The organism is Vibrio sp. 03_296 (assembly GCF_002265885.1).
Genome location: NZ_NPKW01000155.1, coordinates 1 through 46,183, shown reverse-complemented (window position 1 = coordinate 46,183; position 46,183 = coordinate 1). Strand labels below are relative to the sequence as shown.

Here is a 46,183-nt window from a genome sequence, read left to right as displayed (position 1 = left end):
TCCACCATATTTGTTCTTGTGATTATCCTTTGGATTGATTGTGAGAAAGACTTGGATAGTGTGTTGGGAAAACACGTTCTAAGTATAAAAACACCCTGGAGGGGTTCCCGAGTGGCCAAAGGGAGCAGACTGTAAATCTGCCGGCTCCGCCTTCGATGGTTCGAATCCGTCCCCCTCCACCATTTTCTTCGTAAGAATCGAAAGCCAGCTCAATGAGCTGGCTTTTTTCGTATTGAATTTAGCTCATCGATTCGCCTCTCCCAGCGTATGAATAATGATGGCGCAAATAACGCTTTTCACTCCGATCATCGTGACAATGGCGACTCGAAAGGCATCCCTCTTACGGACTGGCTCCAATGAAAAAACATTCCAAACCATCAGTAATGACTTGACCTATAGAACAGCAGCAATATCCAATGACTCTGCCAGTCCAAGAGATAAAAAAATCCCGCTCATCGAAATGAACGGGACTTGTGATGACTAAGTTGAACGAGGTTAGGCCTAGCCTTGGATACCCACGATCATCCACGGCGCATTTGGCGCAGTCAGATCTCGCTCAAGGTGCCAGATATCTGTGATATCTTCTTCAATGCCTTCCACCGCATCACGGTAACGACCACTGAACTGTAAGCTCAAGTGCGCAGTTGACGCATCGTAATCAGCACGAACGATTTGTGCATCCACATACATGACATCCGTATGCTGCTCACCATCGAGTTTCGCTCGCTCCGCTTTTAGGTCATCATACAAGCTTGGAGACACATACTCTTCAATCGTTTCCAGTTGATTATGGTTCCAAGCGCCTTGCAGGATACGGTAGTGTTCACGTGCGCCATTGACAAATGCAACTTGGTCGAAACCTGGAGGATAGTTGTGTGGTACATCAGATTGCGCGCCAAAACCAAAACCACCTGTTGGAGTGTTCGGTGACTGCTCGAAGTTATGAACATTTGATTGTTCAAACTTAGGTGCTTGACCGCCAAATGCTGGCTGCTGGCGATGCTGATTCATACTGCCTTGCTTAGAAGCCAGTAGACCACGCATTAATTTAAAGATCACGAAAGCAATTAAGCCGATGATGAGGATATCCATAAACTGAATACCTTCAAACGCGCCCCCAAAGAACGCAGCAAGCAAACCGCCCGCCAACAAGCCACCAAGAATACCGCCCATCAGGCCTTTCTTAGAGCTCTGTTTTGCCGTCTGCTCTTTACCAATATTGTTCGTATTTTGCTGCTGTTGTTTAGGAGCTGGAGCCGTTTTATAGCTTTTGCCAAACGACTTACCGCCACCCATTTTTTTCGCTTCAGCAATTGGCGTTGCAATCACAGAAACCATCAGCAGGGCAACAATCGATAATAAACGTTTCATCTTTATCCTTTTGTAGTCTGATTGAAACTTTACGCACTAGTCCCCTTCTTGATACAAACCGCTTTGAAGAAAACCAGCTAACATGAATCATACAAGTATCCGCTGAGCATTGAAACGGAAACAATAGTTAGACATGTATCAGAATATTGCCGCTGTTCTATTCTATTTTAGGATGTTTAGTTGACGGATATATCCGACAAATTTAGAATATCGAACGTTGTTCAATTTGTAGTATATAGAAATGGCCCGTAGAAACGATCACACCAGAGAAGAACTTATCGCATTAACGCTTGAAACAGTGAAAGAGTTTCTTGCTGAACACTCGTATCATGAACTGAGTTTGCGAAAGTTGGCCAATATGATCGGCTACGTTCCTAGCACCTTGGTCAATGTGTTTGGTAGCTACAATTTGCTGCTGCTGCATGCTGTAGCGCAAACTCTAGATGAGCTATCACTGGAAGCGATGAAAGTCGTTCAAGACTCCAATGACAAAAAACAGGCTCTTGCCGAGCTTGCCTATTGCTACCATGACTTTGCCTTGCAACACCCTCATCGTTGGCGCTTGATTTTTGAGCACAACATGAATGGCGCTGAATTGCCTGAGTGGCAAGCTAAGCGCATTGATAATATGACCGGTATGCTAGAGGCGCTATTGCAACAACTTGCCCCATCTCGCACACCAACCGAAGTGTTGCAAGCGAGCCGCGTGTTGTGGTCTGGCGTTCATGGTATTACGCTACTGAGTGTGGATGACAAATTTTTCTCCAGTGAGCCAATTGATGGTAAAGAGTTGATAGACAGTCTTTTGACCAACTATCTAACCAACTGGTAATACAAGGAACTTTCATGGCCGCGAATAGCCAAAGCTCGCTGTTAACACAGCGTAAGTTTCTGCCGTACTTCATTACTCAATTTTTCGGTGCCTTTAACGACAACATATTCAAAAATGTGTTGTTGTTGCTTGTCGCGTTTGCAGGCACTGGCGCACTGTCCATCTCCAGTGATCTTTTCATCAACCTTGCCGCTGGCTTATTCATTCTGCCGTTCTTCCTTTTTTCAGCGTCAGCAGGTGTGCTGGCAGACAAATACGAAAAGTCTTGGTTTATTCGCAAGGTCAAACTGTTTGAAATCGCCATTATGTTGCTCGGCGCTATCGGTTTTATTACCGAGAGCTACACCATCTTATTGCTGCTGTTGTTTTTGATGGGCACACAGTCGGCATTTTTTGGCCCGGTCAAATATGCGCTACTGCCACAGCAACTGAAACAAGAAGAGCTCGTCCCCGGCAACGCTTTGGTTGAAGCGGGTACTTTTATTGCTATTCTCGTCGGTACATTAGGCGCGGGTATTATTGCCTCACACGAGCAAGCAAAATACGTTGCCGCTTTTTGTGTCGTTATCTTTGCTGTATTCGGCTATCTCGCCAGCAGAGCAATTCCCGTCGCGCACGCCTGCGCGCCAGAGTTGAAATTTCGCTGGCAGCCTTATCGTCAAACGAGACACACAATTGCCATCGCGAAATCGGATCGTGTTGTATATCAATGTATTATGGCGATCAGTTGGTTTTGGTTCCTTGGTGCCGCGTACCTCACTCAGTTTCCTAACTTCACCAAGATTTATCTCAATGGCACAGAAAGTGCGGTCTCTTTCTTGTTGGCGCTCTTTTCTGTGGGCATCGCGCTAGGTTCACTCGCGTGCAACAAACTGTCTAAAGGCCGCATTGATGTCGGCATCGTCCCGATTGGTGCTTTGGGTATTACGGTATTTGGCTACTTGATGGCCATATCGATACCCGGCGAGCTACCTCGATTTCATACCTTCGCACAGTTTGTGCAGTATCAGCCATTTTGGTCACTGTTTAGCTACTTGCTCATGATCGGCGTTTCAGGTGGATTGTTCATCGTCCCATTCTATGCCCTGATGCAACATCGTGCCAAGGAAAGTGAACGTGCGCAGGTCATTGCGGGCCTCAATATTTACAACTCACTGTTTATGGTGGCCAGTGCAGTATTGGGCATCGTGTGTCTTGCCGCGATCGGCATATCGATTCCACAATTTTTTTTGCTACTTTCGATGCTCAACTTTTTAGTGGCTGCGTATCTCTTTTTGCAAGCACCAATGTTTGTGGTGCGTTTCCTCGTGTGGGTACTTACTCACACACTCTATCGTGTGACACATAAGAATCTACACCACTTACCGAAAGAAGGTGGCGCGCTTATTGTTTGCAATCACGTGAGTTACATGGACGCTTTGCTGCTGAGTGCCGTCTGCCCTCGATTGATTCGTTTTGTCATGGAAGAAGAATACGCAAGGCTGCCGATTTTGCGTCGCTTCTTACGCACTGCTGGGGTAATTCCTATCTCCGCCAGCAACAGAACCTCTATTCGACGTGCATTTAACGATGTCGAACAAGCTTTGAGTGAAGGGCATATTGTCTGTATTTTCCCAGAGGGCAGATTAACGGAAAATGGCGACATGAATCCATTTATGCGTGGTATTGACATCATCCTTCGTCGCAGCCCTGTGCCCGTTATCCCAATGGCGTTAAAAGGCTTGTGGGGAAGCTATTTCAGCCGCCACAAGGGCCGAGCCTGTAAAGGGCTCCCTAGCCGTTTCTGGTCTCGACTAGAAATTGAAGCAGGGTTGCCTATTGAGCCTAAAGCCGCCTCTGCGGAAGTTATGCAGCAAAAAGTGGCAGAGTTACGAGGCGATTGGCGCTAAGCGTTCAGTTTATCTAAACGCTTGTTCAAATCATTAAGACTTTCTGATCTCATCGACTCAGCTATACTCGCGCTTTCACTTAATAAAACGCAATCACTTTGAATCGTAAGCATCTTCCTTTTATTTTCGCGTTGCTACTCTGCTTGAGTCCTTGGGTCTCTTCGCCTACAGCATTGGTGCTGGGTTTTCTGCTCGCAAGCACGGGTTTGGTTCCATCCCAACTGCCCATTTCGACTTACACCAAAAAGCTTTTGTCTTACTCCATTATTGGCTTGGGGTTTGGTATCCAATTTCAGCAAGCCATTGCCGTAACCTCTGATGGTATCGGCCTAATTGTGGTCACCATTGTCGGTACCCTGCTGCTCGGTTATTTAGTCGCTAAAGCGATTAAGCTCGAAACCACGACCGCCTACCTTATTTCAGCAGGCACTGCGATTTGTGGGGGGAGTGCGATTGCGGCAGTTGCGCCAGCGATCAAAGCCAAAGATCAGCAGATTGCCCTGGCACTGGCGACCGTCTTCGTCCTTAACTCCCTTGCATTGTTTATTTTTCCGGTGATTGGACATGCATTAGCATTGGATCAACAAACTTTTGGGACATGGGCAGCAATCGCCATTCACGACACCTCCTCTGTCGTTGGAGCTGCATCCGCGTACGGTGAGCAAGCACTTACCACCGCGACGACATTAAAACTCGCCCGAGCATTATGGATTATTCCCGTTGCTCTGCTCAGTGCAATGCTCTTTGCTCGCGGAAATGGCGCGGAAGGTAAGCGCAAGTTAGTGCTTCCATACTTCATTTTTTGGTATTGCGGTGCCATCGCCTTTAGCGATCTCTTCCCTCAATTTGAGACCGCCTATCAGGGCATTTTCTCGGTCGCAAAGCAGGCACTAGTGGTGTCTTTATTTTTGATTGGTTGCAGCATTTCTGTTGAGAAGCTGAAAAGTGCGGGTGCAAAACCTCTGATCTTTGGTTTGAGCCTATGGGTGGTTATCTCAACCACTTCGCTCAGTTGGTTGTTGCTCACATGTTAAACTTACTCAATTAAGCTGAGTGATGGGAATGAGGCAAGGTGGTGGTTGATTGACGTCGATAGTCAAAAACGATGGCGACAACAATCAAAAAGGCCGTCAATTCCGCCAAAGAGCGATAGAGGCCATCACTCAGCAAAGCAATGCCGAGCTGCAAAACTGCCGTTGCTATTAAGATCCCTCTTACCATCTTCAACCTTATGCCTTTTCTTTGTCATATGATGCGCAATTATGATTGAGGGTTATAAGGTTGAGAAATTCCCTTTTTGACTAAATCATGCCGAAATCAACTAAGTTGATTTCCCAGCCACACTTTAACGGCTTGCCGCGAGACTTTAATCCCTTCCTTCAGTAACGCCTCAGGCATTAAGTAATAGGCGACTGGCCACTTAAACTTTTGCAGTCTTTCTTTTAAGTGTTGCTCATAATCCGCTCTGTTTGCTAGCGAAGGCGATTGGATGACAGCAACGGGTCGATAGCCAAATTCCGCATCGGGCATGGGAACCACGATACTCTGTTCCACGCCGTCAATCTCGTTTAGCACCGCTTCAATCTCTTCACAATGGATGTTTTCCCCGCCAGAGATAAACTGATTGTCCGCACGGCCGATGATCTTAAGCTCCTCACCTTGCCACATGCCTAAATCTTTACTGTCAAACCACCCCTGTTCATCCACCAGCGTCGTTAGGTTTCCCTGAAAGAAATAGCCTTCTGCCAAGGTTTCACCACCAATATAGATGCGCTGACCAATCAGTTGCAGTGCCCGATGTTTTAATAGATGCCCTGCGTTGCTCACACTGTCGATCTGCTTGGCGGTCACCGTTGAAGCGGCTTCTGTCATGCCGTAGCCTAGCCAGGTCTCTATCCCTTTACGCTGCGCCGCTTGAGCCAAGGTATGCTCCACATGGCTCCCTCCCAGCAAAACATGGCTCAGTTGCAAAGGCGTATTGTCATCAAGTAGGCGCTTCAATTGAGTCGCAACGAGAGACACGTGTGTCACTCCTTGAATCTCTTCAGCCAGAGCGCTATGCCCCACTTTCAAACATGCGCCAGCGACCAACCAGCGATAAACAATAGCCATGCCAGAAACATGATACAGCGGTAGGGAGAGCAACCATGTATCCTGCTGAGTAAAAAAGAATTCTTCCAACAATCCTTGTGCTGACGCGAAATGCTGCCGATGGGTATGGGCCACGGCTTTGGGATTGCCCGTGGAACCAGAGGTAAAAATAATCGTAGCAAGTTGATCGGCGCGATAATCGCAAACGTGCTTGTCAGGCAGCGAGTTGAGATGATTCGAGGCGAGTGAGATTTCTAGCAGCACATTACGATGATCGTGAGAGCAAGCCGAGCGGGTCTGCCCATCAACATTAGGATCAAGCCAAATAAAACGCGTTTGCTGCTCACGGTAAAGCGTCTCAAGCTTTGCTGAGAACATCGGGACCGATTGTGGCATGGTGATGGCCACCACAGCGCCCAGTTGATGCGCAGCCAGCAAGATAAGCACCATATCAACATGGTTTTTACCCAGCAGAGTGATGACATCTCCACGAGCCACCCCTTGCGCACCAAGAACCGCCGCTAAACGTTCAATCTCGTCGTTCAATTGTTGCCAATTGAATTGATAACGTGATGAGGTCAGCGCCATAGAAAGTGGGCTCTGCTGAGCCCAATATTTCCACAATGGCTGTTCACTGACGAATGCCGTTTCACCCATTATGAATGCCACACCAATTGCTGTTCTTCTAACGAAGCGATCGGCAGTGCGCATTTCGGCCATCCCACCATTAACTGAGATTGGAACAAACTTATGGTGTCCAAGCCCGGCGTCACATCAGGCAATTGCCATTTGGCAAAACGCGCTAGCTGGGTAAGCCCCAAACTTGATTCAATGCTCGAACTGATGACCGCTTTGATGCCCAAAGAATGCGCTTTTTTGATCAGCGCAATACATCGAGGCAATGAACCGATCAGCGTTGGTTTGATGACGATCGCTTTCACGCCCGTGAGATCGTCAAGCGCAAAGTCTGGTTGGTGCAGAGCATGCTGTAAGGTTTCATCCCATGCAATCGCAATCCCAGTGTTGATAGCAAAAGAGAGGCTGTCTCCGGGCTTTTGACAAGGTTCTTCGATAAACACGATCCGCTGGCGCAAAGATGGACTGATGTACTTGGCAAATTGCTGCGCCTTTTCTGGCGTCCAAGCACGATTGGCATCTAATCGCAGTGTGAGATCTGGAATGCTTTCCAAGAATAAGTTGACCAACATGCCATCGCGAATGGGTTCGTACAAACCTACTTTGACTTTGGCGACTTTCTCACCTTGCATCGCATTCAATACCGGAATGAGTTCATCGGGATCGCCGGTACAAAGTGGTGCGGGCAAATAGTTCCCGTCGCGAGGTAACTTCCCTTCCAACTCATACATCGCGGTGGAAAGACCAAATGCAACGGAAGGCAGTAAGGCGTCGTAATCGATGGGATGATCGGTGTTCATCCACAACTCAAGCTGTGCTTGCGCTTCAATACCCGCTTCTTCTATGGTCTCTAAGCTAAATCCTGGTAATGGTGCAACTTCGCCATACCCTTTTTGACCGTTCACGTTCAGCTCAATAATATAGCCAACACGCTCCGTCAGTTTCTCTTCTCTTAGCACAACACCGCTGTCCATTGGCAAGGTGTAGCGGTACAGTTTGGCTGATTTCATAGCTGTCCCTTAATACTTCATCGACAAATTGCTTTACTGAAAGTCAGGCTCTTTATGAATGAGACCGTCAATCGCAAAGAAAAGTCCCTAAACGATGCAGATTCTGTGCCTCTGCATCGCTCTCACATTGGGAAGAAAATTAAGGGTTACGTGGAAACTTATTGAAATCTGGACGACGTTTCTCGTTGAACGCATTGCGCCCTTCTTGTCCTTCATCGGTCATATAGAACATCATTGTGGCGTTGCCCGCCAACTCTTGAAGACCCGCTTGACCATCGCAATCGGCGTTTAATGCTGCTTTAAGGCAACGCAGTGCCATCGGGCTGTGCTGAAGTACTTCACGGCACCAACGTACGGTTTCTTTCTCTAATTCTTCTACAGGGACGACCGTGTTCACTAGCCCCATATCCAACGCTTCTTGTGCATTATAGAAACGGCAGAGGAACCAGATCTCGCGCGCTTTCTTTTGGCCTACGATGCGTGCCATGTAAGAAGCACCCCAGCCACCATCAAACGAGCCCACTTTTGGTCCAGTTTGGCCAAATTGCGCATTTTCGGCCGCGATGGTCAAATCACACATCATGTGTAAAACGTGACCACCACCAACCGCCCAGCCTGCTACAGAAGCGATGATCGGTTTTGGACAGGTACGAATATCACGTTGGAAATCAAGAACATTCAGATGGTGAACACCAGAATCATCTTTATAACCGCCGTAATCGCCGCGGATCTTTTGGTCACCACCAGAGCAGAAAGCATCTTCACCGAGACCGGTCAAAATGATCACGCCAACGTTAGAGTCATAGCGAGCATCCGCCAGAGCTTGGATCATTTCTTTGACGGTTTGCGGGCGAAATGCATTACGCACTTGAGGGCGTGCAATGGTGATTTTTGCAATGCCGTCTTCCGACTTGTGGTACTGAATATCTTCATAGGGCGCACTACAGTCATTCCAATTAACTGGTGCGTAAAGTTCTGCTTCAGTGATGCCTACTGTTTTAGCCATGGTGATTCCCATTGTTCTAATGTGTTTATCGTTGATAAACGGAATGAATAAAAGCACGGACGATGTCAGCAAAAGCGCTAGGTTGCTCTTGATGAACATTGTGGCCCGCATTGTCAACTATCGAGCAGGACAAGCCACTCTGTCTCGCTAGTTCTTGAAATTTTGTGTCTTTTTCGCCGCATACATAGTGCAAAGGTACGCTAGAGCGTTGCAACTGAGGCAATAGATTCGGTTGCTTCGCCAAAGAGGTTGCTAATAACATCTCCGCGACTGACGCACCAAGATTAGCACTTCGTTTTGCTATCAAGGTTTGTTTTTGCGCATGGTTTAGTGAAGAAAATACCCCTTGCTGATACCAATCGGCTAATACCTGTTCAATGGGTTCTTCACGAAATCGCTTCGCCCAATGGCTATCACTGATCCAGCGTTGCTGCTTTTCTTGCTCGCTGACTAAACCAAAATTGCCGCCTTCAATCAAAGCTCCACGCAGATTCATTGCGGCAAAGGCGTGCTCAACAAGCCCCTGCATGGCAATTCGGCCTCCCATTGAATAACCAATCAGAATACATGGGCGTTGGGCCAATTGCTGCTCGGTCACCGTCGCCACTTGCTGTGCACTCTCCGCAGCACTACTTGTGGCAATGCCAACACTTTGGCCGTGCCCTGCAAGGTCAATCGTTAGAGTTGGATATTCTTTGAGTGAACATTGCGTGGCACGCCAATCTTCTGCACTACCCAATAAACCGTGCAGAAACACCAACACGGGCGAACGGCCATCACCATTGCCTTGCTGATAATTAAACGAGAGCCCGGACATGATCAGCCAATTGCTTAATGTGCTGTGACGCTTGGTTTGGCGGCGTGTTGACTTCCACCAACAAGGCGCCACACCCGTGTGCCAAATGGTCAACAATTCGTTCTGTTAGTTCCGCAAATGATGTTGGACACACGTAATCGAGGCCAAATTGTTTGGCGGCAAATTCGAAACGGTAGCCATGAGGCATTTGGTATAACGCTTGTTTTTGCTGCGGTGGTACCGGTAATAAATCAAAAATCGCGCCGCCGTCGTTGTTGGTCACCACGATCACCACCGGAGTTTCTTGATGGCTATACAGCGCCAGCGAATTCAAGTCATACAACGCGGACGTGTCACCAATCATCAATAACATTGGGTTGGCTCTTGCTCTTTGCACGCCACTTGCCGTGGCAAAGAGGCCATCAATCCCCGATGCGCCACGATTGGTAAATGTTTCGACACCATGCAATTGACCAACCATATCGACCATGCGCACAAACAAGCTATTGCCCAAAAACAGATCGGCACTGCCCACGAGCGAGGATAATTGCAGAGCAATCATCATTTCACACAGGCTGCTTTGGGCGATTGCTCTGGCTTGCTTGTTCACCTCCGCACTATAACGCGGCAGTTCATTCGCCCACGCGACGGGCTGCACTTCGCGGCTGGTCACCACGTTCAACCACGCTGCGATTGAGCAGACAAAATGATGTTGAGGCAGGTGGCTTTGGTTATCTCGCTCAAAATCCGGTGAAACGTACCAATAATCGCAACCAACTTGCACTTGCTGCTCTAACCATTGTTGTAAACGCTTCGAGACCAAACGACGACCAAACTGGATGATCAAATCACATTGAGACAACTGCGCGCGAGCTGAGGGATTTTGCAACCAGATATCATAGCCACTCCAATCAGAAGTGGTTCCGGATTGTGGGTCACACAGCACTGGCCATCCTATCTGCGCCGCAAATTGATGGGCCTGTTTGGCTTCTTGCAGCGTTACACTGCCGATCACCACCACCCCTTTACGTTGTTCAATCTCTGCAATAGAAGGCGGCATGGAGAGCGGTATTTGTTTGTTACTGTAGATGCCACCCTCTGCTCGCCAAACAGCCACCGTGTCTAAATAACTCTGGTAAATTGACTTTGGTGTATTGGAATACAGCGGTTCAGGAAAGGGACAGTTGATGTGCACCGCATGGCCAATGACTGCCTGTTGATGAAGCACTTGATCCACAGATGTCAGTAACCAGTTTAATGATGTCTGTGTGTTTGGACTGGGCAAATTTAATGAAGCACAAACATGATTTGAGAAGATGCCTTGCTGTGCGATCGCTTGATTGGCCCCGCACCCCACCAGCTCAATCGGTCGATCTGCCGTGAGTAGTACCAGTTTCTCTCCGGTCAAGCCTGCCTCTGCCACTGCAGGCAAAAGATTGGCCACCGCAGTGCCCGATGTCACCACCACCGCCACCGGGCGTTGGCTGGCTTTGGCTAAACCAAGGGCGAGAAAACCCAACCCACGCTCATCAAAGTGTGTATGCAACTTCAAACGGGTATGGGCATTCGCTTCGAGGGCGAGCGGGGTTGAACGTGAGCCAGGTGCAACACAAACATCTCGAACCCCAAAGCGGTACAATTCTTCAAACAGCGTTTCACACCAAATCCGATTCAATACGGCTTGATCGTGGTTCATGATGCCACTCCAAGCGGTGGATGCTCAGAGATCAGTGACAATAAGGTCGACATTTTTTTATCCAGTTCACTCCATTCATGCTCTGCGATTGAGCCAGGAACAATGCCGGCTCCTGCGAACAAATGCAGTGAATCATCCACAATCAACGCGCTGCGTATTGCAACACAAAACTCCGCTTGTTCATGACTAATGTAACCGACAGAGCCCGCATACCAGCCACGGGCGAAAGGTTCATTTTCAACAATAAACTGCATCGACTCTTGACGAGGCAACCCTGCAACCGCCGCAGTTGGCTGTAAAGCCGAGAGCAATTGTACTCCATTGACTCCCGCCTTCAATTGCACATGGATATTGCGCTTCAGATGCTGAACTTTACGCAGGCGCACTAAACGCGCTTCCGACTCGACCTCTACACTCTCAGCATGAGGTGTAAGGCGATCAACGATATCGTCAACCACATACTGGTTTTCATTCAGATTTTTGACATCCTGAGAAAGCCAACTGGCCAGTTCCATATCTTGCGTGGCGTTGTGGCCACGACCAATAGTGCCCGCCAATGCTTCGGTATACAGCTCTTGCCCTTGGCGCAAGTAAAGTCTCTCTGGTGTTGAACCGATGAAACTGTGTTTACTGTCGAGACTCAGCATAAAGTGAAAACTGTGGTGATTCTGCAGGTAACTCGCTTTAAGCAACTGCGCAGCGCACAATGCGGAATCTAAGTGCACCGTGGTTTTGCGTGCCAGAACTACCTTCTTAAACGCCTTAGCTTGTATGCCTTTCAGTACTTTACTCACCAAGTCACACCACCCCTCGCGCTCAGGTAAGTGTTCCACGCTCTGGATGTGCGCAGTGAGAGGTGCTAACGGTTTCGCCTCAGTCGTGAGTTTGCTCAACGTGTGCAGAATTCGGCTCTTATCACCATTTAGATTGACCGCCAACGACCACTTGTCGTCCAAACGGATCAGTTCAATCTGAGGTAGAAAGAAAAAAGAAGGCATACAACGGCGATTTTTCTCGCTGCTGCCATCGAATGATCGTCCTCCCCAAACACGTTGTCCGGGAGACAGTATGGTATAGGCCGGGCCTGGATCGACAAAGGTGTGCAATTGTCCTAACGCAACCACCTCTTCACGAGTATCTCGTGACTGCCAATAAAATTTCGGAAAAACCGGCTGGGCTTCAAGCCAGTCAATGAACGTTAATGTAGGTTTTGTTATTAAAAGCTCGACCAGACGAGTCTCGTCATCCTTGGCATTTTTGACACGTTCAATGAGATTAGTAATGGCTTGATGAAAATGTGACAAAACAACCTCGTACATTAGAGGATAAAGAATTACTGTCGCTACTCTATTGATAGACCCTGATCAAATCAAGGTTGTGTGCGATCTTTTGCAGAATCCTGTGATAACTGACGCCTCCAAACGAAGAGGAGTCCTTCATCGAGATAGCGACACTGATCAAATTTCGACTTTTCTATAGATTTTTATTCTAAAAAATGTCAGTTTAGTATCCTTTAATAAAGAATTTTACGAATTTTCAGGAATTACACAATGCAAAATATCGGGATGTCGTCAAAACTCGACAATGTCTGCTATGACATCAGGGGTCCTGTACTCAAACATGCTAAGCGCATGGAAGAAGAAGGGCATAAAATCCTTAAGCTAAATATTGGAAACCCCGCCCCATTTGGCTTTGACGCCCCTGATGAAATTCTGGTCGATGTGATTCGTAACTTGCCTACGTCGCAAGGTTACTGTGATTCAAAAGGCATTTACTCAGCGCGTAAGGCCGTTGTTCAGCATTATCAACGCAAAGGCATTCGCTCTCTCGATGTGGAAGATGTTTACATTGGTAACGGCGTTTCCGAACTGATCGTAATGGCCATGCAAGCGCTACTCAATAATGGGGACGAAATGCTGGTGCCTGCACCTGACTACCCATTATGGACCGCAGCCGTGGCACTTTCGGGCGGTAAAGCGGTGCATTACCTCTGTGATGAGCAAGCAGACTGGTACCCTGATCTGGATGATATGCGCAAAAAAATCACGCCTAAGACTCGTGGTATTGTACTCATCAACCCCAATAACCCGACGGGTGCCGTCTACAGTCGCGATTTTCTACTGGAAGTGATCGAAATCGCACGTCAACACAAGCTGATGATTTTCGCCGATGAAATCTACGACAAAGTGTTGTACGACGGCGCGGTGCACACCTCAGTCGCGACCTTAACTGACGATGTGCTGGTGATGACGTTTAACGGCCTATCAAAAGCCTATCGTGTATGTGGTTTCCGTGGTGGTTGGATGTTTATGACCGGACCAAAGCATTTAGCCCAAGGCTATGTGAACGGTTTGGACATGCTAGCCTCGATGCGCCTGTGCGCCAACGTGCCAATGCAACACGCTATTCAAACTGCGTTGGGGGGCTATCAGAGCATCAATGAATTGATCTTACCTGGCGGTCGTTTATTGGAGCAGCGTGATCGCGCATGGGAGTTAATCAACCAAATCCCTGGTGTTTCATGTGTGAAACCGAAAGGCGCAATGTATCTATTCCCCAAGATTGATACGAAAAAATACAGCATCAAAGATGACCAAAAGATGGTTTTTGATTTTCTCGTTCAAGAAAAAGTGCTGTTAGTGCAGGGTTCTGGTTTCAACTGGCCAAAACCAGACCACTTCCGCATCGTCACTCTACCGCACATCGAAGATCTCGAAACCGCCATTGGCCGCTTTGAACGTTTCTTACATGGCTATAGCCAGTAGTATTTATTGCTAAACTTTCATATGCTTAAAGGTGTTCCATAGGAACACCTTTTTTCTAACTGCGTTTTGAGGTAACTATCGTGCAAGAAAGCCATTTTTTCGCTCATTTGGCTCGTATGAAGCTAATTCAACGCTGGCCATTAATGCGCTCTGTCTCCAGTGAGAATGTCTCTGAGCACAGTTTGCAGGTCGCCTTTGTTGCCCATGCTTTAGCGCTGATCAAAAACAAAAAGTTTGGTGGTCACATCAATGCAGAGCGGGTGGCCGTGCTAGCCATGTATCACGATAGTAGTGAGGTTTTGACCGGGGATTTGCCCACACCCGTAAAATACTACAATCCTGACATCGCGAAGGAGTATAAGAAAATCGAAGCGGCTGCAGAGCAAAAACTGCTCTCCATGCTGCCAGAAGAATTTCAGGAAGACTTTCGTCCATTTGTCATCTCACAACAAACTTCAGAAGAAGAAGCTCAAATCGTCAAACAGGCTGATTCCATTTGTGCCTATCTCAAATGTCTAGAAGAACTCAGTGCAGGTAATCACGAGTTTGCTTTGGCGAAAAAGCGCTTAGACATCACGTTAGCGGAAAGAAAAACACCTGAAATGGATTATTTCCTCAATACGTTTGCGCCAAGCTTTGAACTATCCCTAGACGAAATCAGTTAACAAATATGGAGTCCACTTTGTCATTGACTATTCGCTCACAATGGCTGGAACGCCATGATGATGAACATAAAATTCGTCGTGATGATCATCGCAGCCCTTTTCAACGCGATCGAGCACGAATTCTTCATTCGGCCGCTTTTCGTCGCCTGCAGGCCAAAACCCAAGTGCATGGCAACAGCCTCGAAGATTTTCATCGCACCCGATTAACTCATTCGCTCGAAGCGGCGCAATTGGGTACCGGAATTGTCGCACAAATTAAGAAGAAACAACCTGAGTATCGAGATCTGCTGCCCACAGACAGCTTAATTGATGCCTTGTGCTTAGCACACGACATCGGACACCCACCGTATGGACACGGCGGTGAGGTGGCTCTGAACTATATGATGCGAGATCATGGCGGCTTTGAAGGTAACGCGCAAACTTTCCGTATCGTCACCCAACTCGAGCCCTACACCGAACACTTCGGCATGAATTTGTCTCGGCGCACACTGCTCGGGTTAATTAAATACCCAGCTTTTATCAGCCAGACTCGCGCGGCTTCACAGCCTGCACCTGTGAGCCACCAACGTCAAATCAAAGCCAAGCAGTGGAGTCCAGCAAAAGGCATTTACGATTGCGATAAACCCCTGTTTGACTGGGTACTCGCTCCATTAAGTGAAACCGATAAACAACAGCTGAATGCAATGCGGGATTGCCCCCACGACGCCTTATCTCATCGGAAAACGCGTTATAAATCGATCGATTGTTCGATTATGGAGCTGGCCGATGATATTGCTTATGGCGTGCATGACCTTGAAGATGCCATCGTGCTTGGACTCGTCACACGTAGCCAATGGCAAGAAGGTGCGGCGAGTCAGTTGGCAGATTGTGGTGACCCATGGTTTGAAAAACACATTAGTTCCATTGGCGAGATGTTATTTAGTGGCCAGCATCATCAACGCAAAGATGCCATTGGCGGCATGGTTAACGCACTGCTCACCAGCATCGAGGTGAAGCCCGTCGACGGTGAATTTGAAAGTCCACTGTTGGCCTTTAATGCCTATCTCGATATCGGCATGGAGAAAGCACTGTCGATTTTGAAGCACTTTGTCAGCCAGTATGTAATTCAAATTCCTCAGGTTCAAATTGTCGAGTATAAAGGACAACAGATCATCATGGATTTATTTGAAGCACTTAGTGCCGATCCTCAACGCTTGCTGCCTTTGCCCACTCGACATCGTTGGGAGCTGGCAGAAACAGACACCAGCAAAATGCGAGTGATAGCGGACTACATTTCTTCGATGACCGATGGCCATGCGCGGCGACTGCACCAGCAGTTGTTTTCATCACATCATTAACAACGCTCTATCTGGCTGTCGCTAACGATAGTTTCGTTCAAACACACCCGGCGGCATTTGCGCAATTTGAAACTCAATCATTTTGTCAAATGCCGTTATTAAGGGTGTAAAATCGTTTTCAGGCTGAAAATAACTAAGAATGTGAAAACCGGCCTCGACAGTGGAAAGCGCATTGTCACTAGGTGATTTTCGGATACGGTAGTTTCCAGTGAGATTGTCGGGTAATTGTACACACGGCAGCGCTTGCAAGTTGCTTGAAAGCTGCCAGATTTTAAACGCTTTCTTCCACGTACCATCGAGCAGAATAAAGCGCAGACGACGCATTTTACCGCCATCAGATTGACTGACTTGTTCCACCGTGACGGCTTGTTCATTCGGAAACAACACCCAATGGAGATAGGATTCATCGCCTAGCAACTGATTAAGTTCAGCGTGTTGTGAAAAGTCTTCTCCAATGAACAAACGACAGCTAGCCAAAGACAAATCGAGAATTCGAGCCGTGCCAAGTGGGCGATGCTCTTCACTCGGATGCTGTAGAATGATAAGTTCCACATCTGAGGCAAGAGATTCTATCCACTGGCAAATACACGCTTTTTTCGCTTTACCACATTGAGAACAATACCGAGACATACTGTGAACCTTACTATTTTTCTGACGATAACCAGCGTACTTTGTCTATTGCTGCAGCAGCCACTCTTGTCTGATTGGACGGAGTGGCATCGCCAAGCGATAAATCATGGTGAATGGTGGCGAATCCTATCAGGAAATTTCACTCACACCAACTACCCTCACCTTGTGATGAATCTGGCTGGACTTTGGGTAATTGCTCACCTTTTCAAACCCAATTGGAAAATGTTGGCTTTGCTGCTGGTGATGATCAGCGTCATGGTCGGACTCGCTAACCTCTTAACCTCAATGCAAATATACGTTGGTCTTTCTGGAACGTTGCACGGCCTGTTTGCCTATTTTGCGCTAAGAGAAAGCTTGGAGGGAAGAAAAAGCAGTTGGCTTCTGGTGCTTGGTGTCGTGGTGAAAGTCGCTTGGGAGCATTGGATGGGCGCATCTGCAAGCACAAGCGAGCTCATTGGTGCTAGGGTCGCCATTGAGGCGCACCTTGCTGGTATGAGCAGCGGTTTCCTCTTAGCCTCGCTACAACTCTTTTACCAGCGTTACCTTAACGCCAAAGCGCAATAAAGAGACAAAGCAAGCTGATAGAATGTCAACTTGCTTTGTCATCCAATTACAACTTAATCCGTGACTGATTTTTCTCAATCGTTGACTTACCGATACCTTTCACTTGAACTAACTCATCAACCGTTTTAAACGGTCCATGAGCTTCTCTAAAGTCAACAATTTGCTGAGCTTTTTTAATACCAACGCCTTTTAACATCATGGCAATTTCTTCTGCTGTTGCCGTGTTGATGTTGACGGAAATCTCAATGCCTTCATATTTCTCGGCTGCTTTCATTGCAGAGTCCGCAAAAGAAACGGAAGGAAAAGAGAATGCCATTAGCATGGCTAAAAGGGTAATTACCTGTTTCATTGTCGTGTCCTCATATTGGGTGAAAGGTGTTATACCTAACCCAGCGAGAGCAAAAAACAGACAAGAGACAAAAATAAAACAGGCCGCGAAAGCGACCTGTTTTTAGTTACATATCAGTTGCACACCGAACGATTAGTTGCTCACAACAAAGTATTCAATATCAGTGTTCGCACGAAGAATCGCGACGATAGAGCTCAAGTCACGCTGTGCAGAGACGCGTTGTAGTTGCACTGAAATTTGCTGTGCTAGTACAGGCTCTAAGCTCTCTTCTACTTTTTCAAGCGCCACGATGACAACATTGCCTTCCATATCTTTACTTTGGCCGTATACCGCATTACCTGCTGCTGGTTTTGCCATAGCAAACACGGTCTGTGCTAAAGGAGAACGACGATCAATCTTCTCTAACTCACCAAATGATAAGTCTTTCTCTTGCAAAATAGCGGTATTGCCTGCTTTCAGTGCTGTCACGACTTCGCTTCCTAGCTCAAGTGCTTGTTGCTCACCTTTCACTTGAGAAAGCTCCGCTGCTACTTGGTCTTGCACCTCAGTCAAAGGTAGTACCGTCTCATCGCGAGCATCATCAACACGAACAACGATGATGTGTTCAGGGGCAATTTCAATCGCTTCTGAGTTCAAACCATCCAGCTTAACTTCTGGGCTGGTAATCGCTTGAGTCACCGCAGGTGTGCGAAGAATTTCAGGTGCATCAACTTGAGAGATAAAGTCAGTGTGTTTCACTTCTTGACCCACCGCTTTTGATGCTTCTTCTAAAGAATCTGGGTATTCGAATGCCACTTTCTCTAGCTCACTTTGCAACTCGTAGAATTGGTCGACGGCTTTCTGGTCGATCATTTCTTGTTTGATTTGCGCAGCAACATCGCTAAATGGCTTCACAACAGGTTCTTTTAGCTCTTCGAGTTTGATGATGTGGTAGCCGAAGTCAGACTTCACCAAGCCAGTGACATCACCCACATTTTTTAGCGCAAACGCCGCTTCTTCAAACGCTGGATCCATCACATCACGTTCAATCCAACCCAGTTCACCGCCATTATCAGCACTGCCAAAATCGTCTGATTTCTCTTGAGCTAGTGCCGCAAAATCCGCGCCAGCGTTCAATTCGTCTAAAATTGCTTGTGCTTTAGCTTGGTCATCACCCTCAATGAGGATATGAGCCACTCGACGCTGCTCCTCAGAGGAATACTTATCAAGGTGCTCTTGATAGTACTGTTTCACTTCGTCATCAGAAATGGTGATTTGCTGCTTGAGTGAATCCGCCGCTAACTCGACGTAAGACACCTTCACCTGCTCAGGGCGAGTAAAGCGTGATTTGTTTTCATCGTAGTACTTTTGGATGTCTTCTTCTGTCAGCGTCACTTTATCCGCAAAGTCGCGAATATTTAGCGTCACCGTGCGAACATCACGTGTTTGAGTAAACAATTTACCTTCTGCATCCACTTCACCTGGTAGGGTAAATTCACTGGTTTGTAGTGCATCAAGCAATTGAGAACGAATCAACTCACGACGCATGTACTCTGCAAAAGAATCTGCTGAATAGCCCGCGCGACGCAGAGTCGCTTGGTAGACGTCTTGGTTGAACTTACCGTCTTGCTGGAATTCTGGCATTGCTAGAATCATGCTTCTTACTTGAGCATCACTGATGCGTAAACCTAATGATTCTGCATGCTGATCAAGCAAAACGTCGTTAATCATGCGGTCTAATACCGATTTACGGAAAGACTCTACGTAAGCAGGGTCAGCAAGGAGTTGAGAAAAGTAATCTCCTAGTTGCGACTGCATACGATTACGCTCATTTTGGTAAGCCATTTCAAACTCACCACGACCGATTTCGACATTGCCAACTTTTGCTGCAGAGTTACTACTACCACTCACAAGGTAGCTACCGACACCTGCAAAGACAAACGATAGGATGATCAATCCTAGGATAATTTTAACCGCGATGCTATTCACGCCTTCGCGCAATCGATCCATCATAACTAAACTGCTCTCCACTCACGAAGCCAACGCTTCTCTTGAAATGTAATCACGCGATAATACCAGAAAAAAGAAATGCGCATCAGTAGGATGCGCATAATTTAAAAAAGTTCGGCTTTAACATCGCAAAATCATGTTCAAACGGGTTTGATTGAACAAAATTCACACTAACGCGATTAGTTACAAGCGTCTTTAAGAGCTTTACCTGCTTTGAAAGATGGTACTTTCGCTTCTGCGATTTGGATCTCTTCACCAGTCTTAGGGTTACGGCCTGTACGAGCTGCGCGAGTACGCACGCTGAAAGTACCGAAACCAACTAGAGCTACTTGATCACCAGACTGAAGAGTACCGCTTACTGCTTCAATGAATGCATCTAGAGCACGACCTGCTGACGCTTTAGAGATATCTGCGTTTGCAGCGATTGATTCTACTAGTTGAGTTTTGTTCACTGTGATTCCCCTTTGTGCCATCTGTGATTATTTTTTTAGATGACTTTCGTTCCATTAATACTAAAAATTAGCGCCAAGCCTTATCTTAAAAGGGCTGGCAGCCATCGAGCTCTAACTTAGCTCCCAAAAAAAACGCTGACAAGCCTTTTCGAGCCTATCAGCGTAAACTTTTACTTATTTTTGCTGCACATCACTATTTTTTAGCGTCGAACTCCACCCCAGTTGGGTCTCGCTCAAGTGCAACTTTAAGAACTTCATCAATCCATTGAACTGGAATGACTTTCAAATCAGCGATAACGTTGTCTGGAATTTCTTCCAAATCACGCTCATTGTCCTTCGGAATAAGTACCGTTGTGATGCCACCACGATGTGCAGCCAACAACTTCTCTTTTAGACCACCGATTGGTAACACTTCACCACGCAGAGTAATTTCCCCTGTCATGGCGACTTCTGCTTTAACAGGGTTACCCGTTAGGCTAGAGACTAACGCCGTGCACATCGCAATACCGGCACTTGGGCCATCTTTTGGTGTTGCGCCTTCTGGAACGTGCACATGGATGTCTTTCTTCTCGTAGAAATCGGAGTTAATACCCAATTTCTCCGCACGAGAGCGCACAACAGTCATGGCCGCTTGAATCGACTCCTGCATCACATCACCAAGTGAGCCAGTTTGGGTCAGTTTACCTTTGCCCGGCATCGCCTCAGTCTCAATCGTCAGCAAATCGCCCCCGACTTCGGTCCACGCAAGCCCTGTCACTTGACCCACTCGGTTGCTGTCATCCGCTTTACCATAGTCAAAGCGTTGAACACCCAAGTACTCTTTCAAGTTATCGATATTGACCGTTACCGACTTCAACTCTGGCTTCAGCAGAATGTTCTTCACTGCTTTACGACAGATTTTCGAAATCTCACGCTCTAAACTACGCACACCCGCTTCACGCGTATAGAAGCGGATAATACCAATAATGGCAGAGTCCTCGATATTGATTTCATGAGGCTTCAAGCCATTGCGCTCGACCTGCTTCGCAACCAAGTGGCGCTTCGCAATGTTGAGTTTTTCATCTTCTGTGTAACCAGACAAACGAATCACTTCCATACGGTCAAGCAAAGGACCTGGAATATTCATTGAGTTCGAGGTTGCAACAAACATCACGTCAGACAGATCGTAATCCACTTCTAAGTAGTGATCGTTGAACGAGTTGTTCTGTTCTGGGTCCAGCACTTCAAGTAATGCAGACGCAGGATCACCACGCATGTCAGATGACATTTTGTCGATCTCATCCAACAAGAAGAGTGGATTCTTCACGCCAACTTTGGCCATTTTTTGAATCAGTTTGCCCGGAAGCGAACCAATATACGTACGGCGATGGCCACGGATCTCTGCTTCATCTCGAACGCCACCGAGCGCCATACGAACGTATTGACGACCTGTTGCTGCGGCAATTGAACGACCTAATGAAGTCTTACCCACACCAGGAGGCCCCACAAGGCAAAGAATCGGGCCTTTGAGCTTATTGATACGGTTTTGAACCGCCAAATACTCTAGAATGCGGTCTTTTACGCGCTCAAGGCCGTAATGGTCTTCATTGAGCACTTCTTCCGCTTTCGCCAAGTCTTTCTTCACTTTAGAACGTTTGTTCCAAGGAACGTTGACCATCCAATCAATGTAGCTGCGCACAACCGTCGCTTCCGCTGACATCGGCGACATCATCTTCAGCTTTTGCAGTTCTTGTTCGGTCTTTTCGCGTGCTTCTTTCGGCATTTTAGCCGAATCAATCTTTTGCTTGAGCGCTTCAAACTCATCAACGCCATCTTCAGATTCGCCAAGCTCTTTCTGAATGGCTTTCATTTGCTCATTCAGATAGTACTCGCGCTGGGATTTCTCCATCTGTTTCTTGACGCGGTTACGGATGCGCTTTTCAACTTGCAGAATGTCGATTTCCGATTCCATTTGCCCCATCAGGAACTCAAGACGCTCGGTGATATCTACGGTTTCTAGTACTTGCTGCTTATCCGCTAATTTCAGTGGCATATGGGCAGCAATGGTATCTGCAAGGCGGGCAGCTTCATCAATACCACCAAGGGAAGTCAGGACTTCTGGTGGAATCTTCTTATTCAGTTTAATAAAGCCTTCAAATTGGCTAATAGCGCTGCGAACAATCACTTCTTGCTCACGCTCATCCAATTCAGGAGTGATGATAAATTCCGCTTCTGCTAAGAAGAAATCACTTTCCTTGAACTGATTGATTTTAGCGCGCTGCTGGCCTTCAACCAGTACTTTTACCGTACCGTCTGGCAGTTTAAGCAGTTGCAGGATCGTGGCTACCGTGCCCACCTCGAACAAGTCATCAACGGTTGGTTCATCTGTGTCTGCTTGCTTTTGTGCGACAAGCAAAACTTGTTTATTGGCTTCCATTGCCGATTCTAAGCAACTGATCGACTTTTCACGGCCAACAAACAAAGGGATAACCATGTGTGGATAAACCACCACATCTCGTAGAGGTAGGACGGGGATCTCGATACGCTCGGAACGTTCCAAGTTCATATAATTCTCTCTTCCACTTACTATTATGAGCAGTATATGGGGGCTAATTATTTGGATTCAATAAAAGAAAATAAAAAAGGAGGTAATTCCTTACCTCCTTTTTCTACATCGATTAAATTTACTCAGCGCCAGCGGCTTGGCTCTCACTGTTGGTGTAAATCAAAAGCGGCTCTGATTCACCATTAATCACCGATTCATCAATGACAACTTTGCTCACGTCGTCCATCGATGGCAGTTCATACATGGTTTCTAGCAACACGCCTTCCAAAATTGAACGCAAACCACGAGCGCCTGTTTTACGCTCCATCGCTTTTTTCGCGATCGCTTTTAGCGCATCTTCTCTGAACTCAAGATCCGCACCTTCCAGTTCAAACAGTGCTGCATATTGCTTTGTTAGCGCATTTTTTGGTTGGCAAAGAATCTGAATTAATGCTTCTTCGTCCAACTCGGTCAACGAAGCGGTCACTGGAAGACGACCAATAAACTCAGGAATCAAACCATATTTCACAAGATCTTCTGGCTCTACCTGAGTGAACAATTCGCCCACTGTTTTGCTTTCGTCTTTAGAGCGGACTTCCGCACCAAAACCAATGCCGGTACCTGTTGCAACTCGTTGTTCGATCACTTTATCTAGACCGGCAAATGCACCACCACAGATAAAGAGGATCTTTGACGTATCCACTTGCAAAAACTCTTGCTGAGGATGCTTACGACCACCTTGAGGTGGTACAGAAGCAATCGTACCTTCAACCAGTTTAAGCAGCGCTTGTTGAACGCCTTCACCAGAAACGTCACGAGTAATCGATGGGTTTTCTGCTTTACGAGAAATCTTGTCGATCTCGTCGATATACACAATACCACGCTCTGCTTTCGCTACGTCGTAATCACATTTCTGAAGCAACTTTTGAATGATGTTTTCAACATCTTCGCCCACGTAACCCGCTTCTGTTAGCGTCGTGGCATCTGCCATAGTGAACGGTACATCGAGGAAACGCGCAAGCGTCTCAGCAAGCAACGTCTTACCGCTACCTGTTGGGCCAATCAGCAAGATGTTACTCTTACCTAGCTCCACGCCATCACTCGTTGTGTCACCATTACGTAAACGCTTGTAGTGGTTATATACCGCAACCGCGAGCACTTTTTTCGCATGGTCCTGACCGATTACATAGTCATCAAGGTGTGCACGGATTTCACGAGGCGTTGGTAACGCTTCAGATTCACGTTTTGGAAGCACATCTTTGATCTCTTCACGGATGATGTCGTTACATAAATCGACACATTCGTCACAGATGTAAACGGATGGACCAGCGATTAGCTTGCGAACTTCGTGCTGGCTTTTGCCGCAGAAAGAGCAGTAAAGCAACTTACCACTACCACTCTCTTTGCTTTTGTCTGTCATTCGCTAACCTCTTAGCCTTTACTCTTTATGTTTGAGTGTATAACAATTTGAATCAGTTTGCGCAGGCAAATTATGCACTACGATGAGTCAATACTGCGTCCACCAAACCGTATTCTACTGCCTGATCTGCCGACATAAAATTATCGCGATCAGTATCACGCTCAATCACTTCCAAAGGTTGGCCAGTGTGTTCTGCCAACAGCTTGTTCAGTTTAGTCTTAATTGTAAGAATTTCCTGAGCATGAATTTGGATGTCTGACGCTTGACCTTGGAAACCACCGAGTGGCTGGTGAATCATCACACGTGAGTTAGGTAGCACATAACGCTTACCTGGTGCACCACCAGCAAGCAAAAATGCACCCATTGAACATGCTTGACCCATACATACTGTGCTCACATTTGGCTTGATGAACTGCATTGTGTCGTAAATCGACATACCTGCTGTCACGCTGCCACCTGGAGAGTTAATGTAAAGGAAGATATCTTTGTCTGGGTTCTCAGACTCTAGGAAAAGTAGCTGAGCCACGACAAGGTTTGCCATGTGGTCTTCAACTTGTCCGGTGAGGAAAATCACTCGCTCTTTTAGCAAACGCGAATAAATATCGTAAGAACGTTCACCACGGGAAGTTTGTTCAACCACCATTGGTACTAGTGCGTCGATGATTGGCGACATTGCATTTTTTTCTTGGTAGCTCATATTCTTATGTCCCTAAAATAAATGGCCCGGATGATAATTATCATACGGACCATTGTTAGCAGAATAGTTAACGTTTAGTCAACCTTCTACGCAAGATATTGCTTATTAAGCTGGTTGGTTCATTAGCTCGTTGAAGCTAACTTCTTTTTCAGAAACCTGAGCTTTAGCAATGATCGCGTCGATAGCTTGTTCTTCTAGAGCAACGTTACGCATGTTGTTCATCATCTGTTCGTTTTGCTCGTAGTAAGTCACAACTTCAGTTGGATCTTCGTAAGCAGTCGCCATTTCAGTGATGATAGCTTTCACTTTCTCTTCATCAACTTTTAGCTCGTGAGCTTTGATCACTTCACCTAGAAGTAGACCCACGACAACACGACGTTTCGCTTGCTCTTCAAACAGTTCACGAGGAAGCTGCATTGCTGCTTCAACGTTACCGCCAAAGCGTTGTGCTGCTTGCTGACGTAGAACATTGATTTCTTGGTCGATAAGCGCAGCTGGCACGTCGATTTCGTTCTCTTTTACAAGACCGTCAATCGCTTGCTCTTTGATACGGTTTTTAACCGCTTGCTTAAGCTCACGCTCCATGTTCTTGCGAACTTCTGCTTTCAGTGCGTCGATGCCGCCTTCTGCTACGCCAAACTTAGCAACGAACTCGTCGTTTAGTTCTGGTAGTTGACGTGCTTCAACTTTGTTCACTTTGATAGCGAATTTCGCTGCTTTACCTTTTAGGTTTTCAGCGTGGTAATCTTCTGGGAAGGTTACGTCGATTTCGAATTCCATGCCCTTAGTTTTGCCTTCGATACCATCTTCGAAGCCAGGGATCATGCGGCCTGCGCCCATTTCTAGTGGGAAGTTCTCAGCTTTACCGCCTTCAAACTCTTCACCGTCGATAGAGCCAACGAAATCGATGCTTACGCGCTTACCCGCTTCAGCTGCTTCTTCAACTTCAGTCCAAGTCGCTTGTTGCTTACGTAGAGTTTCGATCATCTCTTCAACGTCAGCGTCTTTCACTTCAACTGCTGGTTTTTCAACAGTGATGTTTTCTAGACCTTTAAGCTCAACTTCTGGGTAAACTTCAAAAGTTGCGTTGAATACGAGATCTGAGCCTTCTTTGTTTTCAACTGGAGCGAAAGTTGGTGCACCCGCTGGGTTGATCTTTTCTTTGATGATCGCTTCGATGAAGTGGCGTTGCATTACTTCACCTAGGATGTCTTGACGTACTGCTTTGCCGTACATTTTCGCAACCATCTTCATTGGCACTTTGCCTTTACGGAAACCATCGAAACGACGGTTTTTAGCGATGTTGCGTAGTTCAGCTGTAACTGCATCTTCGATGTTAGCAGCAGGAACAGTAATATTCAGACGGCGCTCTAGGCCCTCTAGCGTTTCAACAGTAACTTGCATTATATATAAACCTCAAAAATGGCTCAGTTTGACTGAGCATATGAGCCTAACGAATGCCAGAGCAAACGAATACGGCTGCATCCTTGTCTGTGTTCTTTACGAACACCTATTTTAAAATCGAGTATCGGTTTCGCCATGAAACCAAACTAATCAGTGATATCTTCGGCTGCACCAAAGGTATCTCCCATTAGTCTCAGGACAAAATTTCAGACGCGACATTCTAACGATCTGATCTAACCCTGTCGAGCCAATCGCCACTATGTGCGCAATGTCTGTCCTAAAATCTCGAATTCATGTCGCAATTTGGCGGTTAGCAACTAAGATTGGGACAATAACGAGTTTTTCAAGAGAATCGACTGCTTTTTTTATCGAAAAGCGTAAAAAGAGATCTTGCTCTTGTTTTGCTCCACAGAGTTGAGATCTTTTTCGCCACTATTTTCTACAAACCGATAACATCTGACTATCCACCCCAATTGGACTGTTTTGTGGCAAGTTAAACAGAATGCGTTACCTGTCTTACCTGTCAGTGCTTGCTGCGATTTTGTTTTCGGAGAATCAGGATGTCTCAACGCACACGTATCGTGCTTATGTTCTTCGTCATTTATCTGCTCTGCATGTTGGTCAGCGGCCGCTACATTTGGCTAACTAGCTACCAAGCATTAACGCAGCAGCATCATTCTCAATTAGAGCGATTCGCCGGACACATCCAAAACAAACTGGACAAATTCGCACACATTCCACAGTTGCTCGCTAAAGATGAACCTCTCATCGATGCTCTGCAACAGCCAAACAACAGTGCTCAGATTGATCTGACTAACCGCTATCTCGAAGAAGTGAACGCGGTGATTCAAGCGGCGGATACCTATTTAATTGACGAATACGGCAATACTATTGCCGCAAGTAACTGGAATATTGACCGCTCTTTTGTGGGACGTAACTTTGCATTCCGCCCTTATTTTAAACAGGCTATCGTAGGTCAACGAAGCCAATATTTCGCGCTCGGTTCCACCTCGGGTCAACGGGGCTACTATTACTCCTACCCTGTCACCTATGCTGGGTCGATCATCGGGGTTGTGGTGGTGAAGATGGAGCTTCTTTCCATAGAGGACAATTGGCGAGAAAAGCGCAGCGTGTTTGTGGCAGACGATGAAAACCAGATCGTGTTTATGTCCAGTGACCCTGCTTGGTTATTTAAAAGCCTGACACCAAAGTCAGAGAGCGAACTTCAACGTATTCGTGATTCACGACAATATTTGGATAAAAGCATTGAATCACTGGATTTCGTCGGTGATTTAAACGCTAAGCAAAGTGAAATCAAGCAAGGCGAACCTTACAGTTCTGGCACCATGATTGTCTCTTCATTGCCTTTACCTGACTTAGCACTGACGATTCGGGTGCTCTCTTCAAAACATAACTTGGTAATAACCACCTTTGGCTTGCTTTTGGTCGAAACCTTGGTATTTGCGATTCTTTTCTTACTTGGTCAACTCTACTACCACCGACAGCAGAAGCATCGCCAGATCGAAAGGGTGCAACAAGAAGCGAAACAAAAGCTGGAGTTCCTTGTGATGGAACGCACCGCCGAGTTGCAAGCAGAAATCGCACAGCGCACTAAGACCGAACAAGCCTTGCGACTTACTCAAGACGAACTCATTCAAGCCGCCAAACTCGCAGTTATTGGACAGATGTCCGCCAGTATTAGCCACGAACTCAACAACCCATTGGCCGCTATTCGCAGTTTTGCCGATAACGGCAGACTCTTTTTAGAAAAAGAGAAGTATCCTCGTGTCGATGAGAATCTCAGTCGCATTTCCGCATTGACGGAGCGGATGGCCAAAATCAGCCAACAATTGCGTTCTTTCGCACGAAAATCCGCGGGTGATGAGCTTGTCGAAGCGCGCTTGATGCCCGTACTACTCTCAGCTAACGAGCTAATGAAACCCTCTCTCAAATCCGCGCGTGTGCAACTCGAAACCGATTTCCCAGAACACGATATCCACTTGGTGATCAATACCATTCAACTGGAGCAAGTTCTGATCAATCTTATTACCAATGCGATTGAAGCGATGGAGAACACAGAGGCGAAGCAACTGCGTATCACCGTGGACCGGGCGCTTGAGCAGCAAATCCGTGTCCATATCGATGATAGCGGCCCAGGCATCGACCCTGCGAAGTTCGCTCAACTTTGCGAACCTTTCCATACCACAAAGAAAAACGGCTTAGGCCTCGGCCTATCGATTTCACAACAGATATTGGCGGGTATGCACGGCAAGCTTCAAGTGTCACACAGCCCGCTCGGCGGAGCTCGCTTCACCATTACGCTACCCACTATCAATACAGAGGTTTGATATGAGCTTGGTTTATTTTATTGATGACGAATCCGATCTCAGACTCGCCGTGGAACAGAGTTTTGAGTTGGCCGAGATTGAAGCAAGCTTTTTTGCCGATGCAGAAAGTGCCTTGTTGGCCATAAAAGCGCAAACGCAACCTGCGGTGGTCATCACCGATATTTGCCTACCTGGCATCTCGGGTATGGACTTGCTCAACACCTTAATTCATCGCGACCCCGATCTGCCCGTCATTATGATCACCGGTCACGGCGACATATCGATGGCGGTCAAAGCCCTGCACAGTGGCGCTTACGATTTTATTGAAAAGCCCTTTGCCTCTGAACATCTGGTGGAAACCGTTAAACGAGCGATTGAAAAACGTCAGTTAACCAATGAAAACCAGCTTCTGAGACAATCGCTTAAAGCAAGCAAAACCCTTGGGCCTAGAATCATTGGTGAAACGCCGTCCATCCAAGAATTAAGAGAAACCATCAGTCACATCGCTGACACCCAAGCCGATATTCTGCTGTTTGGCGAAACTGGCACTGGCAAAGAGTTGATTGCCCGTTCTATTCATGAGCAAAGTCCTCGTCGTGAGAAAAATTTTGTCGCCCTCAATTGCGGGGCGATCCCTGAGAACCTAATCGAAAGTGAACTCTATGGCCACGAAAAAGGCGCGTTCACTGGCGCAGACAGTCAACGCATTGGGAAATTCGAATTTGCTCAGGGGGGAACGCTGTTTCTCGATGAAATTGAATCGATGCCAATGCAAGCTCAAATCCGCTTGTTGCGAGTGTTGCAAGAGCGCGTGATTGAACGCGTCGGGTCAAACCAGTTGCTGCCTTTGGATGTGCGCATTATTGCCGCCACTAAGGTTGACCTCAAACAAGCGGCAGCCAGCGGCGTGTTTCGTCAGGATCTCTACTATCGTCTTAATGTGGTGACTCTCAACCTACCGCCCCTAAGAGAACGAAAAGAAGACATTGCAGCCCTCTTTCACCACTTTTTACTGGTGGCTGCCGCTCGTTACGCAAAAACCGTCCCAGCGCTCTCTGCCAGCGATTTACAGCAGCTGTTAGCTCACAATTGGCCAGGCAATGTGCGAGAACTGCGCAATGCGGCAGAGCGATACATATTACTTGGCAAGTTAGCGCAGCTCGGCGAGACACCTGCAAGCACGACCGTGCATTATGCACTCTCCGATCAAGTGGCCGAGTTTGAAAAAACCGTGATAGAGCAAACGCTGATGGAATGTGGTGGCAGCATCAAAGAGACCATGGACAAACTGCAAGTGGCGAGAAAAACCCTGTATGACAAAATGCAGCGCTATGGTTTAGATAAAGAAAACTACAAACAATAAAGGCCACAAAATGATTGGTGGCCTTATGTCGTTTGTCCCTTGCTCTCCTCTCACATGCACTCAACAGGCAAGCATGAAGGAGCTTAGTTATTTTTATTTTCCTTTGGCATAGCTGAAGTAGTAGGTCATGTACTCATTCGCTTGTTTTGTCTCTTTGATGTACTTCGGTAGCTCATCCACCGAGACCGAGGAGGCTTTTCTTTGATAACGGTAGTTCATGTTGATTTTTTTATAAACTTGCGCCAATACCTGTAACAGCCCTTCTTCATCCCCCTTAATCGAAACATCCAGCGAGTAGGTGTCACTCTCTACTGAAAACTCTTCCTCTTCGAGCTGCAGTCTATCTGGCAAATTCACCACGATATTCTGCTCTATCGTCAAAGGCGCACCAACGTAGTACGGCGTTTTACGATTTTGAGCTTCTGGCGCATAGAGCGAGTTGTTGATGATATCTGCCGTTACTTCCACTCTCACAGTATTATCTTCACCTTCCGTCCATGGGTTATCGAGAACGTAAGTTTCCACCATGGTCACAACATTGCTCTGAGGGTCATCTTGATACTCAAACTCTTCCGCCGCATAAACGCTTTGATAGAAGCGACTATAGTAGTCTTCATACTCACCCATCACCGTTTCCATCGAGTTTGCCGTTAGGTAGCGACGCATACGCTCAGCTTGGTGCCCTTCGTAAAGGGTCGTGATCTTCATCGTGCTGTCACCCTCCTTTTGGTGCTTGAAGTGGTATTCAACATTTGAGGTGATCTGATTGGTATTGTTGGCATTCATCTCACTCAACCAAATAGATTCGGGCTTAATCACCAGCGCGTAACCAAGCTCAGACTGTACAATCGAATCTAAAGCATCACCCTGTTCTGTTACTGTTGGATCAATCCAATACTCAAGACCTTGATGGAAGAAATTCACAATAACATGGTCGAATGCACTATGACCCGGCAGTTGTTCGTTAAGTTTCTCGCGATGAACGGTACTCACTAATGCGGGATAAGCTTCGACGCCAAGTTGGTTTAACAAGGTCGCCAGAAGCAAAGATTTGTCTTTGCAATCACCATAACCTTGCTCCAAGATTTGTTCAGGCAAACGAGGAGCGTGTGAGCCGATACCATTCTCAATGCCCAAATAACGGATTTTTTGCTGCGAAAGCTTAATCGCCGCCATGATCTGCGCTTCTTTTGAAGGCAAAGCTTTCAACTGCTCTAGCGCTTTAGCGAACAAACGCCCAGAGGTAGAATTTGGGTAAAGAGGAAGCGCCCACTGAGCCACCTCTTGCCAGTTATCGTAGTTCGACACATTGATATAAGGGTAAGGGATAAACCAGCTTGGCTGATCCTTTTCATCAAAATCGTACGTTCTTCTACCATCTTCAAAAACATACTCTTCCATCTCGCCAACTTGGCGATGCGTCAATGAGCCAAACTCTGAGTTCCCAACGCGTGTGATGGTAAAACCTTTGTCTACAGGGACCAAGCTGCGTGCGTACACTTTAGCCACTGGCACTGACCAACCCAATCTAATCCATGCATCAAACTTATCACCAAAAACGGGGTTAGCGCCTTCAATGCTAAAGCTGTAGTCAATAATGTCGCCAACTTGGACATTCTTCAAAACCAAGTAATACGTTTCAGTGCCGTTATACAACAGTTTTTCTAAGTCGGATTCTTGCTTAAAACGCTTTAACTCCACCTCTTGCGACTTATCAATACGCTGGCCATCGCGCCATACATCAACGTGGTGAAATAGCACTTTTTCATAATGAGGATCAAACGAAATGGAGATCTGAGAGTTGTCTTCAACCCCTTTAGAATTAACGGATTTGGTTGCATAGTGGGTGTACATCGTCGGCTTAGGCAACGTAAAGTTGTACTGTTTGTCCACTAACAGGAAAATGCTGCCATCCACTCGATCCCGTCGATTCTCTTTGTCAAAAGTTTGCTTCACAACCCATTCTGGTGTGGGGGTTAACACAAGCGATTCACCCGCAAACAGAGAAAAGCTCGCGGCAAGTAAAAGCCACACTGACCATACAAATTTCATATTCATCCAACGCTATATTTTAATTTCATTTAATTAATCGGATGAATACTAACGAGTTAAGCGACAAATAGTAAGCCCTTTACAAAGAAACCCGCCAAATGGGCTTTGGCGGGTTATGTTTAACGAATTTCGTACTTATTACAGAGACTTAGCACTTGAGCTTGTCGCATTGAATCTGCGGTAAGGCGACGTTGTTACTTGGTAATGATCTCCGGCCCCATCAGTGTGGTTGGTAGCCAAGTCGATACCCAAGGAACGTACGTGACAATAATGAGGAAGAGGAACATCACCGCCACCCATGGTAATGCGGCTTTGACCACGTTCATCATCGACATTTTTGCTACCCCTGCGGTGACGAACAAGTTGAGCCCGACAGGCGGAGTGATCATGCCTATCTCCATGTTCACCACCATGATGATGCCTAGATGAATTGGGTCGATACCTAACGCAATGGCGATGGGGAAAACTAACGGAGCGACGATGATCAATAGACCTGACGGTTCCATAAACTGACCACCAATCAGCAGCAATACGTTAACCACAATCAAGAAGGTGATGGGGCCAAGACCCGCTGACAACATTGATTCCGTGATCATTTGTGGAATGCGTTCTTCCGTCAATACGTGCTTAAGAATCAATGCGTTGGCAATGATAAACAACAACATGATGGTCAGCTTACCCGCTTCAAAAAGCGTATGCTGGGTATCTTTATGGAAGAAGGCTTCAAACACTTTCACGAGCGCAGGACGTTGGTTTTGCTTATCGGCAAACGGTCCCATGTCTTTATAAACGAAGTTGGCAATCAAAAACGAGTAGACTGCAGCTACCGCCGCCGCTTCGGTTGGGGTAAAAATGCCCCCATAGATACCACCAAGGATGATCACCACCAACAGTAATCCCCAACTCGCTTCTTTGGCTGAGTTGATGGCTTCTGACCAGCCGACAAAAGGCTGTTTGGGCAGATTTTTTATGCGCGCAGCAATGTAGATCGCCACAATCAACATCAAGCCTGCAAGTAACCCCGGGATCACGCCGCCTAGGAACATACGACCGACCGAAACATCGGTTGCCGCAGAGTAAACGACCATCACGATCGAAGGTGGGATCAAAATACCCAGTGTCCCGGCATTACAAATCACCCCTGCGGCGAACTCTTTCGAGTAACCGTTTTTGATCATCCCAGCGATAACGATGCTACCAATCGCCACCACGGTAGCCGGAGAAGAGCCGGACAGCGCGGCAAACATCATACATGCCACTACCGAGGCCATGGCTAGGCCACCGCGAAACCAACCCACCATAGCAATCGCAAAGCGGATGATGCGCTTAGCCACCCCACCCGTCGACATAAAACTGGATGCCAAGATAAAGAACGGAATCGCCAACAAGGTGTAGTGACCTTCAAAGGCGTTAAATAAGGTCTGCGCCACCGACGCCAAAGACGCATCGGAGTGCCACATCAAAAACAGAATGCTCGATAAGCCGAGAGAAACCGCGATAGGCACGCCAATCAGCATAAAGCCGATGACGAACAAAAATAAAAATAGAATATCCATCGCTTACTGCTCCTTACCATCGCGACGTGAACCACCCATCAAATCGGCGGCATCACCCATTTCCGCTTTCAATGCTTCGAGATCTTCTTCTGCCTCATGGCCCGCGATCATGCGATCTTGTTGGTCGGTCAGAATTCGCCATGCGACCTGCAAAAAACGAAACGTCAACAACGCCATTCCAACGGGAAGTGCCATATAGGGAATAAAGCGGGGGATCTTCTCGTACGCTTCGCCTTCATTGAACCAATCCGACATAAACTGAAACATCTCAGGCATCGGGATATCGTCGGTTTCATACCAAGCACGCTCAGTCGCAAAGGGGTACCAGTAATTCCAAGAGCCAATCAAAAGTAAGATAGAAAAGGTTAAGCAGCAACTGACGGCCACCAAGGCCAGCACTTTGCGTAACGGTGGTGGGGCTTTATCAATCACCACATCCACACCGATGTGGAAGTGCTTCTTCACACCATAAGACGCGCCGACCAACACCATCCATGCGAACATAAATACCGTCAGTTCAAGGGCCCAGAGAATGTTGTCGTTAAAGAGATAGCGCATCACAACATTGACGAAAGTCAGCAGTGTCATGGCACCAAGGAAAAATGCAATCAGCCCTTCTTCTACCCGATCGGTGAAGTGACCAATTTTTGCCAAAAGTGATTGTTCCATAATCGATTCGCTCATTATTGTGCTAAAAACTGGGCTCTGACTCGACCGTCAGAGCCCGTTCTTATTTATTGCTTGTTTGACGCCAATGCCGCATCAATCAGATCTGAACCGATGTCTTTCTCAAATTTCTTCCAAACAGGTTTCAACGCGCTTACCCACGCTTCACGCTGCTCTGGCGTCAAGGTGCGCACCACACCACCTGCTTCAATCACGTACTGCTTGTTGGCTAACTCAACCTTGTTGGACTCAGCGTTACGTTGCTCTGTCACTTCTTTTAGGATGGTCGCGAACTGATCACGTACATCCGCAGGCAGGCCATCCCACCACTTGCTTGAGGTCACAACTAAGTAATCCAAAATGCCGTGGTTGGTTTCGGTAATACCATCCTGTACTTCAAAGAATTTCTTACCGTAGATGTTAGACCAAGTGTTTTCCTGACCATCAATAACCTTGGTTTGCAGGCCGCCGTACACTTCAGCAAACGACATTTTTTGTGGGTTCGCACCCAGTTGTTCAAACTGAGCAACTAGCACGTCAGAGGCTTGCACGCGGAATTTCAATCCTTTGGCGTCCTCAGGCGAAATCAGTGGCTTACTGGCTGAAATTTGCTTCATGCCGTTGTGCCAGAACTCTAGCCCGCGTACACCACGACGATTCATGGCATTTTTCAACTTCACGCCCGCGTCTGAGTTTTGGAAACGGTCAACAGCGTCGACGTCTTCAAACAGGAATGGCAGGTCAAAGATGCGATATTTCTTGGTGAATTTTTCAAACTTGGAAAGAGAAGGGGCCGCCAATTGCACATCGCCGTTTAGCATGGCTTCTAACACTTTGTCGTCATCGTACAGTGTTGAGTTTGGGTAAACCTGCATACACGCTTTGCCGTTCATCTCTTCGTTCACGCGTTTTTCCAGTAGTGATGCAGCGATCCCTTTCGGGTGCTTATCGGTATTGGTAACGTGGCTGAACTTGATGACGATTTCGCCTGGGTCACAGTTGGCCGCCGCATTGAAACTGGTGACAGCAAGTACGGAAGCAGCAAGTAGGGTTAGAGGCTTTAACATTATTCTTCTCCTTGTTAATCGAACCGCCCCATCTTTGGGTGCGATACTTCTGTTAGAGCAATAACCAGACCAAAAATAAAAACAACTAAAATTCAGTTAGATAAGATAACTGCCTATGAATATCACCCCGTTGCAGCGTTTAAAATGGGTGGAAAATGACACATCAATCAAGAACAAAAGAGTGGAAAGTGACACATGGGGACTAAACGCTCTGGGTGTGTTCCTTGTCTTTAGAGCTCGAATGGCAAGCAAGATAAACGGATTGTAGAAAAATGGATTGTCGAAAAACGGAATACTGGAAAGCTAATAGTAGGACAACCGATAGTAGGAACACCAATTACAAGAAAGCGTATCTGACAGAAGGATAGGAGCTTCAAGACCGATGAGTGCAGAAAGGAAGGCGTGTCCTCACATCAAACCGCAAGCTTAGTTTGATCATTCTCCCCCGATCATGCCATAGCGACACCGTGATAATGTGCATCGCCACGATAGAGGACACGCAAATAATAGGCTAACGCGCCCTACACGCTTCGCCCTTGTGAGTTTCACCCAACCTCATCAGTGAAACTCTATTCGTTGTTGTGATTCGGCATCAAAATAGACCGCTTTGGAGAGATCAAAATAGAGCGAGGCACTCTCCCCCGCTTTTGCTTGTAGCTCCGGCGAGAGGCGACACGCCACTTCCTGCTGGTTCACTTTGATCATCGCAATCGTATCTGGCCCTGTCGGCTCCAACACTTCCAGTTTCAGATCTAAGCACGTTGATGCGCTCTGATCATCGCTCGGCTTGTCGGAAATGTGCTCAGGACGCAAACCAATCACCACGCGTTTGCCATCTTGCTCACGCATGGAAGCAGGCAATTTGATGTGATGCTCCTGGCCACACTCTCCGGTCACTTTAATCACTGGGTGATCTTCATTGTTGAGATCGACCATGGTGGAAATAAAGTTCATCGACGGTGAACCCATGAAGCCCGCCACAAACATATTCGCCGGTTGGTTGTAGATCTCCTGTGGTGTCCCGAGCTGTTGTAGGATGCCGTCTTTCATCACTGCGATGCGGTCTGCCAGCGTCATCGCCTCGATCTGATCGTGGGTCACGTAAACGATGGTGGTATTGAGCTTTTGATGCAGCCGTTTGATTTGGTGGCGCATTTCCACACGCAGTTTGGCATCCAGGTTTGAAAGCGGCTCATCAAACAGATAGAGCTTAGGACGACGCGCTAACGCACGCCCCATCGCCACACGCTGGCGCTGCCCGCCAGATAGCTGAGACGGTTTGCGATCCAAAAGGTGGTCAATTTGCAGCATTTCGGCCACACGTTGCACTTCCGCATCGATCTCGCTTTGCGGCATTTTGCGGATCTTCAAGCCAAATTCGATGTTGCCGCGCACCGTCATATTGGGATACAGCGCGTAAGACTGAAATACCATCGCGATGTCGCGATCTTTCGGTTCCACTTGCGCCACATCGACACCATCAATCACAATTTCGCCGGAAGAAATGTTTTCTAACCCCGCAATGGTGTTCATCAAAGTGGATTTACCACACCCTGACGGGCCAACCAAGATGAGAAACTCACCAGAGTCGATACTGATATCAATGCCTTTTAAGGTTTCTTGGTCCGCTTTTGGGTAGGTTTTGCGGATCTGTTTGAGTTCTAGAGTTGCCATGTTACTTATCCTTTTACTGATCCCGCAGTTAACCCGCGTACAAAATATTTACCCGCCAACACATACACCAGCAGCGTGGGTAGCGCCGCGATGATCGCCGCTGCCATGTCCACGTTGTACTCTTTCACCCCAGTGCTTGTGTTGACCAAGTTATTCAGCGCCACCGTAATCGGTTGGGTTTCTGAGCCGGAATACACCACACCAAACAGGAAGTCATTCCAAATCGCAGTAAACTGCCAAATCACCGTGACCATAATGATGGGCGTTGAAATAGGCAGAAGGATTTTGAAGAAGATGGTAAAAAATCCTGCGCCATCGAGCTTGGCGGCTTTGATTAGCTCATCCGGTACGCTGATATAAAAGTTACGGAAAAACAGTGTGGTAAACGCCATGCCGTAGATAACATGCACCAGTACCAACCCTGTGGTGGTATTGGCCAAACCCAGCTTGCCAAGCACCGCGGCCATCGGCAGCAAGATCACTTGGAAAGGAATGAAGCAGCCAAACAGCAACAAGCTGAAAAACAGATTAGAGCCACGAAATTGCCATTTGGTCACCACGTAACCGTTAAACGCCCCAAGCAGAGTCGAAATGGCCACGGCAGGGATCACCATTTGAAACGAGTTCCAAAAGTAGCCCTTTACCCCCTCACATTTCACCCCAGTACAAGCGCCATTCCACGCTTTGTACCAAGCATCAAACACCCACTCTTGTGGCAAGCTCATTAAGTTACCGGCCTTAATGTCCGGCAAGGTTTTAAACGAGGTGATCACCATGACAAACAGCGGCATCAAATAGACTAGGCAGAAAAAGACCAATGCGCTGTAAATAAACCATCGGGCCATGTTCACTGAAGAGTTCATGCGCGCTTCTCCCTAAGCTCGGAATAAAGATACGGCACCAAGATGGCCAGAATGCCCCCCAACATCATCATCGCACTGGCGGCACCTAAGCCGATTTGCCCGCGAGTGAACGAGTGAGCGTACATAAAGAGTGCAGGTAAATCCGATGAATAGCCCGGTCCACCAGCAGTCATAGCGGTAACCAAGTCGAAGCTCTTAATCGCGATGTGCGAGGTGATGATCACCGCGCTAAAGAACACCGGACGCAAACACGGCAGTATGATTTTCCAATAGATGGTCGGTAGGCTCGCGCCATCAATTTGCGCCGCTTTGATGATCGAGGAATCAATACCACGCAAACCCGCGAGAAACATCGCCATGACAAAACCGGACGATTGCCACACCGCGGCAATCACTAAGGTGTAAACCGACATCTCCGAGTTCACCAACCAGTCAAATTTAAAGGTGGTCCATCCCCAGTCGTTCAACAGTTTTTCTATCCCCAATCCTGGGTTCAAAATCCACTTCCACGCCGTACCAGTCACAATGAAGGACAGCGCCATGGGATAAAGGTAAATGGTGCGAATCGCCCCTTCCTGACGGATGTTTTGATCCAACAAAATGGCCAGACCGACACCCAAGACGATGGCAATCGCAATGAAAAGAACGCCAAAAATACCTAGGTTAGTAATCGACGTTACCCAGCGGTCGTTTTCCATCAATTTGGCATATTGGTCGAAACCAACAAACTTAAAACTGGGTAGAAAACGGGAGTTAGTCATGGAAAGCGCCGCTGTCCAAAAAATAAATCCGTAGATACACACCACCGTCACTAGCATGGTCGGCGCTAACACCAGTTTCGGTAACCAGTGTTGCAAGCGATCAGCTAGCGAAGGTTTCGGTGCGTTTTTGCTCGTTGGCCCACTCAAAATATGCTCCATAACGATTCCTTGTAGCGAAAAACACTTCCTACCGAGCAAACGCTCAGATTGAGAAGATCAGCTGAGATAGGCAGACAGGCAAAGAGCACCTGCCCGCCTAGGGGGTTAGATCGCTGCTTTCACGGCTTTCGCCAGTTTCTGTGCAGCTTCTTTTGGAGCAGCCTTGCTGTCGTTAAAGAAGTTGGTCACCACATCGTAGATCGCACCTTGTGCGTAACTGGTGGTAGAGAGGCCATGCGCCATACTTGGCACGAGATCACCCGACTTCGCGCTGGCTTTGAAGGTCGCCATCGAGTCAAGCGCACATTGATCAAACTTACTCATATCCATGTCCAAGCGAACTGGAATCGAGCCTTTGTTGAGGTTGAATACCTCTTGGAACTCTTTGGTCAAGATGGTACGAGCCAAATCTTGTTGGGCTTTTTGATTGGCTTTGTCACTCAGTTCAAAGAAAGCAAAGCTGTCGATGTTGAAGGTAAACTGGCCAGCTGTCCCCGGCGCTGGCGCACAGATGTAGTCTTTGCCCGGTACTTTGCCCGCAGCGCTAAACTCACCTTTTGCCCAGTCACCCATGATTTGCATCGCCGCTTCGCCATTGATGACCATGGAGGTCGCCACGTTCCAATCGCGTCCTGGGGCATTGGTGTCGATGTAGTCGCGCATTTTTTTGAACTTAGTGAACACTTCCACCATCTTGTCACCGGACAAGACGTTCATGTCTAGCTCGACAAACGCTTTGTTGTAGTCTTCGCTGCCTAACACATCCAGCGCGACCGCTTCAAACACGGTCGCGTCTTGCCAAGGTTGGCCACCATGGGCAAGCGGAACAAAGCCCGCCGCTTTGATTTTATCCGCTGCGACAAAGAACTCATCCAAGGTGGTTGGTAAGCTCACGCCCGATTTTTTCAATACATCTGGGTTTGCCCATAGCCAGTTAACACGGTGAACGTTGACAGGCACCGCCACGTATTCACCATCAAATTTCATCACCTTGGTGACAACGGAAGGCAAGATGCCATCCCAGTTTTCTTGTTTCGCTGTCGCATCGAGAGAAGTGAGGAAACCTAACCCACCCCATTCCTGAATATCGTGTCCTTTAATTTGAGCCGCAGACGGAGGGTTGCCTGAAACCGCACGGGTTTTCAGTACCGTCATGGCTGATTCGCCACCACCGCCGGCAACCGCAAAATCCTTCCAAGTGTGACCTTGCTGTTCAAGCATTTGTTTGAGCACGGCAGCGGATTTCGCCTCGCCACCAGCCGTCCACCAGTGCAGCACTTCTACTTCGCCAGCTTGTGCAAAAGAGGCAGCAGAAATAAGAGAGAGGGTAAGTAGGGTTTTCTTCATTTTCATTGTTATCTTCCATGTATCGGATTAGACAGATCAGGTCATGCCTGATATTGAGCAGTCTATCCATAACTGGAAATAAGCATTGCAACAAACCGTAACCACAAAGTAACACCATTGTTACATTACACTTCCAGCCCTTTAGGAATCAGCACTTGCGCACGTAAACCACCCTGCGGCAGATTGCTAATAATGAGATCTCCACCATGTCCGTGCAAAATGTTGCGGCAGATACCTAAGCCTAATCCATGCCCCTCGCTGTCCTTTGCTAAGCGGAAATAGGGTTCAAACACGGCCTCTAATTGCGCTTCCGCAATTCCCGGGCCTTGGTCATCAATGGTGATGTAAATCCACTCCTCACTGTGTGCGAGTGTCACCACCGCTTGTTGACCATATTTCACCGCATTGTCGATCAAATTGGTGAGCACGCGCTTTATCGCCAGAGGCTTTGCCACCATGGGTTCCATGATGATGGGACGAAAATGGACCTGAGTATCGTGCTGATTATAGGTATCAATCACATGCTCGATCATCGCATTAAGATCGATGTAGTCGTTGTTCTCATGCAAATCGGTATCGCGCACACACTGCAGCGCCCCTTTGACCATCATCTCTAAATCATCGAGATCGCGATTGAACTTGCTGCGTTTGGTGTCATCTTCGAGCAACTCGGCTCGAATGCGCAAACGGGTGATCGGCGTTTTGAGATCGTGAGAAATGGCGGAAAAAAGATGCTCTCGGTCTGCCACATAACGGCGAATACGCTGCTGCATGCGATTAAACGCGCGCGTGGCTGTCACCAGCTCACTCGCTCCTTCCTCTTGCAACGGTGGCTGCTCGATATTGATGCTCATTTCATTGGCCGCTTTGGCTAAGCGCTTGAGCGGCTTCACCTGACGGCGGATCATGGTGTAAGTCAACACTAACAATAGCGTGGTTGAGAAGAAGAGAAACAAGATCTGTTCACGTCCTAAAATGGTGTCATCTAAAGTCAAATAAGGCGCGGGAAGCAGCGCGGCAATGTAGACCCATTCGTGACTTTCTAACTCAATCTGCACCACCAACACCGGGGGATTGATCGGCTCCAAAGTGAGCGTATGGTGCGCCCACGATTTAGGTAAGTCATGCAAATAGATATCGTCTTTCAGCAAACGTAAATTTTGCGGATGCGAGAAGTCAACGGAGATTGAGGCAACCTTGGTGAGTTTTTGCTGCAGCACGCTTTCGACGGCCAGCACCGAAGCCAATTTCAACGGAGTGTCGGCAATCGGCTCAACGGTCAGCTTCTGTTTATTGAAAGAGACGAAGAAGCGTGTGCCGCCCATATTGCGGATCTGATCCAGCACGATATGGCGATAACGCACGGGTAAGGATTGAAAAAAGGTCACCGTCGAGGCAAACATGCCCGCCATGCTTTCCGACGCCGAGCGAATGCCTTGCAGCTCTTTCTGTTTGGACTCGCTATACCAGATCGCGGTAGCGATCCCTTGAGCAATCACCACCGCGAGCAAGGTGAGCAACAGCGTTCTGGCAACCAAGGAGTTGGGGCGAAACCACTTCATCTCCAATCACCTCAATGTTCGTAGCTAACGGGCACCGATAAAATATAGCCATTGCCGCGCATGGTTTTGATGTAGTGTGGGTAGCGGGCACTGTCGCCCAAGCGTTGACGCAAACGTGACAGTTGAACATCAATACCGCGCTCAAAAGGCAACGACTCACGCCCCTTAGTGGCATAAGAAATGGTGTCACGATCGAGGATTTCATCGGGATGGGTCAAAAACAGCATCAGCAAAGCGAAATCACTGCCTGACAGTTCGTGTTGCTGGCCATTTTCTTGATGAACAATGCGGTGTGCTAACGTATCTAAGCGCCAATCACCAAAAACAATCTGCTTTGGCAGCGTATCACTTGGCTTCTCCTGTGTGACGTGCACACGGCGTAAAACCGCTTTGATACGCGCCACCAAATGGCGCGGGTTAAAGGGCTTGGCAATGTAATCATCGGCACCGATCTCCAAACCGATGATTTGATCGGTCTCTTCCGAGACCGCGGTGAGCATGATGATTGGCACACTCGATTCACGGCGCATAAATTGGCACAGGCTGAAACCGTCTTCACCGGGAAGCATGATGTCGAGCAGGACTAATTCTGGATAGCCGTTTTCTGCGAGGTAGTGCTTTAGCTGATGCCCATCTGCCACCGTGGCCACTTGGTATCCGTTGCGACTCAAATACTCATCCAGCAGTTCGCGAATTTCGCTATCGTCGTCCACCACTAAAATTCGAGTTACATCCTGCATCTGAGCTCATCCAAAAAATTACAACTTATTTACATAGTGTATCGATTTCAACGCGAACCACTGACGAAAGTTTTAATAATTTTTGAAGCTGATCTGGAGCTAGTTCACAACTTATACCCAAACAACTTGAAGTTGCAGGTAGGCGGCAAATGAGTGAATCCCCATGAGCATAGATACGCTATGTGATTGGGGTGAACGAATGCAGCCAACACCGCTGCAGCTTCAAGTAGGAAGGGTATAGCAGGCATAACTTAAGAAGAACAACTGATGACCATCTTCTTCCCCCACTCTGGAGGAAGGCGCGCATACGCTTCCATTTCGGGTTGATCGTCATAGGGATTTTTCAGTAGCTTGGCTAAGGTATGCACCTCCGAAAAATCGCCCTGCTGCGCTTTGTCGATCGCCTGTTGCGCCAGATAATTGCGCAAAATGTACTTAGGATTGACGGCGCGCATTTGTTCACAACGTTGCTGGGCAGATTTCGCCTCTCCAGAGGCGGTTTGCTCGAGCGCCACCCGCTCAAGGTAACGACTTAGCCAACCATGCGCGGCATCTCGGTCAACAAACAGATCGATCACCGTTTGTTCATCCTCCCTATCGAGTTGAGAGAGGGTACGAAAGAAGCGCGTGTAGTCGGTGTGATTCTCCGCCAACAACGTAAACATGGCATTAAATAGCTCGCTGTCGCCCTCTTGCTGGCTAAGCAAACCGAGTTTTTGCCTCATCAATTGACTAAACACCTTACCGAGCGTCGGTTCGTACTGAGCCAAGGCCAGTTCCAAGTCGTCACGTTCAATTAAAGGTGATAAGGCATGTGCCAGTGCAGAGAGATTCCACAGTGCCACGCGAGGCTGTTGGTCAAACGCGTAACGGCCTTGATAATCGGAGTGGTTACAGATGTAGCCTGGCTCGTAATCATCGAGGAAACCGAACGGACCGTAATCGAAGGTTTGACCCAAAATCGACATGTTGTCGGTGTTCATCACTCCATGAGCAAACCCCACCGCCTGCCACTGGGCAATCATGGTCGCCGTTTTCTCCACTACTTGCTCAAACATCGCGAGGTAAGGCTTAGGTTGGTGAAGACAATCCGGCAGATACCATTCGATAACATTGTCAGCGAGAAGGCGCAACTCATCATATTGTTCGGTATAGAAAAAATGCTCGAAATGACCAAAGCGGATATGCGTTTGGGCAAGCCGAATCAAACAAGCCCCCTGCTCAACTTGTTCACGATAGACGGGCGTGTCGCTCACCATCATTCCCAACGCGCGTGTTGTCTCAATGCCAAGAGCAGCCATCGCTTCGCTGCAGAGGTATTCACGAAGGGTGGAGCGCAGTACCGCTCGGCCATCTCCCATGCGAGAAAATGGCGTCAGCCCTGCGCCTTTAAGATGAATATCGAACCACTGCCCATGCTGGTTTTGCATTTCTGCCAGCAGTAAGCCTCTTCCATCGCCTAAGTCTGGGTTGTAAACCCCAAACTGATGACCAGCGTATTTCATCGCTAAGGGCTTGAAGGCAGAAAACGGCTCCGCACCGGAGAAAACAGCGAGCAGTTGTGGATCGTCAGCGTGTTCGGGTAAGGCAAACCCTTGGGCGAGCTCACCATTCCAGATAACCCAACGGCTATTGTCGAGCGGTTGAGGGGTCACTAAACGATAAAATACCGTGGGGAGTTGAGCGTAGCGTTGGGCAAATTTCACCGACGACCAAAGAGACATAGCGCATCCTTCCTGATGAGTTTTTCGCTACGCTACCACAGAGTTCTCTCAACAAACACCGAGAGAAATCAGGGGCTCTAAACTTTGAACTGCGCGACCAAGTCGTCCAATGTTTCGCACTGCCCTGCCAACGATAGACACGCATTTTCTGCACTGCTGACCATTTCCACCATGTGATGACTGTTTTCCAAAATGTGCATTACATTGTTGTTGACCTCATCGCTGACACTGGTTTGCTCGCTGGCGGCGGTCGCAATTTGCGAGTTCATTTGGCTCATCAACGAAATCGAAGCGATGATTTCTGCCAGAGAATCACTGGCTTTGCCTGCATTATCAATCGTATCGTGGCCACGCTCTTTACTCGCTTGCATCACCGCAACCGCTTCTCGCGCACCGTGTTGCAGCTTTTCGATCATCGATTGAATTTCACCCGTGCTTTCTTGAGTACGGCTGGCTAGCGAACGCACTTCATCGGCCACCACGGCAAAGCCACGGCCTTGCTCACCGGCGCGAGCCGCTTCGATCGCTGCGTTTAGCGCCAGTAGATTAGTTTGATCGGCGATGCCTCGAATCACATCAAGAATAGAAGCAATATTCGCCACATCGAGATCCAGGTTGTGAATGACTTGGCTGGCATTATCCACTTCCCCTGCGAGACTTTGAATCGAGCTGACGGTGGTCTTCAAAATGGCGTTGGTGTTGTCTGCTTCGCGGTTGGCTTTGTGACTGGCCGACGCCGCTTCATTGGCATTCTCGGCAACCGACTGACTGGTCATCTGCATTTCGTTCACTGCAGTGGCTACCATCTCACTCTCCTGTTGCTGCTGGCCTGAAAATTCTGCAACGGTTTGCGTCAGCGTTTTGATGTTTTCCATCTCAGCTCGAACCGCGTTGGAGGAAATAATCACCTGCTCAACGGTGGAGTGAATCCGAGAAACAAATTGATTAAATGCGCCTGCCAATTGTCCGAGTTCGTCGTCGCTGGTCGCCGCCATGCGTTTTGAGAGATCGCCGTCCCCAGAAGCGATTTCCGCCATGGCGTGACTAATGCCTTCTATGGGTTTAAGAATCAATTGCTTGGCCATAACGAAAGAGAGCAGCACCAATGCAATAGAGATAACCGCCCCAGCTTCGATCACATACACACTGTAATCAATCGAACGTTCAACCTCTTCTTTTAGCTGCCCTTGCACTTGCTCGATTAAGCTGCGAGTAGAAACCAGTTGCTGGCGCAATACGGAAAACTGCTGCTCAAACTGGCGACGGCTATCTTGGTCGTAACTTTTCGCATTATTGGGCTGGGCAAACATCGGCTCATAAAGCGCTAACCACGCTTTTGCGGCACTCGTTAGATTCGTCAGTTGCTGACGCTCCGATTCTGGCAACAAACCGGCATTAAACAGCTCGCGAACTTTGCCAACTCTGGGTTCGACGTTGTAGGCATTATCTTTAAACTCACCGATGTGATAATCCACCTCACTTTGTGACTGCGCCAGTAATATTCCTTGAGCCGCAGTGATCACTTGGTAAATGTCTCGATAACCATCTTCTAAGCTATCCATCACCGGCTGCACTTGAGTATTGAGCATTGAGTTCAGTTCAGCTTGTTTATTGGCTTGCAGCACATTGATCAGTGTCGTCGCAACGATCACCAACGTCAGTAAGCCAATGGGCAACATCAGCTTCTGTTTAATTGAGAGTCGATTGAACATAAATGGCCTTATTCATCGCTGATTGATCGCCCATTCTCAATAGCACTCTAGCGCCTTGGCTGGAGGTTGTGAGAACAAGGCTGACGTTTGGGGTATGAATTAACTATAGAGCAAAATCAGCCTGTTGCTTGGCGACGACTAAAAAGCGCTCCCATTGTCCGCCTCAGCTTGCTTAGGCAGACACTGATCTTCTCAGCCACATTCTCTACATAATGGAATGGCGACAGCAAGTAGGGTGAGGCGTTGCCGCCTCATCCCTCTTACAGAACCGTACGTACGGGCCTCGTATACGGCTCATGCACACTTCCATTCAGCATAATTGCTGAACACATACCCTGTCTTAACATGCTCGATATTGAACAAACCAAGATCGTTAAACCATTGATTTGGCATCGCATAGCTGGCTAAGGGACTCTGTGCATTTTTCCAGCTACTCATTTGAATTGACCTGAACGGCGGCTTGTAACCAAGCTGTTTCAGCCTGCGG

37 protein-coding genes, 1 tRNA gene and 1 pseudogene are annotated in these 46,183 nt (G+C 47.7%); 10 read left to right on the top strand and 29 right to left on the bottom strand.

Features of this window, described 5'->3' with window-relative positions; all coding sequences use genetic code 11:
• Window positions 1-97 precede the first annotated feature (97 nt).
• Window positions 98-182, top strand: a tRNA-Tyr gene (locus CIK04_RS21470).
• Between the two features lie 319 nt (window positions 183-501).
• Here the strand turns inward: CIK04_RS21470 and CIK04_RS21460 are convergent.
• Window positions 502-1,371 (bottom strand): Tim44 domain-containing protein, encoded by an 870-nt coding sequence (locus CIK04_RS21460; protein WP_097352841.1) that lies wholly within the window; start codon window positions 1,369-1,371, stop codon window positions 502-504.
• A gap of 241 nt (window positions 1,372-1,612) precedes the next feature.
• Here CIK04_RS21460 and CIK04_RS21455 point away from each other — a divergent pair, with 241 nt between their 5' ends.
• The 3 genes from CIK04_RS21455 (at window position 1,613) to CIK04_RS21445 (ending at window position 5,126) form a co-directional block, all read left to right on the top strand.
• On the top strand, window positions 1,613-2,203 hold the full coding sequence (locus CIK04_RS21455; RefSeq protein WP_038939468.1) for a TetR/AcrR family transcriptional regulator: 591 nt from the start codon (window positions 1,613-1,615) through the stop codon (window positions 2,201-2,203).
• 14 nt (window positions 2,204-2,217) lie between these two features.
• The gene (locus CIK04_RS21450) at window positions 2,218-4,092 is read left to right on the top strand and encodes an MFS transporter (protein ID WP_097352840.1); all 1,875 of its coding nucleotides are present in this window, start codon (window positions 2,218-2,220) and stop codon (window positions 4,090-4,092) included.
• A gap of 98 nt (window positions 4,093-4,190) precedes the next feature.
• The gene (locus CIK04_RS21445) at window positions 4,191-5,126 is read left to right on the top strand and encodes a YeiH family protein (RefSeq protein ID WP_097352839.1); all 936 of its coding nucleotides are present in this window, start codon (window positions 4,191-4,193) and stop codon (window positions 5,124-5,126) included.
• Between the two features lie 10 nt (window positions 5,127-5,136).
• Here the strand turns inward: CIK04_RS21445 and CIK04_RS21440 are convergent, their stop codons facing one another.
• From CIK04_RS21440 to CIK04_RS21410, 7 genes are all read right to left on the bottom strand, one after another.
• Window positions 5,137-5,319: a hypothetical protein gene (locus CIK04_RS21440; protein WP_128824646.1), complete on the bottom strand. Its 183-nt coding sequence runs from the start codon at window positions 5,317-5,319 to the stop codon at window positions 5,137-5,139.
• Between the two features lie 90 nt (window positions 5,320-5,409).
• The gene (gene menE, locus CIK04_RS21435) at window positions 5,410-6,840 is read right to left on the bottom strand and encodes an o-succinylbenzoate--CoA ligase (RefSeq protein WP_176463396.1); all 1,431 of its coding nucleotides are present in this window, start codon (window positions 6,838-6,840) and stop codon (window positions 5,410-5,412) included.
• Entirely contained in the window at window positions 6,840-7,829 is a 990-nt protein-coding gene (gene menC / locus CIK04_RS21430; protein WP_039541473.1) for an o-succinylbenzoate synthase, read from the bottom strand. Before menC ends, menE begins: the two co-directional genes overlap by 1 nt.
• A gap of 139 nt (window positions 7,830-7,968) precedes the next feature.
• The gene (menB, locus tag CIK04_RS21425; protein WP_097352837.1) at window positions 7,969-8,835 is read right to left on the bottom strand and encodes a 1,4-dihydroxy-2-naphthoyl-CoA synthase; all 867 of its coding nucleotides are present in this window, start codon (window positions 8,833-8,835) and stop codon (window positions 7,969-7,971) included.
• Between the two features lie 25 nt (window positions 8,836-8,860).
• Window positions 8,861-9,652, bottom strand: coding sequence for a 2-succinyl-6-hydroxy-2,4-cyclohexadiene-1-carboxylate synthase (menH, locus tag CIK04_RS21420; protein ID WP_097352836.1), 792 nt, complete (start codon window positions 9,650-9,652; stop codon window positions 8,861-8,863).
• Window positions 9,633-11,327, bottom strand: a complete 1,695-nt coding sequence (gene menD / locus CIK04_RS21415) for a 2-succinyl-5-enolpyruvyl-6-hydroxy-3-cyclohexene-1-carboxylic-acid synthase (protein WP_097352835.1) — start codon at window positions 11,325-11,327, stop codon at window positions 9,633-9,635. The genes menH and menD overlap by 20 nt, the downstream gene beginning before the upstream one ends.
• Window positions 11,324-12,646: an isochorismate synthase MenF gene (locus tag CIK04_RS21410; protein WP_045594556.1), complete on the bottom strand. Its 1,323-nt coding sequence runs from the start codon at window positions 12,644-12,646 to the stop codon at window positions 11,324-11,326. The genes menD and CIK04_RS21410 overlap by 4 nt, the downstream gene beginning before the upstream one ends.
• A 231-nt stretch (window positions 12,647-12,877) precedes the next feature.
• Between CIK04_RS21410 and CIK04_RS21405 the strand changes: the two genes are divergently transcribed.
• The 3 genes from CIK04_RS21405 (at window position 12,878) to CIK04_RS21395 (ending at window position 16,094) form a co-directional block, all read left to right on the top strand.
• On the top strand, window positions 12,878-14,092 hold the full coding sequence (locus CIK04_RS21405) for a pyridoxal phosphate-dependent aminotransferase (protein ID WP_017420942.1): 1,215 nt from the start codon (window positions 12,878-12,880) through the stop codon (window positions 14,090-14,092).
• Window positions 14,093-14,172: 80 nt separating this feature from the next.
• Window positions 14,173-14,757 (top strand): 5'-deoxynucleotidase, encoded by a 585-nt coding sequence (gene yfbR / locus CIK04_RS21400; protein WP_017420943.1) that lies wholly within the window; start codon window positions 14,173-14,175, stop codon window positions 14,755-14,757.
• Between the two features lie 5 nt (window positions 14,758-14,762).
• On the top strand, window positions 14,763-16,094 hold the full coding sequence (locus CIK04_RS21395) for an anti-phage deoxyguanosine triphosphatase (protein WP_039541485.1): 1,332 nt from the start codon (window positions 14,763-14,765) through the stop codon (window positions 16,092-16,094).
• 21 nt (window positions 16,095-16,115) lie between these two features.
• Here the strand turns inward: CIK04_RS21395 and CIK04_RS21390 are convergent, their stop codons facing one another.
• Complete coding sequence (locus CIK04_RS21390; protein WP_045629179.1) at window positions 16,116-16,724, bottom strand: tRNA-uridine aminocarboxypropyltransferase; 609 nt, start codon at window positions 16,722-16,724, stop codon at window positions 16,116-16,118.
• A 3-nt stretch (window positions 16,725-16,727) separates the two neighbouring features.
• Between CIK04_RS21390 and rrtA the strand changes: the two genes are divergently transcribed.
• Window positions 16,728-17,288: a rhombosortase gene (gene rrtA, locus CIK04_RS21385; RefSeq protein WP_225469581.1), complete on the top strand. Its 561-nt coding sequence runs from the start codon at window positions 16,728-16,730 to the stop codon at window positions 17,286-17,288.
• 46 nt (window positions 17,289-17,334) lie between these two features.
• Here the strand turns inward: rrtA and CIK04_RS21380 are convergent, their stop codons facing one another.
• From CIK04_RS21380 to tig, 7 genes are all read right to left on the bottom strand, one after another.
• Window positions 17,335-17,637 (bottom strand): helix-hairpin-helix domain-containing protein, encoded by a 303-nt coding sequence (locus tag CIK04_RS21380; protein WP_045608499.1) that lies wholly within the window; start codon window positions 17,635-17,637, stop codon window positions 17,335-17,337.
• Window positions 17,638-17,769: 132 nt separating this feature from the next.
• Complete coding sequence (ppiD, locus tag CIK04_RS21375; RefSeq protein ID WP_097352833.1) at window positions 17,770-19,629, bottom strand: peptidylprolyl isomerase; 1,860 nt, start codon at window positions 19,627-19,629, stop codon at window positions 17,770-17,772.
• A gap of 176 nt (window positions 19,630-19,805) precedes the next feature.
• Window positions 19,806-20,078, bottom strand: a complete 273-nt coding sequence (locus tag CIK04_RS21370; protein ID WP_013572181.1) for an HU family DNA-binding protein — start codon at window positions 20,076-20,078, stop codon at window positions 19,806-19,808.
• 193 nt (window positions 20,079-20,271) lie between these two features.
• Window positions 20,272-22,623, bottom strand: coding sequence for an endopeptidase La (gene lon / locus CIK04_RS21365; protein ID WP_038968879.1), 2,352 nt, complete (start codon window positions 22,621-22,623; stop codon window positions 20,272-20,274).
• A 118-nt stretch (window positions 22,624-22,741) separates the two neighbouring features.
• A complete protein-coding gene (clpX, locus tag CIK04_RS21360) occupies window positions 22,742-24,022 on the bottom strand; it encodes an ATP-dependent protease ATP-binding subunit ClpX (protein ID WP_017420950.1) in 1,281 nt (426 codons plus the stop codon).
• Between the two features lie 70 nt (window positions 24,023-24,092).
• A complete protein-coding gene (gene clpP / locus CIK04_RS21355) occupies window positions 24,093-24,719 on the bottom strand; it encodes an ATP-dependent Clp endopeptidase proteolytic subunit ClpP (protein ID WP_011078149.1) in 627 nt (208 codons plus the stop codon).
• A gap of 105 nt (window positions 24,720-24,824) precedes the next feature.
• Window positions 24,825-26,123, bottom strand: coding sequence for a trigger factor (gene tig / locus CIK04_RS21350; RefSeq protein WP_011149844.1), 1,299 nt, complete (start codon window positions 26,121-26,123; stop codon window positions 24,825-24,827).
• A 560-nt stretch (window positions 26,124-26,683) separates the two neighbouring features.
• On the opposite strand from tig, the gene CIK04_RS21345 reads away from it, so the two are divergent.
• Window positions 26,684-28,471 (top strand): ATP-binding protein, encoded by a 1,788-nt coding sequence (locus tag CIK04_RS21345; protein ID WP_026130416.1) that lies wholly within the window; start codon window positions 26,684-26,686, stop codon window positions 28,469-28,471.
• A 1-nt stretch (window position 28,472) separates the two neighbouring features.
• Window positions 28,473-29,813: a sigma-54 dependent transcriptional regulator gene (locus CIK04_RS21340; protein ID WP_097352832.1), complete on the top strand. Its 1,341-nt coding sequence runs from the start codon at window positions 28,473-28,475 to the stop codon at window positions 29,811-29,813.
• Window positions 29,814-29,906: 93 nt separating this feature from the next.
• Here CIK04_RS21340 and CIK04_RS21335 read toward each other — a convergent pair whose 3' ends face one another.
• From CIK04_RS21335 to CIK04_RS21270, 13 genes and pseudogenes are all read right to left on the bottom strand, one after another.
• A complete protein-coding gene (locus CIK04_RS21335) occupies window positions 29,907-31,865 on the bottom strand; it encodes a DUF3857 domain-containing protein (protein WP_097352831.1) in 1,959 nt (652 codons plus the stop codon).
• A gap of 194 nt (window positions 31,866-32,059) precedes the next feature.
• Window positions 32,060-33,421 (bottom strand): TRAP transporter large permease, encoded by a 1,362-nt coding sequence (locus CIK04_RS21330; RefSeq protein WP_017788742.1) that lies wholly within the window; start codon window positions 33,419-33,421, stop codon window positions 32,060-32,062.
• Between the two features lie 3 nt (window positions 33,422-33,424).
• Window positions 33,425-34,090 (bottom strand): TRAP transporter small permease, encoded by a 666-nt coding sequence (locus tag CIK04_RS21325; protein WP_026050447.1) that lies wholly within the window; start codon window positions 34,088-34,090, stop codon window positions 33,425-33,427.
• A gap of 65 nt (window positions 34,091-34,155) precedes the next feature.
• Window positions 34,156-35,154 (bottom strand): TRAP transporter substrate-binding protein, encoded by a 999-nt coding sequence (locus tag CIK04_RS21320; RefSeq protein WP_017420957.1) that lies wholly within the window; start codon window positions 35,152-35,154, stop codon window positions 34,156-34,158.
• A gap of 558 nt (window positions 35,155-35,712) precedes the next feature.
• Window positions 35,713-36,828, bottom strand: coding sequence for an ABC transporter ATP-binding protein (locus CIK04_RS21315; protein WP_039469108.1), 1,116 nt, complete (start codon window positions 36,826-36,828; stop codon window positions 35,713-35,715).
• 5 nt (window positions 36,829-36,833) lie between these two features.
• Window positions 36,834-37,691 (bottom strand): carbohydrate ABC transporter permease, encoded by an 858-nt coding sequence (locus tag CIK04_RS21310; RefSeq protein ID WP_017420960.1) that lies wholly within the window; start codon window positions 37,689-37,691, stop codon window positions 36,834-36,836.
• Complete coding sequence (locus tag CIK04_RS21305) at window positions 37,688-38,611, bottom strand: carbohydrate ABC transporter permease (protein ID WP_097352830.1); 924 nt, start codon at window positions 38,609-38,611, stop codon at window positions 37,688-37,690. The genes CIK04_RS21310 and CIK04_RS21305 overlap by 4 nt, the downstream gene beginning before the upstream one ends.
• A 105-nt stretch (window positions 38,612-38,716) precedes the next feature.
• Window positions 38,717-39,964, bottom strand: coding sequence for an ABC transporter substrate-binding protein (locus CIK04_RS21300; protein WP_097352829.1), 1,248 nt, complete (start codon window positions 39,962-39,964; stop codon window positions 38,717-38,719).
• Window positions 39,965-40,083: 119 nt separating this feature from the next.
• Window positions 40,084-41,520, bottom strand: a complete 1,437-nt coding sequence (locus tag CIK04_RS21295; RefSeq protein ID WP_026130417.1) for an ATP-binding protein — start codon at window positions 41,518-41,520, stop codon at window positions 40,084-40,086.
• Between the two features lie 11 nt (window positions 41,521-41,531).
• Window positions 41,532-42,260 carry a response regulator gene (locus tag CIK04_RS21290; protein ID WP_038963432.1) on the bottom strand — a complete coding sequence of 243 codons (729 nt, stop codon included), beginning with the start codon at window positions 42,258-42,260 and terminating at the stop codon, window positions 41,532-41,534.
• 251 nt (window positions 42,261-42,511) lie between these two features.
• A complete protein-coding gene (locus CIK04_RS21285) occupies window positions 42,512-43,984 on the bottom strand; it encodes a protein adenylyltransferase SelO (RefSeq protein ID WP_097352828.1) in 1,473 nt (490 codons plus the stop codon).
• Between the two features lie 77 nt (window positions 43,985-44,061).
• The gene (locus CIK04_RS21280) at window positions 44,062-45,696 is read right to left on the bottom strand and encodes a methyl-accepting chemotaxis protein (RefSeq protein ID WP_097352827.1); all 1,635 of its coding nucleotides are present in this window, start codon (window positions 45,694-45,696) and stop codon (window positions 44,062-44,064) included.
• Between the two features lie 294 nt (window positions 45,697-45,990).
• Window positions 45,991-46,183, bottom strand: a pseudogene (locus CIK04_RS21270) (group II intron reverse transcriptase/maturase); the annotation flags it as partial.

Bases quoted from the DNA above. Each gene is read 5' to 3' on its own strand.
- CIK04_RS21390 (WP_045629179.1), bottom strand. From the start codon at position 16,724: ATGTCTCGGTATTGTTCTCAATGTGGTAAAGCGAAAAAAGCGTGTATT.
- CIK04_RS21330 (WP_017788742.1), bottom strand. From the start codon at position 33,421: ATGGATATTCTATTTTTATTTTTGTTCGTCATCGGCTTTATGCTGATT.
- CIK04_RS21380 (WP_045608499.1), bottom strand. From the start codon at position 17,637: ATGAAACAGGTAATTACCCTTTTAGCCATGCTAATGGCATTCTCTTTT.
- CIK04_RS21295 (WP_026130417.1), bottom strand. From the start codon at position 41,520: ATGAAGTGGTTTCGCCCCAACTCCTTGGTTGCCAGAACGCTGTTGCTC.
- CIK04_RS21345 (WP_026130416.1), top strand. From the start codon at position 26,684: ATGTCTCAACGCACACGTATCGTGCTTATGTTCTTCGTCATTTATCTG.
- CIK04_RS21280 (WP_097352827.1), bottom strand. From the start codon at position 45,696: ATGTTCAATCGACTCTCAATTAAACAGAAGCTGATGTTGCCCATTGGC.
- clpP (WP_011078149.1), bottom strand. From the start codon at position 24,719: ATGAGCTACCAAGAAAAAAATGCAATGTCGCCAATCATCGACGCACTA.
- CIK04_RS21395 (WP_039541485.1), top strand. From the start codon at position 14,763: ATGGAGTCCACTTTGTCATTGACTATTCGCTCACAATGGCTGGAACGC.
- CIK04_RS21285 (WP_097352828.1), bottom strand. From the start codon at position 43,984: ATGTCTCTTTGGTCGTCGGTGAAATTTGCCCAACGCTACGCTCAACTC.
- CIK04_RS21325 (WP_026050447.1), bottom strand. From the start codon at position 34,090: ATGGAACAATCACTTTTGGCAAAAATTGGTCACTTCACCGATCGGGTA.
- CIK04_RS21455 (WP_038939468.1), top strand. From the start codon at position 1,613: ATGGCCCGTAGAAACGATCACACCAGAGAAGAACTTATCGCATTAACG.
- CIK04_RS21410 (WP_045594556.1), bottom strand. From the start codon at position 12,646: ATGTACGAGGTTGTTTTGTCACATTTTCATCAAGCCATTACTAATCTC.
- CIK04_RS21320 (WP_017420957.1), bottom strand. From the start codon at position 35,154: ATGTTAAAGCCTCTAACCCTACTTGCTGCTTCCGTACTTGCTGTCACC.
- CIK04_RS21450 (WP_097352840.1), top strand. From the start codon at position 2,218: ATGGCCGCGAATAGCCAAAGCTCGCTGTTAACACAGCGTAAGTTTCTG.
- menE (WP_176463396.1), bottom strand. From the start codon at position 6,840: ATGGGTGAAACGGCATTCGTCAGTGAACAGCCATTGTGGAAATATTGG.
- tig (WP_011149844.1), bottom strand. From the start codon at position 26,123: ATGCAAGTTACTGTTGAAACGCTAGAGGGCCTAGAGCGCCGTCTGAAT.
- CIK04_RS21460 (WP_097352841.1), bottom strand. From the start codon at position 1,371: ATGAAACGTTTATTATCGATTGTTGCCCTGCTGATGGTTTCTGTGATT.
- menC (WP_039541473.1), bottom strand. From the start codon at position 7,829: ATGAAATCAGCCAAACTGTACCGCTACACCTTGCCAATGGACAGCGGT.
- CIK04_RS21290 (WP_038963432.1), bottom strand. From the start codon at position 42,260: ATGCAGGATGTAACTCGAATTTTAGTGGTGGACGACGATAGCGAAATT.
- CIK04_RS21405 (WP_017420942.1), top strand. From the start codon at position 12,878: ATGCAAAATATCGGGATGTCGTCAAAACTCGACAATGTCTGCTATGAC.
- lon (WP_038968879.1), bottom strand. From the start codon at position 22,623: ATGAACTTGGAACGTTCCGAGCGTATCGAGATCCCCGTCCTACCTCTA.
- ppiD (WP_097352833.1), bottom strand. From the start codon at position 19,629: ATGATGGATCGATTGCGCGAAGGCGTGAATAGCATCGCGGTTAAAATT.
- menB (WP_097352837.1), bottom strand. From the start codon at position 8,835: ATGGCTAAAACAGTAGGCATCACTGAAGCAGAACTTTACGCACCAGTT.
- CIK04_RS21315 (WP_039469108.1), bottom strand. From the start codon at position 36,828: ATGGCAACTCTAGAACTCAAACAGATCCGCAAAACCTACCCAAAAGCG.
- CIK04_RS21340 (WP_097352832.1), top strand. From the start codon at position 28,473: ATGAGCTTGGTTTATTTTATTGATGACGAATCCGATCTCAGACTCGCC.
- CIK04_RS21310 (WP_017420960.1), bottom strand. From the start codon at position 37,691: ATGAACTCTTCAGTGAACATGGCCCGATGGTTTATTTACAGCGCATTG.
- menD (WP_097352835.1), bottom strand. From the start codon at position 11,327: ATGAACCACGATCAAGCCGTATTGAATCGGATTTGGTGTGAAACGCTG.
- menH (WP_097352836.1), bottom strand. From the start codon at position 9,652: ATGTCCGGGCTCTCGTTTAATTATCAGCAAGGCAATGGTGATGGCCGT.
- CIK04_RS21335 (WP_097352831.1), bottom strand. From the start codon at position 31,865: ATGAAATTTGTATGGTCAGTGTGGCTTTTACTTGCCGCGAGCTTTTCT.
- CIK04_RS21305 (WP_097352830.1), bottom strand. From the start codon at position 38,611: ATGGAGCATATTTTGAGTGGGCCAACGAGCAAAAACGCACCGAAACCT.
- clpX (WP_017420950.1), bottom strand. From the start codon at position 24,022: ATGACAGACAAAAGCAAAGAGAGTGGTAGTGGTAAGTTGCTTTACTGC.
- CIK04_RS21300 (WP_097352829.1), bottom strand. From the start codon at position 39,964: ATGAAAATGAAGAAAACCCTACTTACCCTCTCTCTTATTTCTGCTGCC.